Origin of the sequence: Pseudomonas capsici, from assembly GCF_017165765.1 — a bacterium.
Taxonomy (GTDB): Bacteria; Pseudomonadota; Gammaproteobacteria; order Pseudomonadales; family Pseudomonadaceae; genus Aquipseudomonas; species Aquipseudomonas capsici.
The window spans coordinates 1-57327 of sequence record NZ_JAFGZD010000011.1 but is presented as its reverse complement, the minus strand read 5'-3'; the positions used below and the strand labels follow the sequence as shown (position 1 = coordinate 57327).

The following is a 57327-nucleotide window of genomic DNA, read 5'->3' as shown; positions in this document are numbered from 1 at the left end:
TGCGTCAACCAGAGCCTGGGTATCGATCAGCTCGCCGCGGGCTGTATTGATGAGAATGCAGCCAGGGCGCATGCGCTGGAATTGCGCAGCACCGATCAGGTTGTAATTGGCGTCGGTCAGCGGGCAATGCAGGCTGATGACATCGCTATCGGCCAGGAGGCGATCGAAGTCCTCTTCGCGCGTTACATGAGCCCGCTCGGGCAATTGCTGCAGATAGGGGTCATAGACCTTCACCTTCATCTGCAGCGGTGCCACCAGATCCATCAGGATGCTGCCGATCGAACCCAGTCCTACCAGGCCAAGGGTCTTGCCAGACAATTCAATACCATTCGCCGAAGACTTGTCCCAGTGCCCGTCACGCATACGTGCGTCCAGAAGAGCGGTCTGGCGGGCCACGCTGAACATGAGTGCAAAGGCGTGCTCGGCAACGGACTGCGCGTTGGCACCCACTGCAATGCAAACCGGCACGCCCAGAGCGGCGGCCGCCTGAATATCGATGGTGTTGAAACCCACGCCATGCTTGGCGATCACCTTGAGTCCGGGTGATGCCTCGATCATGGCTCGGGTCAGTTGACCCTGACGCACGATGATCGCATCGGGCTGCTCGGCGCGGATGATCGCTTCCAGTTCCTCGGCGGGGAGATAAGGCGTTGTAGGGATCACCCTGATGCCCTGGCTTGCAGCCAGGTGCATGGCGTCCGCTGCGAGTTCGGGGCCGGTGAGCAGGATGGTTCGGGTCATGTCAGACACCTTCTTGTTATGGTCGCTTCAGATGTGATGAGCAGGTTTTGCTTGTGCCCAACACTAGCATATTGAAACGTTGTTTCAATATTAAGATTTTGATTCTTGTTTTTGGTGAGGTGGATGGGGTTCAATGGGGTTGTTTTTTTAAATAATGAAATTCAATTCTGTTTTGTTTGGTTTCCGCACAACCGACGACATCGAACAACATCAATAACAGGGGTATGTCACATGAGCATTGGATTCAGGGTTCTGGAGCGCGTACGCAAGGTCGATGCAGGCTGGGTTTCGCGCTACCGCGAGGTGCCGGTCGCTAACGTCAGTGACTCGATGAACCGCATGACCGCAGGCGGGGCAAGGTTGCGCCCGATGCATCGCGCTGGCGTGCTGGCTGGTCCGGCGATAACGGTCAAGGCCCGTCCGGGGGACAACCTCATGCTTCACTACGCACTGGATATTGCCCAGCCAGGCGACGTGATTGTCGTGGATGCCGGTGGTGACCTGTCCAATGCGCTGATCGGCGAAATGATGGTCGCCTACGCCGTCAAGCGTGGTGTGGCAGGGATCGTGATCAATGGTGCGATCCGCGATGCCGGTGCCATCGGCCAGGGTGATTTCCCGATGTTTGCGGCGGGGATTTCACACCGGGGGCCATACAAGGATGGCCCGGGCGAGATCAATGTGCCGATCGCAATCGATGGCATGGTGATTGAGCCGGGCGACCTGGTGATTGGCGATGACGATGGTCTGCTGTGTGTGCCTTATGACCAGGTCGCGGAAGTGTATGAGCGCGCAGTGGCCAAGCACACCGCAGAGAACAAGCAGATGGAGCACATCGCCCAAGGCACCAATGACCGTACCTGGGTGCTGGAGTCTCTGAAGAAAAAAGGCTGCCTGCTGCCACAGTGATAGGTTGTTATGCAGTCCGAAAGGAAGCTGCCGCCTGGCATCTTCCCTTTCCCTTGAGTGAAATTTCCTAGAAAATCCCGGCCGCTTGTATGTGTCGATTCGGGGATTTAAGGTGCGGCGTCGCTGCAAAATCAGCGGCCGGGTTTGACGACCTGATCCTGCACTCGCAATCGCGCTCCATGCTGCCTCATGCCATTTCATGCATGAGGTTGCTTCATGGCGGCTGTGCGTCGGAGACCTTCGGGTCTGCCGGTGTGCGCGAGTGAAGGCCGGTTCGTCAACCTTCGCACAGCTGCCACCCAATTCGTTTGACGACGTCCGGCAGCTCTTTTTCTCACAAGGAGCTTTGACACAATGGACCTTCCATACCCCTCGTCACCCTGCACCGACCACCTCGAACCCACCATCTTCATCCGCCATCACCGTATGCTGCGCGCCGTGATGCTGGACGCTCAGGTCTGGTTTCCCTTGCAGGATCTGGCCCGGCTGATGGGCAAGCAACTGGACGAACGCGCCACCCTCAAACTCGATATCGACCAACGCCGCACCGTCTGGCTGCTGACCCACGGCAATTGGGAAAAATGCCTGATGATCTGCGAATCGGGCGTCTTCGCGATGCTCGTCCATCACTACGTCCCGGAAAACCGCGCACTGCGCCGCTGGCTCGCCCAGGAAGTATTGCCCGCACTGGATGTTCGTCATGCAGAGGTAGCCGATCAGCCCTTGCTGTACCAGATGCGCTGGCAGGGCAATACCCTGAGTTCGCTGCAATGGCATGGCGAGCTTTGGGTGAAATTGCGGGATTTGCCGGAGCTGGTTCAGGTGCGGCCCGAGGGTGTGACCGGCTCTTGGTGGCGGCGATTGCTGGGGCGTCGGTCGTTTTTTGCTTGATGGGAGCCGCTGCAACACTAGCGATTTGCTTATTCATGATTGCCGCGATGATGGGCCTGAGGTGATAAAACAGTAACTGTCAGCAGGATGGCCCCTTCCACATATATCCGGAAACCAGGACCGGTCCAGCGAAACGAAGTCTCAATGCCAGGGTCATGTTGTGCTGTAAGTGAAGGATAAAGAATGTCAGAAGAAATATTTGAAGTGTTGCTTGAAACCTCCATGAAGGAGTTGATCAACAAGCAAGATGAGCTGAGTAGCGTTTATGGGCTTGGCGATATGGCGCGTTGGTGGTTGGACCAAGAGTCTGCCACCGTCCAGTTTTTCGATGCCCATGACAGGTTGGTCATTGAGGCAGAGATACTGAACATTGGCTCGTTTGCACCCCAAAGCTCTAGTTGGAGATGGGCTTGGGGCAACTCCACGGTTCCCCCTGAACTTCGTCAAAAAGCGCTCCTGCTGAAACAATTGCAAGGCATCACAGGAATCGATCTTTTTGGGGATGAACAGGCATTTTCAATTGAGGGAGAAGAAATGGCTTGGGAGTTGGCGGCTATTGCGATCCATCATTTAAAAGCTTTGGGTTGTTACCGAGCCCCATCTTCGTCTGATGGTCCGATTATCTTTCTGGCCATTACCAGTGTGAAGCGCTTCAGTCACTGATTCATGCAGTGAAGCAATATTAATCTTTATCGCGAGAAACCAAGCCTTCCCGGATAAATCCGGCCCCACCTGATTCACAGCCTGTGTAGAATCATGCCGATCAGTCAAGGTCATTGAATGACTTGGTGGGAGGCAGCTTGCTGGCGACTTTCACACTGTCGCCGGCAAGCCGCCTCTATGCAGGAGCAGAAAATGCGGCAAAACCGAATCAGGATGATCATGCCGGCCAGCGCCGCCGACGTCTTTGAGGCCTTTCACGATCACGACGTGCGCATGCGTTGGGACAGTTTGTTGTCGCGGGCTGAAGTGGAGGGCGGCGGCAGTCACCCTTATGTCGGGGCGATCACTTTCAATCAGGGGCGTGGCTGGAAACGCATGTTTGCCATGCGCACCCGTTTTGTGAATTATCAGCCGGGCAGGGTTGCGGCTGCCGTGCTGGTGGAACCTGCTGGCTGGTTCGAGAGCTGGGCCGCATCGATGCAGCACCGCGACCTTGATGATTCTCGCTCGGAGCTGATCTACACCTTCCGTCTCCAGATGCGTCCACGCTGGTTGGGGCGAGTGCTCGATCCTCTGGTCAACCGCCTGTTCGAATACGAAACCCGTCGGCGTTTTGCTGCGATGGCAGAGTATTTGCGGTCCAGGGATTGAAATAGGCTTTACTCCAAGGGTCGTATGCGGTTCACCTCACCAGGAGCCACCATGCCGGGCAAGCCCGCTACGCCGCTGATGCGCACTGTCTCCCGGCTTTTCAATGTCGGGCAGGATGAGGTGCAGCCGGTCATTGTCGGCCTGCTGATGTTCTTCACGCTGTTTACCGGCTATTTCATGTTGCGGCCCGTGCGGGAAACCATGGGGATTGCCGGTGGCGTGGACAACCTGCAATGGCTGTTCACCGGAACCTTTCTTGCGACGCTGGTCATGCTGCCGGTGTTCGGCTGGCTGGCTTCACGGATGCCGCGTCGGGTGCTGGCGCTGTGGGTCTATGTGGGTTGCGCCTGCATTCTGCTGGTGTTTGCCGCCGTTTTCCGGTTGGAGCCGGACAACGTCTGGGCGGCACGAGCCTTTTATATCTGGCTGTCGGTATTCAACCTGATCGCCATATCCCTGGCCTGGAGCGTACTGACCGATGTGATGGTGGCGTCACAGGCCCGGCGGACCTTTGCGCTGATCGCCGCAGGGGCAAGCGTGGGCGGTCTGGCCGGTCCGGTTCTGGGGGCTTTGCTGGTGCGACCGGTAGGCCATGCCGGACTGCTGATCATCAGCGCCTTGCTGCTCCTGGCCTGCGCCGCGGCGGCAACGGGTTTGCATCGCTGGCGGGATGCGCGGCCGCTGTCTCAAACCGATGAACCGGCACCCAGACACAAGGCCCTGGGCGGCAATCCATTCGCCGGTGCTACTCAGACCTTTCGTTCGCCCTATCTGATGGGCATCACGCTATTTGTGTTGATGCTGGCGAGCATCAATACATTTCTGTATTTCGAGCAGGCACGCCTGGTGGCCGAGTATTTTCCGGATCGCACCGAGCAGACGCGGATCTTCGGCCTGATCGACGCCACTGTGCAGGCATTGTCCCTGATTATTCAGGTTTTTCTCACCGGACATATTGCCAGGCGCTTTGGTGTCGGCGTGTTGCTGGTGGCTGTGCCGCTGTTGATGGTGCCGGGCTTCCTGGCGCTGGCGTTCGCGCCTCTGTTCTCGATATTTGTGGTGGTCATGGTCATCCGCCGGGTGGGCGAATATGCGCTGGTCAGGCCGGGACGCGAGATGCTCTACGCCGTCGTGCCTGCCGAGCAGAAGTACAAGGCCAAGAACTTCATCGACACCGTGGTCTATCGCGGTGGCGATGCGGCCAGTGGCTGGCTCAAGCGTGCCATCGACCTGCTGGGCGATCATCCGGCAGCCGCCATGCTCTTCGGTGCAGTGCTGGCGGTGTGCTGGGGTGTGTGCGGTTTTCTGCTGGGGCGGCGTGAGCAGGCGCTGGAGAAGCATTGACCGTTTCTGTCTGCAGGTGAAGAAGCGATCAACAGGCGCGCGAACCTGGGGAAGGCCATGAAGCGAAAAAACGGTAAATAATCTTAACTAACCCGATAAAAGTGCCGACAACCAGTCTGGAGCTACGTTTTGCTCGATCTGATGGACCACAAGAGGGCGGCAGGGTGTCTATAAAACTACGTTTGCTTCTGCTTATGGGGACCGGCGTCATTGCCATCCTGATTACCAGTCTGGTCAGTTATATGGGTAATGCCCGGATGGCCGATGCGATGGAAGACAACGAGGTCAGCATGACCGCGCTGCGTAACCATCTTGAGGCCGACATGATGCACGACGCCCTGCGCGCGGATGTGCTTTCGGCGATGCTGGTGGGTCTGGGGCAGAGCGACAGCACCAAAGAAGAGGTGCGCAGTTCCATTGCCGAACATGCGGCACTCTTTCGTAAAGTCCTCGATGAAAACCTCAAGTTGCCGCTGGATGAAGTCATCAAGGCGGGCTTGAACAAGGTCAAGCCCAGCCTGGAAACCTATATTGCCGCTGGCGAAAGAATAGTCGCTCTGGCGCTCGACAACCCCGAAAGTGCGCATCGGGAACTGGGCGTTTTCAACAAGGCGTTCAGCCAGTTGGAAGACGAAATGGCCAGCCTGAGCGAGACCATTGAAAGCAGCACGCAACAGGCCAGCGAAGAAACCCGGCAAGCCAGCAGCAACGCCAACGTCACCCTGGCCGCGGTGTTGATTGCCAGTCTGATATTGCTGATCGTGCAAGGACTCTGGGTTATCCGAAGCATCATGGGGCCATTACTGACCGCCAGCCGGATTGCCGAAAGCATTGCCCATGGCAACCTGAGCGAACCCATTGTCGAGCCCCGGCAGCAGGATGAGGCAGGCATGTTGATCCGCAGCCTGGCAATCATGCAGCGCGACTTGCGGAGCATGATCGAGGTGGTGCGCAGCAATGCTCATGGCGTTACCGGTATGAGCCAGCAATTGAGCAGCGGCTGCCATGAAGTGGCGGACAGCAGCCAGCAGCAGAGTTCGGCTGCCAGCACCATGTCCGCAGCGGCCAGTGAAATGACCGCCAGCATCGAAGAAATCACCCGACACGCCGAGCGAGCCCTGAACATGGCCAACCAGGCTGAAGCACTGGCGCGAAATGGCGGTCGCGTGATCCATCAGGTGGTCAGCGATATGGAAGGCATTGCCCGTTCGTCGCAGCAGTCGGCACAGGTGATCCGCAATCTGGATGAAGAGTCCGAGGGCATTTTCAATATCATCCAGGTGATCAAGGGCATCGCCGACCAGACCAACCTGCTGGCGCTCAACGCCGCCATCGAAGCAGCCCGTGCCGGCGAGCAGGGGCGTGGCTTTGCCGTGGTGGCCGACGAAGTGAGAAGCCTGGCCGGACGCACCAGCGCCTCCACCCAGGAAATTGCCAGCATGGTTGCCCGCATCCAGCAAAACACCCGCGAAGCCGTCACCAGCATGGAAACGGGCGTTGCTCAGGTCGACAAGGGCATGGCCGTTACCGCCGAAGTCGAAACCGCTATCAAGGAAATCCTCGATGCCACACTGAACACGACCCAACTGGTCAACGACATCAGCCGCACCATCAGCGAACAAAGTCTGGCCAGCAACGAAATCGCCCATCAGGTGGAAATGATTGCCAGCATGTCCGAAGGCAACAGCAGAGTCATTGGCCAGACTGCCGGGACGACCGATGAATTGTCGGCGCTGGCGGGGCAGCTTTCGCAGTCGGTGGATCGGTTCAGGCTTTGAGTGTGCGGGGGACCGATGTCGGATGGATAAATACTATCTGAATAAGTCCCCTTGTTTTTATATGGATTTTTCTCAATAAAACAATAAAAGGATTTTCCGAACTTTATTCTGTGAATTTACATTGGGTGTTTTAAATTCAAATGTTCTAGCCATATCGCTCGATGTTGTTCGTGACCCGAGGAAGTGCTGCTAATGTAAAAATGAATGGAGGTGTCATAGGAGATGGCACAATGGAAAATCTAATGGACAGTTTTGCAAAGGCTGCACCGGGTTCTACATTCAGGGTTGAGGAGAAGTCGGGGCTTGTGAGTTTTTTATACGAAGGGGAACTGAAGTCCGTCGATGTGTCGAAAAGAACTATTGGTATATTGGATAAGGCTTATAAAGGAAAGGTTTATACGATTTCTGTTGATAATATTATTGCCGTCAACGGTCATGAGCCTTGGGATGCCTATTCCCTGAAAGCAGCACCGTCAGACAAGCAGGATCTTATTTTCTGGACTGGAGATAAATGGTACAACAGTTATTCGTATGAGCTGGGACTTGATACGGAGACTGTATTCTCTCGAGTCCCGGAAGGCACTGAACTTGTAATACCGGCTGACTTCTGCGGAACCCAGGTGCCTCAGCAGGGTTCGCTTGCAGTGGTCGACTATCAGACCGGGCTGGCCATTCTAGACAGCATCACTTCGCCCGGACAGAAAATCAAAGTGCCCATGAACAAGGTGGCTGCGATTGATAACGGGGTGATCAAGCCCGTCAAGTAAGTAGTAGAAAGATCGAACAGGACCATGCTGACAGCGCACATCATGTGTCTCTTCAAGGCAAGAGCAGGGGCCTGATAAAGGTCTTGCAGTCTTCCGATAAGTTGACGGTTTAATTTCGGCCTGGGGCCCCTTTTGTCCTATCATTCGCCTTTTAACAAAGGCTGATGCATTCTCATGACAACCGCACCCACCACCCTGCTCGCCGCTCTGCAAGCTTCCACAATGCTGGAAATCGACGGGCTTCACGCCTGGGAATTCTCTCTGGCCGATGACCTGAATATCGAGTGCATGGATGGCCGCGAGCGCAAGGTATGGCGTTTCAGCCAGGCGCAGATTCAGGCCGCGGTCTTCGATGAAAGCCTGCAAAGCTGGGTCATCAATGATGGCAATGCCGATCACCGGATCGTCTGCCTCGATGCATTCACCCCGAACGATGAGGATGAAGGCGAGCTGGATTGAGCCTTGCGCAAAACTCCATGAGCGATAGCCTGTCATACCCCTGACTGTCGTGAAGACGGCACCCATAATTTCAACAAGAAAAGGAATGCCCCCATGACTCCTGCATTTTTGCCGTGGCTGGCGCTTGCCAGTGCAATCAGCATTTTCCCTGTACAGGCTCAAACCATGTCCGATACCGATTTGCTGGTGGGGTCTTACACCCAGGGCAAGAGTGAAGGCATCTACCGTTTCGGCTTCAACAGCCAGACCGGCAAGATCGATCCCGCCCCGCGTCAGGTGATTCGTGCTGAAAACCCTTCCTGGCTGACCCTGTCCAAAGACGGGCGTTACTTGTATGCGGTCAACGAGAACGGTCCGGGGCAGAGCGATGTGGTAGGCAAGGTCAGCAGTTTTGCCATCGCACCCAAGACTCATCAGGTGACGCCGCTCAATCAGGTCAAGAGCAGGGGCGACGAACCGACTCATTCGAGCCTGAGCCCTGATGGGCGTTATCTGTTCGTTTCCAACTATGCCGTGCAGCCCGATCCTGGCGGATCTCTGGCGGTATTGCCGGTTGGCAGGGACGGCAAGCTTCAGGACGTCGTGCAATCGGCCGGGCCGAATGTTGCCAGTCAGGTGAATCCGGAGCGGCAGATGTCTTCCCATGTGCATGCGGCGGTACCGACGCCTGAGGGCAAGTACGTGGTTGCTGCCGATCTGGGAGCCGACAAGTTGTTCGTGTACAGCTACGACGCCAGTCAGGCCAGGCCCCTGCAGCCAGCCAGTACGCCTTCGGTGCAGTTGCCAGGCGGTAGCGGGCCTCGGCATATCCTGTTCAGCCGCGAGGGCAAGCATGCCTGGCTGGTGCTGGAAATGTCGGCTCAGGTCGCGGTGTTCGATTACCTGGATGGCGAGTTCAAACAGACTCAACTGGTCGATCTGAAAAACCAGGGCGTGCAGCAGCGCAATGGTGCCGGTGGTCTGCATGCGTCGCCCGATGGCCGCTTTCTTTATGTCGCCAACCGTGGCGAGGCCAATCAGTTGCTGGTTTTTCGGATCGACCCGACCACCGGCAAGCTTGAGGAGCTGCAACGTCGTTCAGTGGAAGGTACGGAACCACGGGAATTCAGCTTCGATCCCAGTGGTCAGTTCATGCTGATCGCCAACCAGAAGAGCAACCAGATCGTCACGGTTCGCCGTGATCCTCAAACCGGAATGCTGGGTGAAACGGTGCAGAAAGTCGATTTCGATTCACCTTCGGATCTGCATTTCCTGACCGACGATTGATCGTCGCCAAGGCTCAAGCCTGCGGTTTGCGCGGGCTTGAGCAACTATTAATCCAGATGATATGCGTTAGTGGCATAAAAGATTTTTGAATGAGCAGCCTCGGGCGTAAGTTTGAGTCAAGGCCACAGCGGCCACCACTTGAATCCAAGCGTGCATATATAAAAGACCACCGAGGGTTGACGACATGAACTTCAATATCTTTTCCATCATTGCAGCATCGGCTATTTCGGCATCGGTTGTTCTTCCCGCCAGCGCCAGTGTTGAAGTGACCGACAAAAAAGCCCACGCTACCCAGACTTACACGCCCAAGTACCTGCAACAGAGTGCCAACTTCTATGCCGCGCTGGATCACAAGACTGCGCAGTAAGCACTGACTCCCCAAGGTTTTCACAGGCTCACACAGGTTTTTGCGACCACTGCCCATTGCGTGGCAGACCATGCATCTACTGTGGACTGGGCTTATACCGGATCCCTCGTTACTTAATGAGTAGCGGGGGATTTTTTATGCCTGGTTATTGGTCATGCGTTGAAGTTTTATACTTCACTCATCAAAAAAACGCATAGTGGCTATGCATAACCGTGGTTTCTCAATACTGCGGATATCGACGATCCTGTCGGCCATGCAAAACACTATGGAGTTGTAAACATGGCCACTGCCATTCTCGGTTCAATCAGACAGGGCGCGTATATCGCGATTTCGCTTTATGTCGTTTTCATTGCCGTGGTGACCATCACCAGCCTGCATCCACAACTTAAAACCCGTGCTTATGAGTCGGCTGCGCCTTCGGTGGTCGTGGCTGCGGCCCCACAGGAACGAGCGTCGTGATTCGGATTGTTCGCGAATGAATTCGCTTCTGCGACAGAGCAGGAGCCAATTCATTCGCGAAGATTTTTGCACTGCGGCCTGATTTCAATACAGAATCACCAAGCCATCACGCTGAAGGGATTTCTGTGACTCACGACGCCTATGCAAGGGCTTGCCGCAGCCTCGCTCTCTTGCCCCTGTTCTTCTTTCTTGCCGCCTGCAACAAGGAAGCTCCCAAGGTCAATACCCCCGAGTACCGTGCTGCCCACGGTATTACCGAGGGTCAACCGAACACGATCCAGGTCGCAAACTCGACTTTTCGTGTGCCTGCGGATGTTGTGTTCGATGTGTATACGGCTGACACCATTCAAACCGCAAAGGCTGACATGCTGACCTTGCACCTCAACATGGGCTTGCTCTTTACCCCACCCAGAACGGGGCCGGCAGGCAAAGGGGAACAGCACATGATCAGGACAGAGATCTCCGCGCGGGGGAACCCTGCCCGGATGGAGAGCATGTTGTCTTTTGAAAAGACAGACGCGCCAGTCGAGCGCACAGACCTGGACTTGATCGAATACCCTGTAAACGCCCCGTCTTCTACAGACTTCTCCCGTAATTTTATTTACCAAGCCCGGGAATCAGACAACACCACACCCCCGACAGAGTTTTTCTGCAGGGTTGTCTGGTTAAACGACCCTTCCAGAAAAAACGGCACGTGCAGAACATCTTTCTACAACCAGTCAGGGCTGCTCATTCAATCTTTTTTCTCCTATGACCTCCTGAAGGACTGGAAGTCCATCACGAAAGAAGTGCGTAACAAGATTGATAGATATGCCGAAGTGTTGTCACTTCGCGAATAGTCACTCCCCAACCTCTATCGTACTCAACCCGTTCCCCTGTCGACGCACCTTGATCTGCACCGGAATCCGTTCATGCATTTCCTGGACGTGGGAGATCACGCCAACCTTGCGTCCCTGGGCTTGCAGGCCATCCAGGGCGTCCATGGCCAGTTGCAGGGATTCGGGGTCCAGGCTGCCGAAGCCTTCGTCGATGAACAGCGATTCGATGCGCAGTGTGCTCGACGCCATCGAAGCCAGTCCCAAGGCCAGGGCCAGGGAGACGAGGAAGGTTTCGCCGCCCGATAGCGAATGCACCGAGCGCAGTTCGTCGCCCATTTCCGTATCCAGTACCAGCAGGCCAAGCATGCTGCCGCCGCGCTTGAGGCGATAGCGGCGTACCAGTTGCCTGAGCTGGGCGTTGGCGTGATGCACCAGCAGGTCGAGGTTGTAGGCCTGGGCAATCTTGCGGAACTTGTCGCCTTCGGCCGAACCGATCAGTGCCGCCAGACGGCCCCAGCGTTGATACTCACCGGTGGCCCGGGCAATCCGTTCCTGCAGTTCGCTATTGGCATTACGCCGCTGTTCGTCTTCGCTCAGCCGGGCGCGCAGGTCGGCGCAGTGTTGTTCGCTGACTTCACATTCGCTCTGAACCTGGAGCAGGGCGGCGCTCAGTTGTTCGTTATCGGTGATATCGCTGTGCTGCGCCTGGTGTTGTTGCAGGCGCTGTTCGCGTTCCTGCAGCAGCACTCTGGCCTGTTCCAGCGCCTTTTCGCTGCGACTCAGTTGCTGACGCAATTGATCGATGCGTGCGTCGTCGTAAGTCAGCAGGTCTTCAAGCGCAGCATCATCCACTTCAGGATGGCTGCTGCGCCATTCGCCGATCTGGCCGTCGAGTTGCCCGGACTCCTGCTCCAGAGCCTGCAACTGCTGTTGATCGGCCTTGAGTTCGGCACCGAGCTGAACCCGTTGATTGTGAACATCCTGCAATGTCTGGCCCGCCGAGTTTTCGGCGTGTCTGGCCTGTTCGACCGCCTGTTCCAGCGCTTGCTGCCACTGTTGGGCATCGGCGTGTGAGCCCAGCAGTTCGCTCAATACCTGCTGGCTGGCCTGTTGCTGCTGACTCAGGGTCTGAACCTGCTCGGTCAGTTCTGTCTGACGCTGAACCCGGTTCTGTTGCGCATCCTGTTCCTTTTCGATGCGCTGCTGGCGTTCGCGCTGTTCTTCTTGCTCTTCGCCTTGCTGTTCGAGCTGGTCCAGACGCTGGGTCACGCGTTGCTCAAGCTGCATGACGGTGGCCGAAGCGTCGTTGCGCAGGCTGTCCAGCAGCTCGGGCGAGACCAGTGTGGCAAGCGCTGTCAGTTCTTCTTCAAGGCGCTCGCGATCCGCTTCCAGTTGCTTGATCTGGTCCGTGACATGACGTGCGGCGGTCTGGCTGGCTTCATGAGCAGCCTGGACTTGCTGTTGCAGGCGCGCAGCGTCTTTTTGCAGGCTCAGCAATGCATTCTGCCGCTGTTCGTCACGGCTGATGACTTCGTTCAACTGGTTGAGTTGCTGCTTCAGCCAGCCGTCGCGTTGTGCGGCATCACGATCCAGCAGTTGTGCGCCAAGAGGGTGAGCCTGCAGATCCGGGTCGAGTTCCTGCTGCTGGAGGGCGAGTCTTTCCTGCTGGCGGATAAGTTCTTTCTGGCGAGCAATGACGCCGCCCACCTGCTCGCGCAACTGGTTGTACTTTTCCTTTAACTCATCCACTGCTTTCTGGGCGCCGGCCTGTTCGGTTTCATCGTGGCGGGTCAGGCTTTGCAGCAGTGCTTCGGGCTGATGCCAGGGGTGTTCGACGCTGCCGCACACCGGGCAGGGCTGGTCGTCCTGCAACTGCTCGCGCAGTTCTTCGACGCTGGCGCTGCGGGCCAGACGCTGACGCTCCAGCAATTGCTGAGTGACGCTCAGGGTCTGCTCGGCAACTTTCAGATCGTCCCGGGTCTGAATGCCTTCGGCATTGAGCTTTTCGCGTTCCTGCTGGGCGTCGTGTTGCTGCTGTGCGAGTGCCAGCAGCTGTTTGTCGATCTCCTGCTGGCTGGCCCACAGACGGGCCAGTTCCTCGAAGGCGCGCTGCTGCTTGCGGTTGTCCTGCAACAGGCTGCCCAGAAGCTGGGTCTGCTCGGTGACCGCTTCTGCTTCGCAATCGGCCTCTCGGTACAGCACTTCCAGCTCGTTGCGCTGCTGGTGCAATTGCTGATCGGCATCGGCGGCACGCTGTTGCAGAGCGGGCAGCTCGTCTTGCCCGTGTTTCAGGCGATTGGCAGTCAGCGTCAGGGATTTGAGCCGGTCGCGCCAGGCGCTCCAGGCTTGTGCCAGCGGTGCTAGTTCGGTGCTGTGTTCCAGTTGCAGGGCGATACGTTCCAGTCGCTCGGCGACCTGTTGCTGCTGAGCGCGTAAAGTGTCCAGCTGACTCTGGCCCTGAGCGCAACTCTGGTCTGCCTGTTGCTGGAGCGCGACGATCCTGGCCAGTTCCTGAGTCAGATGGTTCAGGGTGTTCTGGCTTTCAAAGGCCCGTTGCAGCAGCGGTTTGGCATCGTTCTGTTGCTGCTGGGCTTCGAGCAGCCTGGCATGCGCGCTGCTGCGGGCACTTTCCAGTTGCTGCTGTTGAGCCTGGAGCGTGGTTTCCCGGGCTTGGTGCTGACCAATGCGCTCGGCCAGCGGAGTGAGCTGGGCATTGAGGGCGATACGGCGGGCAAAAAGATGGCGTTGCGGGCCCAGACGCTCCAGTTGACCGAGGGTCTGGCGCTGGCCTTGCTGGTTATCCCAATCCTGTTGCGCGCTGTTCAGGCTTTCGCTGGCGCTCGACTGTTCATCGCGCAGACGATGCAGCTCGGTCAGCCATTGCTGCTTGAGCTCCAGTTGCCGCAACCGGGCCTGATGGGCCTTGTGCTGTTGCTGGGCTTCGCTGAGGTTCTGTTCGAGTTCGGCGCGCTGCTCAGGCTCCAGTGGGGTGATATTGCCCGCCTGGGCGTTGAGGGCCTTGAGCGCCTCTTCGGCTTCCTTGCTCTTGCTGTAGGCGCGGCGTCCGAGCTGACTGTAGATGGCGGTGTTGGTCAGCTTTTCCAGCAGTTCGCTGCGTTCCTTGTCATCGGCCTTGAGGAAGGCACTGAACTCGCTTTGGGCGAGCATCACGGCGCGGGTGAACTGCTCGAAATTGAGGCCCAGGCGCTGTTCGATCAGTTGCTCGAACTCGCGCTTGCTCTGGTTGCTGAGGATTTGTTCGCTGTCCAGATCGGTGAGGGTCTGGCGGCTGGCCTGCAGTTTTTTCGCCGCGTTGTCACGGGCGCGATTGGTTTCCCAGCGGGCACGGTAACGACGCTGGTCGATGCCGACAAAATCCACTTCGGCATAGCCGCTGCCTGTGCCACGACGCAACAGGGTGCGCGGGTCGCTGGTGGTGATTTCACCTTCAACATCCGGGACTTTGGACTGACCGATATTGCTCAGTCGCGGAATCGCTCCGAACAGTGCCAGACACAGGGCATCGAGCAAGGTGCTCTTGCCTGCGCCGGTAGGGCCGGTAATGGCGAACAGACCGGCACTGGCCAGCGGCTCGGCGGTGAAGTCCAGTTCGAACGGCCCGGCCAGCGAAGCCAGGTTTTTCAGGCGAATGGCGAGGATTTTCATGGCTGTTCGCTCTCCTGCTGAACTTCACGCAGCAGCGTGGCGAAATCGGTGAGGGTCTGTTCGTCCACTGCGTTGCCGAAGTTTTCCTCCCAGGCACGGCTGAACAGTTCCTGCGGTGTGAGCTGGCCCAGTTCGATCAGGGTCGACTCCTCATCATCGCCGTTGCGGCTGCCATGACCGGCATATTCGGCTCCGATACGTACCAGACGCACGGCCTTGCCTTGCAGGGCGGTTTCTATCTGGTTGCGCAGATCCGGTTGCGGCTCGTCCAGACGCACGCGTACTTCCAGCCAGGGCTGGCGGTCGATATCGGCCAGCAGATCGATGTCCGGCAGGTCCTTGAGTTTCAGCAGCAGTTCGGCCAGCGGGGCGGGGCCGAGGCGTTGCAGGTTGACGGCACGGGGGATCAGACGTGGCTCGACACTGACCAGTTGCTCGCCGTCGCAGTTGATTTCCAGAATCTGGTGCTTGTAGTCGATTTCCGAGAATGACAACGGAATGGGCGAGCCGCTGTAGCGAATGCGATCTTCGCCATTGACCCGCTGGGGCTTGTGCAAATGACCCAGGGCGACGTAAGTGATGCTCGGTCCGAACAGGCTGGCGGGCAGGGCTTCGGCATTGCCGATGATCAGGCTACGCTCGGAGTCTTCGGACACCGAACCACCGGCCATATGCGCATGGCTGACAGCGATCAGGGCCTGGCCCGGCTGACGTTTTGCGTTGGCAGCCTCGATCAGCAGTTCATGGACCTGGGCAATGCCGCGCAGGTAATCGTCACCCAGGGTCGCGCCCGTGACTTCGGCCGGGCGCAGAAACGGCAAGGCCAGGCACCATGCCTTGATGTCGCCTTTCGCATCCGGCAACGGCAGCAGCAGACGCTCTGCATCCAGCGAACCGTCATCCAGCCACAACACCCGCCCCAGCGCGTGAGTGCGCAGGCGGCGCATCAGCGGAGCAGGCAGTTCGATGCGTGAGCCCGAATCGTGGTTGCCGGCAATCATGACGATGGTCAGCAGCGGCTGTTGCTCATGGGCGTTGACGATAAAGTCGTACAGACGCTCCTGGGCTTTGACCGGCGGGTTGACCGTATCGAAGATGTCGCCGGCGATCAGCAGCACATCGGGTTGGCGCTCGGCCAGACGGGCCAGCAGCCAGTTCAGAAAGCTGGCGTGTTCGAAGTCCCGCTCCTGGCCGTGGAGGTTCTGACCCAGATGCCAGTCGGAGGTGTGAAACAGACGCATTGATTGACCTGTAAGCGGTATTTTTGGCAGATGTATTGGTTTTCCGGCCCTGTCGCGGGCAAGCCCCCTCCCACGGGAGGGCTATCAACATCTCACTTCGGATAAAGCGGCGGCAAGCCTGCATCGCCCGTCGGGTCCTGGATCCGCTCGGCTGCGGGCAGGGTACGGATGGCGCGCCACAGATCTTCGCCCATCCAGAACTTGCCGGTTTCGCTGTACAGCGCACCGTTCAAGCCATCCAGCGCATCGGACAGCGGCACGAAACGGGCGGCCATGTCGGCCAGGGTTTCGGGCTGCTGACGTGCCCAGGCATCGAGTGCCTGACGGGTTGCATGGGGATCGTTGGCGGTACACGCACGCTTGAGATCGTCCAGTACGGTGCGCGGGCTCGGGCCGGTCTGCACCGTGCGGGTCACCGCTGGCTGGCCACGTGCCCGCCACCAGAGGATCAGGCTCAGCAGGGTGGTCAGGGCGAACAGCACGGTACTCAGTTGCCATGGCCAGACCGGCGGCCCCATGACCGTCAGGCCGCCCTGTTCGTTATTGACCGGGGTGTCCACCGCCAGCCCCGGATTATTGTTGATCTGCAGGGTTCGCGCAGGCAGGCTGCTGTGTTCCAGATGATCTTCGCGGGTGTTCCACCAGGTCACGTCCACGGTGGGCAGGTCGATGGCACCCGGACGATTGGGCACCAGCGCTTCACGTTCTTCGCGGGTGCCGATCAGGCCGCGCTCGCTGATCAGATTGCCCAGTTGCGGTTGATCCGGGTAATGCCTCAGGCCCGCTACCTGGGTGGCGGGCAAGGGCGGCAATTGCGAGCCGGACAGGCCTTCGGCCTTGAGAATGATGGTACGGGTCAGGGAGTCGCCCACCTGGCTGTTGCCCGGTTCGGGGTTCCAGCTTTCTTCCAGCGTCACGCTGCGTGCCGGCAGCCAAGGGACATCGGCCGGGTAGTCGGCAGGCTTGGGTTTGACGTTCAGTGGCATCCTGGCGGAACTGACCCGCATCAGCCGGCCCGGCTGCGGCCCGAAAGGACTGGCTTCCTGATTCTGTGAGCCGGTCTGCACCAGCGTGGCACTGAAGACCAGCGCCGGGACTTCCAGGGTGCCGCTCTGCTGGGGGTAGATCGCATAGCGCGTTTCGATCACACCATGGCGTACGCCATTGATCAGCTTTTCATAGGTGCGTGAGTCACCGAGCTTGTCGACCCGCGCCTCGGCAATCTGCAAGGGGCTCAGGCTGCTGTCGTCGAACAGCGATACCGAGTGATAGATGCGCAGGGTCAGTACCGCCTGAGCCTGCACATAGACGCTTTCCTGATCCAGGCTGGCCTCGATGAAAATCGGCGCCAACTGGCTGCCTTTCTCCCGGCTATCGCTTTGCATGACCTGCAGGCTTACCGGCTGGCTTTTCAGTTCGCCCAGTTGCAGCGAAGGAATCACCACAATGCCCGACTGGCGGGGCAGCAGGGTGATGATCCAGCGGGTGGTGGCCTGGTTGCCGCCATCGAGCGTGGTCAGCCGGTTGATCTGGCGGGTGCCGCGCACATCGAAGTTTGCGTCCAGGGCGCTCAGGTCAGGTTTGCCGAACAGCGTGACATCGGTGGTTTCCAGAGTCAGTTCCACGGTCTCGCCGGAATTGAGGCGCGTGCGATCGACCTTGGCGATCAGTTCCGCTGCCTGTGACGACAAGACGACCAGCCCCAGGAACAGGCCGGTCAAAAGGGGGTACACACGACTCATCGGGTCTTTTCCTGATGTTGCTGTTCGTAGCGAAACTTGCGCCGCAGCAGCTCGCCGGGATCGTCCGGGATCTGCCTCAGCCATTGATCCAGCGCCTGACGTCGTTCGACAGTGAGCTGGCTCTCGGCCGGCTGGATAGGTGGGCGAGTGGTCTGTTCATCGTCTTGCGTCGAGCCTGTATTGTCGTTGCCTGCCGATTCGGGGGGCTGGCTGTCGGTGCTGCCGTCTTCCTCGGATTGAGACTGATTCTGTTCCGTTTCGGGCGCATTGCTGGCCTGCTGGTGCGCTGTTTCGTGGCCTTCTTCCGCTTGCTCGCTCTTGTCCTGCCCTGTTTCCGAAGGGGTTGGATCGTTGGCCTGATCCAGTAAGCGTTGGATCAATGCCTTGTTGAATTGCGCCGCCGGAAAGTCCGGCTGGCGCTCCAGTGCCTGTTCGTAAGCATCCAGTGCCGCTTCCAGCTCTCCGCTGTGGGCCAGGGCATTGCCGCGATTGTAATGGTCAGCGGCCGTGTTGCCTTCGGCGAAGCGCTGGGCTGCCGTGGCGTAGTCTCCCGCTTCATAAAAGGCCATGCCTTTCCATTGCGGGTTCTCAAAGTGCTGTGCGGCTTCGGCCGGGCGGCGCTGCTCCAGCAGGCGCTGGCCTTGTTGATCCGGGCGCAGCCACAGGTCCTGGAACTCGAACGCCTGGCTGTTCTGCGGCAGCATGAACAGCAGGGGCAGACAGAACAGCCAGCCTCGTCGTCCGGCGCAGGCTGCCAGCAGCAACAGCGGCAACAGGAACCAGTAGCCCTGATCGGCCCAGGTATCCAACTGCAGGACCTGCCCGTCGCTGCGCAGATTCTGCGGGCCGGCAAACAGTCCCAGGCTGCGCAGGTCTTCATCGTCCATTCTGGCTTGACGATAGCTGCCGCCCAGGTTGTTGGCGAAATCATTGAGGCTTGCGCTATCGAGGCGCGGCACCATGATCGCGCCCTGAGCGTCCTTGAGCAGGCTGCCGTTTTCCAGTGTCACCGGAGCCCCTTCGGCAGTACCGATCCCCAGGATCAGCAGCGGCGGCGATTGTCCTCTGAGCAGTTGCTCGATCCCCTGGCGTTCCTGTTCGCTCAACGATGAGCCGATCAACAGAATCCGGCCCTGACCCAGCGCGCCTTGCTTGAGCAGATCGAGGGCTTTCCTGACGGCCAGATCGGCGCGTTGACCGGCCTGGGGCATGATCGAGGGCTTGATGGCATCCAGCAGGTTATGGCTGGTCACCTGATCGTCGGACAGTGGCACCAGCGTGTGGGCGCTGCCGGCGTAAACGATGATGGCGGTCTGCGAGTCCCGGCGTGCCTGCAACAGGTCCAGCAGTTTGCGTTTGGCCTGTTCCAGGCGGGTCGGCGGACTGTCGGTGGCGAGCATCTGCGGCGTCAGTTCCAGCACCACCACCAGTGGGTCGACCGGTTTCTGGCTGATCTGCTCGACCCGCTGCCAGCCGGGACCGAGCAGGGCCAGTACGGCCAGGACCCAGCAGATGCCCAGAATGACCCACGGCAATTTATTGTTGCGTCCGCGCCCGCCGTTGAGCAGCACGGAGTGGAACGCCAGGGGCATGATCATCTGCCAGCGCCCGGCGCGTTTCTGCCGGTGCCAGAGATGCCAGATCAACAGGCCCAGCAGTGGCAGGATCAGCAGCCACCAGGGCCGTAGCCAGTGAGGCCAGAGCGCGATCATCGTGGCCTCCGGATACGTTCCAGGCGCTTGCGCAGACGTACCAGTCGTTGCTGGTTGAGCAGGCGTTGCAGGGCGTTGTTGGCCCACAGATCGACGAGGACCAGCAAGACACTCCCCACCAGCGCTGCCGCCAGCGGCCACTGATAGAGCGCCATGGCCGGACGTGCCTGGGTGGGTTGCTGGGCCACCGGTTCCAGTGAATCGAGGGTCAGGCGAATCTTGCGCAGTTCTTCGCCGTCACGGGCGCGGAAATACTGGCCACCGCTGATTGCGGCGATTTCCTTGAGGGTGGGCTCATCCAGATCCAGACTCGGGTTCAGGCCGAGCATGCTCTGCACGCCGCTGCTGTCGGGATCCGAGCCGATACCGATGGGGTAGATTTTCACACCTTCTTCGGCGGCCAGCCGTGCGGCGGTTATCGGATCGATCTGCCCGCCGTTGTTGGCTCCGTCAGTCACCAGCACCAGCACACGGCTGTTGGCCGGACGCAGGCGCAAGCGCTTGAGCGCCAGGCCGATGGCGTCACCGATGGCGGTGTTTTTGCCGGCGATTCCGATCCTGGCCTCATCCAGCCAGATGCGAACGGTGCGCCGGTCGAAGGTCAGGGGCGCCTGTAGAAATGCCTGGCTGCCAAACAGGATCAGACCGACGCGATCACCCTGGCGGTTTTCGAGAAAGTCGCCCAGCAGATTCTGGACCAGTACCAGACGGCTGACATCTTCGCCTTTCCATTGCATGTCGGGATAGTCCATGGAGCCGGACACATCCACGGCCACCAGCAGATCCCGGCCGCTGGCGGCGATGGGCAGCGGTTCGCCCAGCCATTGCGGACGGGCTGCCGCTATCAGCAGCAACAGCCAGATCAGCAGCAGCGGCAGGCGCTGCCGCCAGGCGGGCAGGTTGGCCTTGGCCCGGCGCCCGCTCAGTTCTTCGAGTTCGTTGAGAAAGCTGACCTTGAGCGCCGCTTCACCGCTGTCCGCAATCGGCAGCACAAAGCGCATCAGCCAGGGCAATGGCAGCAGGGCGAAGACCCATGGCCAGGCGAACTCAAACATGTTTGCGAATCCAGGTTTCGACCGACTGGGTCAGGCCGGTAATGGCCTTGTCGTCGAGCTTGCATTCGGGTTTATAGGCACCTTCGACCAGAATCATCCAGCGGGTCAGGCCGGCGGCCGGGCAGCGGTTGTCGAGAAAGGCCAGCCATTTGCGACCATTGAGGGTGTGGCTCTGGCTATGAGGGTAGTGGTTGCGGCACACACGTTTGAGCAGACCGTTGATCTGTTGCAGCCAGGCTCCGGCCGGTGCGCCGTCATAGGGTTTGGGCAGGCTGGCCAGTTCGGCCAGCGCGGCAAGACGTACCGGGTCCAGAGGCTGTTCGCTGCGTCGCTGGCTGGCCTTGACCGGCAGCAGCACACGCAGGCGCCAGAAACCCCAGGCCACGGCAGGTATGAGCAGCATCAGCAGCCACCAGCCCGGTGCCGGCGGCCAGAAGCCGATGGGCGCAGGTGTGATCAAGGGTTGCAACTGATCCAGAGGGTTCATTTGTTCTTTACCGGATGCCGGGCATCCAGATAGTCGCGCAACTGCTCGACCATGGCGGTTTGAGTGCTCAGGGGCATGAGCAGGACCCGAAGTTTCTTCGCCAGCAGTTCCCAGCGATCGGAGCGGGCCTCGCCCTGTGCGCGATAGGCCTTGCGCAGTTCCGGGTCCAGGGTGTCGAGTTCCAGCTGGGCACCACGCTCGGCAAAACGCAGCAGACCGGCGGCGGGCAGGGCGCGGTCCAGAGGGTCGGAGACAGGCAGCAACAGCAGGTCGCAATGCCGTGACAGCAGGCTCAATTGTTGTTCGGCAGCATCGGACAGGGCGCGTTCGTCACAGAGCACGATGACCAGACTGCCGGGACGCAGGACTTCCCGGGCACGCCGCAAGGCGATGCCGAATGCATCGCGGTCGGCAGCGATTTCGGTATGCAGCGACTGATTGACCCGCACCAGCCGGTTCAGCAGTTGCAGCAGGCACTGCTTGCTGCGCCGGGGTTTTATTTCGTAATGCTCGTTGTCGCCGAACACCAGCCCGCCGATCCGGTCGTTGTGCTCCAGCGCCGCCCAGCCGATCAGGGCCGCAGCCTGGGCTGCCAGCACCGACTTGAACATCAGGCCCGAACCGAAGAACAGGCGACGGCTTTGTTCCACCATGATGAAGATCGGACGTTCGCGTTCTTCATGGAACAGCTTGGTATGCGGTTCCTGGGTCCGGGCCGTGACCCGCCAGTCGATGCTGCGCACATCGTCGCCTGCCTGATAGACCCGCACCTGATCGAAGTCCACGCCACGTCCGCGCAATTTCGAGTGATGCAGGCCGATCAGAGGGCTGCGTCTGCTCGGCGTGGAGAACAGTTGCACTTCTCGCACGCGATGCCGCATCTCGATCAGCTCGCTGAGGCTGACGCGAATGCCCGGTTGTGAAATCAGGTAGGGTTGCATGGCTTCAGGCAACGGCGACGACGTCGAGGATCCGCTGAATGACACGGTCCTGGTCGATACCGGCAGCTTCTGCTTCAAACGACAGGATGATGCGATGGCGCAGCACGTCGAACAGCACCGCCTGAATGTCTTCGGGGCTCACGAAGTCGCGCCCGGCCAGCCAGGCGTGGGCGCGGGCGCAACGATCCAGGGAAATGGAGCCGCGCGGGCTGGCACCATAGCCGATCCACTCGGCCAGTTCCTGATCGAACTTGGCCGGGGTGCGGGTAGCCATGACCAGTTGCACCAGGTATTCCTCCACGGCATCGGCCATGTAAAGACCGAGGATTTCCTTGCGGGCGGCAAAGATCGCCTGCTGGCTGATCCGGCGCTCGGGCTTGGTTTCTCCGTTGAGGGCTTCGCCGCGGGCCTGTTGCAGGATCTTGCGTTCTACCGCAGCGTCGGGAAAACCGATCTTGACGTGCATCAGGAAGCGATCCAGCTGCGCTTCGGGCAGCGGGTAGGTGCCTTCCTGTTCGATGGGGTTCTGTGTGGCCATGACCAGAAACAGCGGCGACAGGTCATAGGTACTGCGTCCGACGCTGACCTGACGTTCGGCCATGGCTTCGAGCAGGGCCGACTGTACCTTGGCCGGCGCGCGGTTGATTTCGTCGGCCAGTACCAGGTTGTGGAAGATCGGCCCTTGCTGGAATACGAAGCTTCCGGTTTCCGGGCGGTAGATCTCGGTGCCGGTGATGTCGGCCGGCAGCAGGTCGGGGGTGAACTGAATGCGATGGAATTGCGCTTCGACGCCTTCGGCCAGTTCCTTGATGGCCTTGGTCTTGGCCAGACCCGGAGCGCCTTCGACCAGCATGTGGCCGTCGGCAAGCAAGGCGATCAGCAAGCGTTCGATCAGTTTTTCCTGGCCGAGGATCTGCGTTGAGAGAAATGTTCGCAGCGCAATCAGCGCTTCACGATGTTCCATCGATGAGTGTTCCTGGCAAGGTAATCAGCGGCGTCACATGACACCGGAGCTGGGGGCGATACTTTAATCCATCCCGATAGTGATCGACTAACCGCTACAGGGTTTTTTATACGCTTTCAGGAATTAGGTGGCGTCTTTTTGGGAATCGTCCCACATGTTTTGTCAAAGATGTGTGTAAGCGCTGCCCGAAGTCGGGCAAGACGCGATCTATCCATGTGCCATGCGGGGCGTTTCATACCCGATAGAAGTTCGCCGCGTTTTCCCATAGCACTTTGTGTGCAGCCTTTTCGCCAAGAGCCTGGGTGACCAGTTCGATATCGCTCGCCTGGAAGGGGCGAGGTGCACGGGTCGAGGGCAGGTCCGTACCGAACATCAAGGCATGGGGGTTGGCCGAGAAAATATCCTTGAGCGCCTGCTCCACCGGAAAGTCGACACGCCCGAATCCGCATGCCTTTACCCGTACCCCTCGTTCCGCAAGGCGCAGCACAGTGGGCAGGCCTTCGCGGCTCAGACCCAGATGGTCGATGCTGATGGCGGGCAGTTGCAGCAGGCGGGTTTCGATTTCGGCCAGTTCCCGTGAGTCGATATAAAGCTCGGAGTGCCAGCCCACTTGCCTGTGGACGCGTCTGGCCAGGGTCTCGAGTTGATCCAGTTGCTCCGAGCCGCCGCGCTTGAGGTTGAAGCGCAGGGCGCGCACGCCGAAGCCGTTGAGGGTTTCCAGCTCGGCATCGGTGACGCTGGCGGGTAGCTGGGTCACGCCGACGAAGTCCGGGCCAAGCCGGCGCAGCGCCTCAAGCAGATAGCCCTGATCGAACGCCTGAAATGATCCGGAAACCACCGCACCGCCCATGACCCCCAGAGGGACGACGGCAGCCTGATAGTCCAGGACGCTGAAAGGGTCGGGCAAATAGCCGTTGTTGGCCTTGAGCGGGAAGTGCGGGTCGATGATGTGGCAGTGAGCATCGAAGATGGGCGACATGGCAGACTCCAGATAGCGAAGTTGTGACCATACTCCTTTATGTCAGTCGATTTCGCTGACGTATGTACCGACATTTTCGAGAATTATCTGCACTGTCTGCTGCACCTCTTTCAGGTCATCAGCGGACGTGTTGTGCAGAATCTCATAGCGAGTATCACCACCCAGAGTTTCTGCATCTTCGGCTGAAATTTCCACCACCAACTGTGTGGCGCTCAGGGAAATGTTCAGTGCCGACACATACACCGTGTCATCGCATACGGTGATCTCTACTTCGTCTTCATCCGGAAAGCGCGCCAGGGAAAACAGCTCGTTTTTTTCGTCATGGCAGCAGAGCAGCGCCATGTCGTCGTTCTCGTCGTCGCAGGGGTTGGCGAGTAAAAGGGCGGTCTTGATTTGCATGTCGAGGTCCTGGCTGGGCTGGCGGATGAGTGTGCCAGCCCCGGATGAAATTTGCTGGGTAATTCTTTCGGGGCAGGACCGGTTCCCGAATGAATTCGGTCCCACGAGTCATCAGGACCGCTGGGTGCCCGGTTATATGAGGGTTATTGTTCGTCGATGTCCGAATATGTCGCAGGTCTGTAAGTATCCGCCAGCGTGCTCTCGCTAAGCTGCAATCAGACGAGCGGTCAAAGAGCCGCTCCCTCACGTGTCGATCCCGTTTGTGAAATGGAATGTGACGACTCGTTCGCGGCAAGCGTTATTTCTTTAGCTTTACACTCTGCCATGCTGTGCCTCTGCCCGTTACATCCCGGTGCAGTCTGGTACGAGACACTTCCATCAAGCTTCCTCCTTATAAAAGCAAAGCGGAGTACCACAGATGGCGTTCTTCACCGCAGCCAGCAAGTCCGACTTCCAGCATCAACTGAAGTCGGCACTGGCTCAGCACATCAACGAACAGGCATTGCCACAAGTAGCGCTGTTCGCTGAGCAATTCTTCGGCATCATTTCCCTGGATGAACTGACCCAGCGTCGCCTTTCCGACCTGGCAGGCTGCACCTTGTCCGCCTGGCGTCTGCTGGAGCGTTTCGAGCACGGCAAACCTCAGGTGCGGGTCTACAACCCCGATTACGAGCGTCATGGATGGCAGTCGACTCACAGTGCCGTCGAAGTGCTGCATCATGACCTGCCGTTCCTGGTCGACTCGGTACGCACCGAGCTGAACCGTCGCGGTTACAGCATCCATACCCTGCAGACCACGGTCCTGAGCGTGCGTCGCGGGGCTGCAGGCGAGTTGCTGGAGTTGCTGCCCAAGGGCACGACGGGCGAAGGTGTGCTGCAAGAATCGCTGATGTATCTGGAGATCGACCGCTGCGCCAACGCCAACGAACTGAGCGTGCTGGCCCGCGAGCTTGAGCAGGTATTGAGTGAAGTCCGCGCTGCGGTAGAAGATTTCGAGCCGATGAAGGCCCGCCTGCACGAGTTGCTGGCAAGCATCGATGCCAACGAATACAACACGGACGAGCAAGAGAAGGCCGAGATCAAGGTCTTCCTGCAATGGCTGGTGGATAACCACTTCACCTTCCTGGGCTACGAAGAGTTTGAAGTTCGCGGCGAAGGCGATGGCGGTCAACTGATCTACGACGAGTCATCCCTGCTGGGTCTGGCCAAGCTGCTGCGTCCGGGGCTTTCCAGCGAAGACCTGCATATCGAAGGCTATGCGGTGAATTATCTGCGCGAACCGACCCTGCTGTCGTTCGCCAAGGCCGCGCACCCGAGCCGTGTACACCGTCCGGCTTACCCTGATTACGTTTCGATCCGCCAGATCGATGCGTCGGGCAAGGTCATCAAGGAATGCCGCTTCATGGGCCTGTACACCTCGTCGGTGTATGGCGAAAGCGTGCGGCAGATTCCGTACATCCGTCGCAAGGTCGCGGAAGTCGAGCGTCGTTCCGGCTTCGATGCCAAGGCGCATCTGGGCAAGGAGCTGGCGCAGGTCGTTGAAGTGCTGCCACGCGACGATCTGTTCCAGACGCCGGTGGACGAGCTGTTCAGCACTGTGATGTCCATCGTGCAGATCCAGGAGCGCAACAAGATTCGCGTGTTCCTGCGCAAGGACCCGTATGGCCGCTTCTGCTACTGCCTGGCTTACGTGCCACGCGACGTGTATTCCACCGAAGTACGCCAGAAGATCCAGCAGGTTCTGATGGAGCGCCTCAAGGCCAGCGACTGCGAATTCTGGACCTTCTTCTCCGAATCGGTTCTGGCCCGTGTGCAGTTGATCCTGCGCGTGGACCCGAAGGTCAATCTGGATATCGATCCGGTACAACTGGAAAACGAAGTCATCCAGGCCTGCCGTTCGTGGAAGGACGATTATTCGAGTCTGGTCGTCGAAAGCTTCGGCGAAGCCCATGGCACCAATGTGCTGGCCGACTTCCCCAAAGGCTTCCCGGCAGGTTATCGCGAGCGTTTCGCCGCGCACTCGGCTGTCGTCGACATGCAGCATGTGCTGAGCCTGAGTGAAACCAATCCGCTGGTGATGAGCTTCTATCAGCCGCTGTCCGGCGGTCGTCAGCAGTTGCATTGCAAGCTGTACCACGCCGACACGCCGCTGGCGCTCTCGGACGTGCTGCCGATCCTGGAAAACCTCGGCCTGCGCGTGCTGGGCGAGTTCCCGTACCGTCTGCAGCATGCCAATGGCCGTGAGTTCTGGATTCATGACTTTGCCTTTACCTACGGCGAAGGCCTGAACCTCGACATCCAGCAGCTCAACGATACGCTGCAGGACGCCTTCGTCCATATCGTGAGCGGCGATGCCGAAAACGATGCCTTCAACCGTCTGGTGCTGACCGCCGGTCTGCCATGGCGTGACGTGGCGCTGCTGCGTGCTTATGCCCGTTATCTGAAGCAGATTCGTCTGGGCTTCGACCTGGGTTATATCGCCAGCACCCTGAACAACCACACCGACATCGCCCGTGAACTGACGCGGCTGTTCAAGACCCGTTTCTATCTGGCACGCAAGCTCGGTTCCGACGATCTGGACGACAAGCAACTGCGTCTGGAGCAGGCGATTCTCACGGCGCTGGACAACGTCCAGGTGCTCAACGAAGACCGCATCCTGCGTCGTTATCTTGACCTGATCAAGGCGACCCTGCGCACCAACTTCTACCAGACCGACGCCAACGGTCAGAACAAGAGCTACTTCAGCTTCAAGTTCAACCCGCGCCTGATTCCCGAACTGCCCAAGCCGGTGCCCAAGTTCGAGATCTTCGTCTATTCGCCGCGCGTCGAGGGCGTTCACCTGCGTTTCGGCAATGTGGCCCGTGGCGGCCTGCGCTGGTCGGATCGCGAAGAAGACTTCCGTACCGAAGTGCTGGGTCTGGTAAAAGCCCAGCAGGTGAAAAACTCGGTCATCGTGCCGGTAGGTGCCAAAGGCGGTTTCCTGCCACGTCGCCTGCCGCTGGGTGGCAGCCGCGACGACATTCAGGCTGAAGGCATTGCCTGCTACCGCATCTTCATCTCGGGTCTGCTGGACATCACCGACAACCTCAAGGAAGGCGTACTGGTGCCGCCGGCCAACGTGGTTCGTCACGATGACGACGATCCGTATCTGGTGGTTGCGGCGGACAAGGGCACTGCGACCTTCTCCGACATTGCCAACGGCATTGCCATCGATTACGGCTTCTGGCTGGGCGATGCCTTTGCTTCCGGTGGTTCGGCCGGTTACGACCACAAGAAGATGGGCATCACCGCCAAGGGCGCGTGGGTGGGTGTGCAGCGTCACTTCCGTGAGCGCGACATCAATGTCCAGCAGGACAGCATCAGTGTGATCGGTATCGGCGACATGGCCGGTGACGTGTTCGGCAACGGCTTGCTGATGTCCGACAAGTTGCAACTGGTCGCAGCCTTCAACCACCTGCATATCTTCATCGATCCGAATCCGGACCCTGCCACCAGCTTCGCCGAGCGTCAGCGTCTGTTCAATCTGCCGCGTTCGGCATGGACCGACTACGACACCAGCATCATGTCCGCTGGCGGCGGGATCTTCCCGCGCAGTGCGAAGAGCATCGCCATCACCGAGCAGATGAAGGCGCGCTTCGACATCAAGGCCGACAAGCTGACCCCGACCGAACTGCTGCATGCGCTGCTCAAGGCGCCGGTGGATCTGTTGTGGAACGGCGGTATCGGTACTTACGTCAAGTCCAGCGAAGAATCCCATGCCGATGTGGGCGACAAGGCCAACGATGCATTGCGCGTCGATGGCAACGAGTTGCGCTGCAAGGTGGTGGGCGAGGGCGGCAACCTGGGCATGACCCAACTGGGCCGTGTCGAGTTCGGCCTCAATGGCGGCGCGACCAACACCGACTTCATCGACAACGCCGGTGGCGTGGACTGCTCCGACCACGAAGTGAATATCAAGATCCTGCTCAACGAAGTGGTGCAGGCCGGCGACATGACCGAGAAGCAACGTAACCAGTTGCTCGAAAGCATGACCGACGAAGTCGGCAACCTGGTGCTTGGCAACAACTACAAGCAGACCCAGGCGCTGTCCCTGGCGGCACGTCGCGCTTACGACCGGATCGCTGAATACAAGCGTCTGATGAACGACCTCGAAGGTCGCGGCAAGCTGGATCGCGCCATCGAGTTCCTGCCGGCCGAAGATCAGATCGCCGAGCGGGTTGCAGCCGGCCAGGGCCTGAGCCGTGCCGAGCTGTCGGTCCTGATCTCCTACAGCAAGATCGACCTCAAGGAAGCCTTGCTGGAATCCCGTGTGCCGGACGACGATTACCTGACCCGCGACATGGAGACGGCTTTCCCGCCGTCGCTGAGCGCCAGGTTCTCGACCGCCATGCGTGCTCACCGTCTCAAACGCGAGATCGTCAGCACCCAGATCGCCAACGATCTGGTCAACCACATGGGCATCACCTTCGTGCAGCGGCTCAAGGAGTCCACCGGCATGAGCGCGGCCAACGTGGCGGCTGCCTACGTGACCGTGCGTGACATCTTCCATCTGCCGCACTGGTTCCGTCAGATCGAGGCGCTGGACTACAAGGTTCCGGCTGAAATCCAGCTGTCGCTGATGGACGAACTGATGCGTCTGGGACGGCGTGCCACACGCTGGTTCCTGCGCAGCCGTCGCAACGAACTGGATGCCGGTCGTGACGTGGCTCACTTCGGTCCGCACCTGGCGGCATTGGGCCTCAAGCTCGATGAGCTGCTGGAAGGACAGACCCGTGAGGTCTGGCAGTCGCGTTACAAGGCTTACGTGGAAGCGGGTGTGCCCGAGTTGCTGGCGCGCATGGTCGCAGGCACCAATCACCTGTACACCCTGCTGCCGATCATCGAAGCTTCCGATGTCACCGGGCACAATGCTGCCGACGTGGCCAAGGTGTACTTCGCAGTAGGCAGTGCACTGGATGTGACCTGGTATCTGCAACAGATCAGCAATCTGCCGGTGGAAAACAACTGGCAGGCGCTGGCCCGTGAAGCCTTCCGTGACGATGTCGACTGGCAGCAGCGTGCTATCACCATCTCTGTGTTGCAGATTCCGGAAGGTCCCGAGGATCTGGAAGAGCGTCTGGCCCTGTGGCTGGAGCAACACGCCCCGATGGTCGAGCGCTGGCGCGCCATGCTGGTCGAGTTGCGTGCGGCCAGTGGCACGGACTACGCCATGTATGCGGTCGCCAACCGCGAGTTGCTGGATCTGGCAATGAGCGGGCAAGCCGTCGCGGTCTGATGGTTTAGCCCGGTTGTAACGAAAAGCCCTGCATCGTCGTGATGCGGGGCTTTTTGTTTTCGGGGGGCAGGATCACGGGCGCTTGCGAGACAGATAAACCGCATGCAGACCGTTGCCTGTCGCATCGACGCCGCCTGCCGACAGCGGCTCCGGCACGCTGAGCAATCCATCTTCGTAGCCTTCGGGACTTGTACACTGCCAGTGCCAGGCATCGCGCAGCATGGTTTCCAGGCCATATCGGGCAACCCAGCCCAGTTCGCGGCGCGCCCGTGACGGATCGGCCCAGCATTGTGCGACATCGCCGGGACGTCGTTCGCGCATCTGCACCGGCACCTTCATGCCCGTGACTCGCTCGAACGTCTTCACCACTTGCAGCACCGAATGATCGATGCCCGTTCCCAGGTTCCAGGCGCGAATTCCGCTGTTGGTGCGCAGGTAGTGCAGCGCATCGAGATGCCCGGCGACCAGATCCTGGACGTGGATGTAATCCCGCACGCCGCTGCCGTCCACCGTCGGATAGTCACTGCCATAGACCGGCAGCACCGGTAACTGTCCGTCAGCGACGCGCAGCAGGTAGGGCAGCAGGTTGTTGGGGACCGTGTTGGGCGATTCGCCGATCAGCCCCGAGGGATGAGCGCCCACCGGATTGAAGTAGCGCAGCAGTGCGATGCGCCAGCGTTGATCGGCTCGTGCCAGACTGCCCAGTACCTGTTCGGCCATGAGCTTCGATTGCCCGTAGGGATTGGTGGGCCGACCACTGCGTGCCTGCTCGGCGATGGGCATCTTGCGGCAATTGCCATAGACGGTGGCCGATGAACTGAACACCAGTGTGAAAACACCGGCGCTGGCCATTGCCTGACACAGGTTGATGGTGCCGCTGACGTTGGTGTCGTAGTAGTGCAGCGGCTTGCGCACACTTTCGCCCACGGCCTTGAGGCCGGCGAAATGCAGCACTGCCCGGATCGGGTAGCGTGAAAACAGCCTGGCAAGTACTTCCCGATTACGCACATCGCCCCGTATCAGGACAGGACGACGGCCACAGATCTGTTCGATTCGTGTCAGGGCATGGGGGCTGCTGTTGCAGAAATTGTCCAGAACCAGCACCTCTTCGCCTACCTCCAGAAGGGCGAGTACCGCGTGGGCTCCGATGTAACCAGCACCACCGGTCACAAGGATCATAGAGTCACCTTCGCATGAAAAAAGTGGGGTGCGATCGCTGTTGCGCTATTGCGAAGGTCCGCGCGAATGGAGTGGATCGCTTACTTCATAACGAAAGGCAGTTCCGATCCGCGGTTCCGGGAATTGGCCGGGCGGTCATGTCACTGGTCGGCCATCGAGGTGTGCCGACTGAACGCTCGGCGCGGTGAACTCGTCCATAACTCTGTGTCGTGCGTCTTGCTCATCGCCACGACATCACTTGCTCTGGAGAGAACCTCATGATTCCAACCCCGGCTGCATACCCCGTCGCAGAGCATTTGGCCGAAGGCCATGAAGTTGTTGTCAGCATGCGTCCCCTGCTTGTCTGCCTTTCACATTTACGCTGGGGGTTCGTCTACCAGCGTCCTCAACACCTGATGACGCGCATGGCGCGGCGTTACGATGTACTGTTTTTCGAGGAGCCGCTGACGGCCGAGGGTCAGCAGGCTCATCTGCAACTGTTTCTTCAGGAGAACGGTGTCACGGTAGCGACGCCGTATCTGCCTGCGGGGCTGAACGCCGAACAGACCGAAGAGAAACTTCGCCAATTGCTCGATGACTATCTGCTGCGCAACCCACGGGAGGTTTTGCTGCGCTGGTATTTCACACCCATGAGCCTGGGCTTCAGCGAGCATCTGTCGGCCCGTGGCACTGTCTATGACTGCATGGACGAACTCTCGGCGTTCAAGGGCGCGCCGCCGCAGTTGCTTGAACGCGAGCAGCGTCTGCTGGCGCTGGCGGATGTGGTTTTCACGGGCGGCGTCAGCCTGTGGGAGGCCAAGCGTGCCCAGCACGACAATGTGCATGCGATGCCCAGCAGTGTCGATATTGAACATTTCGCCAATGCCCGGCAGGCATTGCCCGAGCCTGCCGATCAGGCCGCTATCGCTCATCCTCGACTGGGTTTTTTCGGGGTAGTGGACGAGCGTCTCGATCTCGCCTTGCTGGAAGGGTTGGCCCGGCAGCGACCTGACTGGCAACTGGTAATCATCGGCCCGGTGGTCAAGATCGACCAGGCCAGTCTGCCGAGGCTGCCCAATATTCATTACCTGGGTGGCAGAGCCTACAGCGAGCTGCCTGCTTATCTGAGTGGCTGGGACGTGGCGCTGATGCCCTTTGCGCTCAATGAAGCCACGCGCTTCATCAGCCCGACCAAGACACCTGAATACCTTGCAGGCGGCTGTCCGGTGGTGAGCACCCCGATCCGCGATGTCGTTCGTACCTATGGCGATTGCCCGGTGGTGCACATTGCCGAGGATGTCCCCGGTTTCGTCACTGCCATCGAAGCCGCGCTGATCCAGCGCCAGGACCGTGATGCGATGTTTCATCTGGCCGATCAGGCCCTGGCCGGTATGAGCTGGGATCGAACCTGGAACGCCATGATGGAGCACATCGCATGCCTCGCCTGACTCTCGAACAGGCCCGCTACCGTGCCGGGCAATTGCAAGGGGAGGGCGGTGCGCCCTTCTACGACTATCTCATCGTCGGTGCCGGTTTCGCGGGCAGCGTGCTGGCCGAGCGACTGGCCTGCGGGCTTGGACTGAAAGTATTGCTGATCGACCGCCGCGAACATATCGGCGGCAACGCTTACGATCACCTGGACGAAGCCGGGATTCTGGTGCATCGCTATGGGCCGCATATCTTCCATACCAATGCGCAACGGATTGTCGATTACCTGTCGCGCTTCACCGAATGGCGGCCCTATGAGCATCGGGTGCTGGCTCGTGTACGCGGGCAGCAGGTGCCGGTGCCGATCAACCTGACCACGCTCAATCGACTCTACGGCCTGGAACTGGACGAGGCCGGTGCCGAGCGCTTTCTTGCCGAGCGCGCCGAGCCGGTCGATCCGGTACGCAGTGCCGAGGATGTGGTGGTCGGTCAGGTGGGGCGCGAGCTGTACGAGCTGTTCTTTCGCGGCTACACCCGCAAGCAATGGGGGCTCGATCCGGCGCAGCTCGATCGTTCGGTCACTGCTCGTGTACCGGCGAGAACCAACGCCGATGACCGCTATTTCACCGACAGCTTCCAGATGATGCCCCGCCAGGGTTACACCGCCATGTTCGAGCGGATGCTGGATCATCCGGGGATCGACATTCTGCTGGGTGTGGACTTCGCCGGGATCGACCGTTTACTGCCCCGCGGCCATCTGGTGTATTGCGGGCCGGTGGACGAGTATTTCGGCTATTCCCTCGGGCGTCTGCCTTACCGTTCCCTGCGTTTCGAGCACCGGACCCTGGCGCAGCAACGTTTTCAGGATGTCGCGGTGGTCAACTATCCCGACGAAACCGTGCCCTATACCCGCATCACCGAGTACAAGCACCTGACCGGCCAGGAGCACGCGCAAACCAGCGTGACCTACGAATACCCCTGCGCCGAAGGCGATCCCTATTACCCGGTGCCGGCTGCGGAAAATGCCGCGCTGTATCAGCGCTACAAGGTTCTGGCCGAGTCCACCGAAGGCGTGACCTTTCTCGGTCGGCTGGGGACTTACAAGTACTACAACATGGATCAGGTAGTGGGGCAGGCGTTGGCGCTTTATCAACGCATTGCCCAGACCCGCGGCGCAACGGCCGAGGGCGCGTCCCATGAGTGGGCTTGAACCGTTTGCCAGTTTTCTGATGGGGGGATTTGAATGCACCAGCAGTCGTCGCGGTGACGGGAAGCGTCTGGACCTGATCGCCTCAACCGGCCATGACCGCTGGGCCGAGCAGGATTATCGTCGCCTGGCCGGGTATGGGCTGCGCACAGTGCGTGATGGAGTGCGCTGGCACCTGATCGAGCCGCGTCCCGGCCATTACGACTTCAGCAGTCTGGAGCCGCTGTTGCAGGCCGCAGCCAGAACCGACACTCAGGTGATCTGGGATCTGGGGCATTACGGATATCCCGATGATCTGGATATCTGGCGACCGGTTTTCGTCGAGCGTTTCGCCCGTATGGCACAGGCAGTGGCCAGGCGGGTGCGCGAATTCAGCGATGAGGTGCCGTTCTACTGCCCGATCAACGAGCCGTCTTTCTGGGCCTGGAGCGGTGGCGAGGTGGGTTATTTCTATCCGTTGGGGCATCGGCGTGGCACCGAACTCAAACACCAGTTGGTGCGGGCGAGCATTGCTGCCATGACCGCTATCCGTGAGGTCGATCCCCGGGCGCGTTTCATCCATGCCGATCCGCTGATTCATGTGCGGGCTGCCCGGCAGCGACCGGGTGATGTCGAGGCGGCCGAGGCTTATCGTCTGGCCCAGTACGAAAGCTGGGATCTGATCAGTGGCCGAAGCTGGCCGGGCCTGGGTGGACAGAAGGATTTCCTGGATATCCTCGGGGTGAATTTCTATCCGCATAACCAGTGGTATCACGGCGGACCGACGATCCTGCTTGGCGAGCCGCACTTTCGACCTCTGGTCGGCATGCTGGTGGAGGTCCATGCCCGTTATGGATGTCCGCTGGTGATCAGCGAAACCGGAGCCGAAGGTGCCGGGCGCGGGCCGTGGCTGGATTATGTCGGTGAGCAGGCCATCCTGGCGCTGAGCAAAGGGGTCGACCTGCGTGGCCTGTGTCTGTACCCGGTGCTCGATTATCCCGGCTGGGATGACGACCGACACTGTGACAGCGGTCTGCTCGGCTATGCCGATGCCAGTGGCTTTCGTGCCGAAGACCCGTCGACCCGTGATGCTCTGGCCCGGTTTGCGTTGCGCCTGGCCGAGGCCCAGATGCGTATTGCCAAGAGGCCGTCAGCATGAACATTGCGCAGAGTGTGCCGCCCAACCCCACTGCCGGGAGCTTTCTGTGGAGCTACGTCAGGCGTCGTGCATGGGCCTATGGCGGTATGGTCACGCTGGTGATTGCCGCCGCCAGTTGCGCGGTGGCCGTACAGTACGGCATGAAGTTGCTGGTCGACAGTATGGGAGACGAGGGCAATCGCTCCGGGGTCTGGTTCGCCTTCGGTTTTTTCATTTTTCTGATCGCTATCGAAAACCTGTTCTGGCGCCTGGGCGGCTGGCTGGGCTGTCGTACGGTGGTTGCCAGTTGTGCGGACATGCGCGTGGACCTGTTCAGCCATCTGACCGGGCACCCGATGCGCTACTTTGCCGAGCACTACGCCGGAGCCCTGGGCAGTCGCATTTCGGCTACCGGTGCGGCGGCGGGGCAGATTTACAGTGCGCTGCTGTGGAAAATCATTCCGCCCTGCGTCGACTTTCTGGGGGCTGTGGTGGTGCTGGCCACAGTGCGCATCCAGATGGCGCTGGCACTGGTGGCGTTCGTGCTGCTGGTGGCGGCGATCATCACCTTCTTCGGCATTCGCGGGCGCAGTCGTCATCAGCTTTATGCGGCGCAGGCGGCCAGTGTGGGCGGTGAGCTTGTGGATCTGGTCAACAATGTCTGGACGATCAAGGCCTTCACGGCGCGGGAGCGAGAGCGCCAGCGGCTGGATGCGAAAATCCGCACTGAGGCACGGGCTCAGAGCCGGAGCTGGATGTATGTGGAAAAGGCCCGGGTGCTGCATGACCTGTGTCTGGCGAGCATGGCGGGGACCATGCTCGCCTGGTCCATTCTGCTCTGGACTCGCGGGGCAGTGAGCGTTGGCGACGTGGTGATGGTCAGCGCACTGACGTTTCGTATCCTGCACGGCTCACGGGACCTGGCGCTGGCCCTGGTCGAGACCAGCCAGCATCTGGGCGCTGTCGGCGATACCCTGTCGGTGATCGCCAAACCTTATGAACTCAGCGACACCGAGCAGGACTGGGTTGCGCCATCCGGCACCATCGAGTTGCAGGATGTCGGCTATGCCTATCCCGGCGGACGCAAAGTGCTGTGCGGGTTGAGCCTGCGCATCGAGCCGGGACAGCGGGTTGGTATTGTCGGTCCGTCCGGTGCAGGCAAGACCACTCTGCTGGGGCTGTTGCAACGTCTGGATGACGTCAGCTCGGGAAGCATTCGCATCGATGGCCGCGATCTGCGGCAGATCAGTCAGGACAGTCTGCGTCGCCAGATAGCGGTGGTGCCCCAGGAACCGACCCTGTTCAACCGCAGCATCTACGAGAACATTGCCTACGGTCGGCCCGAGGCTACCCGCGAGGAAGTGATCGCCGCCGCTCGCAGTGCTTATTGTCACGAGTTCGTCGACCAGTTGCCCAAGGGCTATGAAACCCTGGTGGGCGAGCGGGGCGTGATGCTTTCCGGCGGCCAGCGCCAACGCCTCGGCATCGCCCGTGCCTTTCTCAAGAATGCGCCGATCCTGTTGCTCGATGAAGCCACTGCTGCTCTGGATTCAAGCTCCGAAGCCATCATCCAGTCGGCGCTCGGCAGCCTGATGCGCGGTCGCACGGTACTGGCCATCGCCCATCGGCTCACCACACTCAGCGCGTTCGACCGGGTGCTGGTGATGCAGCAGGGCTGTATCGTCGAAGACGGCCCGCCCGAGCGGTTGCGCAGCGCGGGCGGACTGTTCCAGGCATTCTGGCAGGCTCAGGAAATGGGCCGCCAGGATTGATGGGGTTCAAGGCGAGATCGGATCGCTGGCCGGGAATGTCTCTTCGACGGCGTGATCGATCTTTTCCTCGTCCGGTTGTTCAGGCTCGTTCTGAGTGGGATCGTCGTCCAGATCACCTTCGGTTCCGGACTGATCGGGCGCGCTTGGGGTATTGGGCAGGGACGTTTTCATCGGTTCACCTCGGGTCGGGTTCTACCTGAGTTGAGGAGGGTGCCGGGGGAATGTTCAGTGGAAATGACGGATGGGGGCTGGCTTCATCGGTTGCGCTGATAGTGACTATCAGAAACCAGAGATTCTATTCCCTGCAATAAATATGGAAAATGGCGCGCATTGGACATACGGCTCGATGAGCCGTTTTTTTATTTCAGGACTCCCACCGATGCGTCTTTCACTTTTTCCGGGCATTACCGTTGTTTTTGCGTTGTTGAGTGGCTGTGCTTCTGCACCGAATCAACCGACGCTCATCTTGCAGACCAGCAAGGCTCCTGATGAATACGTGCAGTGCGTAATGCCCAAACTGCAGGAGCATTCGCTGAACCCGGTGCTGTCGCAATCCCAGCGGCACTACAAGATCATCGTGTCCAGCCCGGTCACGGCCGACAATGTCATTGAGGCCTACAAGGCTCCGACAGGCGGAAAAGTGTTTCTGTATGAGCGCCAGCTATTGGCATCGACGCTCATCACTTCCCGATTCGAGCGGGCGGCGCAGGAGTGTCTGTGACTGTCAGGCCACAAATCTTGCTCCGCCAGGCCATCAGCGCACCGATGTTGAATCGATGAAAGCCGACAGGTCGCGATTGAAGCGTTCTGTTTCTTCAATGAAAGGAGCATGGCCGGAGTTTTCGTAGAGCGTGCTTTTCACCCGCGGATTCAGCTGCGTGGCGCGTGCAATCGAAGGTTTGACCTGCACCAGGGCATCACGCGCACCATACAGCAGCAACACCGGCACCTTTGCATTGCCCAGGCCTTTGGCCGCTTCGACGGTCATGGACTGAACGGCCTTTTGCATGTCCCAGGACGCCATCGCCGCATTGGCAGACAATCGCTCGAAGGTCTGGGTGTCGGGCCGGGTATGGAAGCACAGGGCAAGGAATTCACGCACGGTGTCGAGGTGGGTCTTCAGATCGCTGGAGTTCAGATCCCGGTAAACCTCTGGATGCGCCACGATCTGTTCGGGCTTCAGTTCGATGACGCCATTGATGTACAGCGCGCCTGAGATGCGGTTGTCACCGTACCTGGCCAGATAATTGGAAATGACCACACCGCCCAGCGACCATCCCGCCAATACAGGTCTTTTGGCGTCCGAAGCCTTGATGACAGCGTCCAGATCGTCTGCCCAGCGGTTCCCGTCCGTATACGCCCGGGCATCCGAAGGCTTGCCCGAGAGACCATGGCCGCGCAGGTCATAGGTGATCATCCGGTAGCGTTGCAGCAGCGGACTGCTGACCTGTGCGTCCCAGTTGATGCGGCTGCCGAGCAGACCATGAATGAAAATGATGGCCGGACCGTCGGGGTTGCCGGCTTCCTGGACTGCCAGGATGACGCCGTCTGGCGCTGTAACCGTATAGCTTTTTTGAGCTTGGGCGAGCGCCGAAGCGGCCAGCAGGATTGCTGAGAAGAGTAGTGTGCAGACGCGACGCAATGCAGGTTGAAGGGACACGATATGACTCCGGGTTCAAGGGTTGCCCGCAGTCTCGACCCTCACGCAAGTGTGAGGGTCAAGCAAAAAAACGTGCTACCTTTTCTTCCCGGTCTCAGGTCTGCACCCATGAACGATTCCACTCCCAAAAGCGCCATGAGCATTGGCGAGCTGGCACGGGAAACCGGCGCCAGTGTGCGTTCGATCCGTCATTACGATGAGAACGGGCTGCTCAAGTCCATGCGTGCCGACAATGGCTATCGCACATTTCCCGCGATAGCCGTCACGCAAGTCAGGCAGATCCAGAGGATGATCGCGACCGGCTTCAGTCTGGCCGAGATTCGCAGCTTTCCCGACTGCATGCGCATGATAGAAGGCGCTGCAGCGTGCCCGGATACCACCGCTGCCCAGCGTGAGCGACTGGCTTCCATCGAACAGCAGATCAATGACCTCGAACGTCGCCGGGCGCGGCTGCTCAAGATGCTGTCCGAAGGAGTAGTTCCGCCTCTGGATCGAGGCGTATCCGAGGTCTGAGTCTTCAGCGTTTGCTCAAGGCCAGTCGGGCTGCAAACATGAGAAAGATCATGCCGGTCGTGCGGTCCAGCCACTTGATGACTTTTTCACGACGCAGAATGCCTGCCAGTGGTTGAGTCGCACCAATCAGCATGACTGACCAGATGAACCCGATCAGCACATGAATGCTGACCAGACCGAATGTCCAGGCGATCAGGGGTTGGCCCTGGGGAATGAATTGCGGAAGAAAGGAAACGTAGAAAATACCGATCTTGGGGTTGAGCACGTTTCCTGCCATACCCTTCAGGAACCAGTTGGTACCAGGCTTGCCGTTCGTTTCGACGGGCGACAATGAAGTGCGCGGACGCAACAGCATGTTCAATCCAAGCCATGCCAGATAAGCCGCGCCGCAGTATTTCAAAATATTGAATGCCAGCTCCGAGACGGCAATCAAGGCACCCAGACCAAAAGCGACAGCGGCACCCCATAGCAGACAACCGGCATTGATACCCAGGGCGGCGCGCAGTGCCTGCTGCCTGCCCTCTACAGTAGCAGTCCTCAGTACAAGGGCCGTATCGAGGCCGGGTGTCAGTGTCAGCAGGGTGGCTGCCAGGGTAAAGGCGAGAAGGTTGTCAGTCATTGACATGGGCGAACGGCTTCAAGTTGATAATACGGGCACGTTAGCATAAGGCAGCCGATGATTATGAGTGGTTTGAAGGTTTCGGATTCTGCTCCCTGCAGTTGTGAACACAAGCGTGAACCGATTGGTATCTACATGATAATGCCGATAGCTCAAGACGCCGACTGGTGCTGTATTTGTGGGATGACTCGATGTTCGAGCTGACAAGCTATCTGGGCTTATTTGCGGTGGCGTTCGGTGCTGCCACGCTGTTACCGCTGCAATCGGAAGCCGTGCTGGTCGGGATGCTGCTTTCGGAGCGCTATGCGACGGTTCTGCTCCTGCTGGTTGCCACCTCGGGAAATGTCCTGGGTTCCGCCGTGAACTGGTATCTGGGCCGCTCCATCGAGCACTTTCGACATCGGCGCTGGTTTCCGGTCAGCGAGCGCCATCTGGACAAGGCCCAGCACACTTACAGACGTTACGGACGCTGGGCACTGCTGTTCAGCTGGGTGCCGATCATCGGTGACCCCATCACCATGATCGCAGGCGTCCTGCGTGAACCGTTCTGGAGTTTTCTGCTGATCGTCACGCTGGCGAAAGGGCTGCGCTACCTGGTGCTGACGGCGATGACGCTGGGGTGGATGGCATAGGTGGCCAGAACGATGATCTGCATTGCGAGCCAGATCATCATGGCCTCTGAAACCTCTCACCCCTCGACAGCTTCCGGAATTCTCGCAATCACCTTGATCTCGAATTCAAATCCATAGAGCCAGGTCACACCCACTGCCGTCAGTGTCGGATGGGGGGCCTGGCCCCAGAATTCCGGCACCACTTTCCAGATCCTTTCGAATTTCGATTCGGGGTCGACCATGAAAATGGTGACATCGACCACATCATCGAAAGTGCAGCCTGCTTCTTTGAGGATGGCGTTCAGGTTGTTGAAGGCTGTCCTGACCTGTACCTCCAGATCCTGTTCGGGCGAGCCGTCTTCCTTGCTGCCGACCTGGCCGGAAACGAACAGGAAACCATTGGAGCGGATCGCAGGCGAATAGCGATTGCGCTCGTAGAGTTCGAGGCGTCCGGCTGGGAAAACTACATCACGCTTTGTCATGGTCGATCTCCATCGGGACAGCCAGGGCGGCTGTCATTAACGATGGAGGAACTCTAAAAGCTTGTATTACTGCGATAAACGAGCAACTGTAGCTATCACTGTTTATAAAAACCAAACAATCCAGCAGCTATCCGGGGTGGAAATGGACCGTTTCGATGCAATGCAGGCATTTGCACGGGTGGTAGAAGCGGGCAGTTTCACCAGGGCAGCCGAAACCCTGCACATGAGCAAGACCACGGTGACGCAACTGGTGCAGCAACTGGAGGCCCGGCTGCGGGTCAAGTTGCTGAACCGAACGACGCGCAAGGTCAATGTCACGGCCGATGGCGCAGCCTATTACGAGCGGGTGGTCAGGCTGCTGGCGGATCTGGACGATGCCGAGACCAGCCTGTCCAGCGCCTCGGCCTTGCCCAGAGGGCGGCTGCGGGTGGATGTGCCCAGCCCGTTTGCCAGTACGATCCTGATGCCCGCTCTGCCCGAGTTTCACGCTCGATACCCGGACATCCAGATCGACATGGGCGTCAGCGATCGTATCGTGGATGTGATTGGTGAGAATGTGGATTGCGTGGTACGCGGCGGCGATCTGACTGATCAATCCCTGATGGCCCGGCGTGTGGGGGACCTCAGGCTTGGTGTGTATGCGGCCCCGAGTTATCTGAAACGGGTCGGCATACCTTTGCATCCGCGAGAGCTGGAAGATACCCATCACCGCATTGTCGGCTTTCTGTGGGCGCGTACCGGCAAGGCCTTGCCTTATGCCATGCAACGTGACGGTGAGAGTCTTCATGTACACGGTCGGTATGTGCTGGCGGTGGACGATGGCAATGCCTACCTTGCTGCAGGCCTGGCCGGCATGGGCATCTTGTGGGTGCCGGACTACATGGCCAAACCTCATCTTGAACGCGGTGACCTGGTGCCGCTGTTCAGGGATTGGCGCATGGACACGATGCCGATGTACGTGGCATTTGCGCCGAACCGGCATCTCAGCCTCAAGCTGCGCGTGTTCATCGACTGGGTCGCTGAACTGATGACGCAGCATGCGCCTGTCATTGACCTGCGTAGAGGGTGAACCGGACCGTCACTGGCTGCGATCCCTGACAGCCGCCAGCCATCTGGAAACAATCTCCATTTCCTCGTCGCTGAACGCTTGTGTCAGCTTTTCATTCAAGGGGGCCAGTTCACCGCTAGCCTGCAGAATTGCTGTCCGGCCTGCCTCTGTCAGCCACAGGCGATAGCTGCGTTTGTCATGTTCATCGACACGGCGCTCGATCAGCCCCGACTTGACCATCCGGTCTGCCAGCCCGGTCATGGCCGAGGGCGCAATATCCAGCGCCAGCGCGACCTCGCCACTGAGTGCACCGTCCTGTCCATTGAGCACAAAGAGTGCGCCAGCCTGAGTGGCACTGATGCCGGCTCGATTCGAGATATGTCGTTCGATGTATCTGGACAGGCTTTTTTGAGCAGCATTGAGCAAGTAGACGTAGCGACGGTCATGCGCCATTCGGATTATCCGGCAACTGAGTTTCCAGCCATCTTGCCACTACTGGCCATAGCGTGTCGGCATGTTGTTGACGGAAAAAGCCCAGATGCCCGATGGGTAAGCCATTGCTGTCTGCCCGACCAAGCTGGCGGCGCTCTATGGAACAGCCCGTCAAATGCTTCGTCATCACATCGATGGCTTCGGCAGGGCCCCATGGATCATCCTCGACACCCACGGCCAGAATCGGCAGCGTTGGCCGTGCGAAGCGGGCAGGGGCGTTGACCGAAGGATCGTCAAAGAAATACTGGCGCAGGCTGGTCCAGCGTGACCACTCGCGCATGACATCTGCTGGCAGATCCTCGCCAACCCCCAGCCTGCGTCCTGGAAAATAGCCCAGTAATTTCGCGCTGACAGGCCCCAGAAATTTCAGCAGGATCGCCACCTTCAAACGTTCCTGCCAAGGCCTTATGAATCGCAGACAGCCCGCGTGGGAGCACAGGGTTACTGCGGCGTTGAGTCTGTTGCTGCTTTCGCACAGGCCGATGGCATGCCCGCCGAAGCTGTGGCCCACCGCAAGGTGAGGAACCCCGTTGTACTGCCCGGAAACCCAGTGGGTGACAGCCTCGATATCGTTGTCAGCCCACGAAATGAAACCCGCCTGAACGGTTTTCGGATGAGGGCCTTTCCTGCTGACGCCCCGATAGTTGTAGGTGATGACCGTGAAACCGTTGCTGACCAGATACTGGGCGAACGGGTAGTACATGCGTTCGGTGACACCCGTCGCCGGGTTGATCTGGACGACCGCCCTGGCAGGAGCTGTATCGTCATGGATTGTGAGTTCGACCTTATGACCATTGCTGCAGGGGATGGAGTGGGTTGTCGTCTTCATGGGATTTACTTCGTATGTGAAATAAATTAATTAATATGCGAAATAAATATCGGCAAGCCCTTTCATGGAATGCAGAAGAATCGGGGAGCAATGGACAGGCAATAAAAAACCCCATCACAAGGATGGGGTTCTTTTGACGCTGTGTTTCGTGCTTACGCTTGAACGACCGGGATATTGGCGTTCGCAGCGGCTTCGCGGAACTCGGCGATCTGATCGAAGCTCAGGTAGCGGTATACGTCCGCTGCCATGGTGTCGATCTGGTTCGCGTAGCTCATGTACTCCTCGACGGTCGGCAGGCGACCCAGGATCGAAGCGACGGACGCCAGCTCGGCCGAGGCCAGGTAGACGTTCGCGCCGTCACCCAGACGGTTCGGGAAGTTACGGGTCGAAGTCGAAACCACGGTGGAGTTCGGTTCTACGCGAGCCTGGTTACCCATGCACAGCGAGCAGCCCGGCATTTCCATGCGCGCGCCAGCCTTGCCGTAGATGCCGTAGTAGCCTTCTTCGGTCAACTGGTGAGCGTCCATCTTGGTCGGAGGCGACAGCCACAGACGAGTCGGCAACTGGCCTTTGACCTGATCCAGCAACTTGCCCGCAGCGCGGAAGTGGCCGATGTTGGTCATGCAGGAACCGATGAACACTTCGTCGATCTTCTCGCCCTGTACCGAAGACAGCAGGCGGGCATCGTCCGGGTCGTTCGGCGCGCAGAGCACAGGCTCCTTGACGTCGGCCAGGTCGATTTCGATGATTTCGGCGTACTCGGCGTCCTTGTCGGCTTCCAGCAGCTCCGGATTGGCAATCCAGGCTTCCATCGCCTTGGCGCGGCGCTCCAGGGTACGTGGGTCACCGTAGCCTTGCTCGATCATCCAGCGCAGCAGGGTGATGTTGGAGTTCAGGTACTCGATGATCGGTTCTTTGGCCAGCTTGATGGTGCAACCGGCAGCCGAACGTTCGGCCGAGGCGTCGGACAGCTCGAAAGCCTGTTCGATGCTGAGGTTTTCCAGACCTTCGATCTCCAGGATGCGACCGGAGAAGGCGTTCTTCTTGCCTTTCTTCTCTACGGTCAGCAGGCCAGCCTGGATCGCGTAGTAAGGAATGGCGTGAACCAGGTCGCGTAGGGTGATGCCAGGTTGCAGCTTGCCCTTGAAGCGGACCAGGATTGACTCGGGCATGTCCAGCGGCATGACGCCGGTGGCTGCGGCGAAAGCGACCAGACCGGAACCGGCCGGGAAGGAGATACCGATCGGGAAGCGGGTGTGCGAGTCGCCACCGGTGCCGACGGTGTCCGGCAGCAGCATGCGGTTCAGCCAGCTGTGGATGATGCCGTCGCCTGGACGCAGGGAAACACCGCCACGGGTCATGATGAAATCAGGCAGCGTGTGGTGAGTCTTGACGTCGATCGGCTTTGGATAAGCAGCGGTGTGGCAGAAGGACTGCATGACCAGATCGGTGGAGAAGCCCAGGCAAGCCAGGTCTTTCAGCTCGTCGCGGGTCATCGGGCCAGTGGTGTCCTGGGAACCGACGGTGGTCATCTTCGGTTCGCAGTAGGTGCCCGGACGGATACCTTCTACGCCGCATGCCTTGCCGACCATTTTCTGCGCCAGGGTGAAACCCTTGGTGCTGGCAGCCGGCTGATCCGGGGTCTTGAACAGATCCGATGGTGGCAGACCCAGCTCGGCACGAGCCTTGCCGGTCAGACCGCGACCGATGATCAACGGGATACGGCCACCGGCACGTACTTCGTCGAGCAGGACCGGGGTCTTCATTTCGAAGGTGGCCAGGACTTCGTCGCTGTTGTGCTTGGTGACTTTGCCTTCATGCGGGTACAGGTCGATCACGTCGCCCATGTGCATGTTGGAAACGTCGAATTCGATTGGCAGTGCGCCAGCATCTTCCATGGTGTTGTAGAAGATCGGAGCGATCTTGCTGCCGAAGCAGAAACCGCCGGCACGCTTGTTCGGCACATAGGGAACGTCGTCGCCGAAGAACCACAGAACCGAGTTGGTTGCCGATTTACGCGAGGAACCGGTACCGACCACGTCACCGACGTAGGCGATAGGGAAGCCCTGGCCGCGCATTTCTTCGATCTGCTTCATCGGGCCGATGGAGCCTTGTACATCGGGAACGATGCCTTCACGGGCCATTTTCAGCATGGCCAGGGCGTGCAGCGGGATATCCGGACGGGACCAGGCATCGGGTGCCGGGGACAGGTCGTCGGTGTTGGTTTCGCCGGTGACCTTGAAGACGCGCAGGCTGATCTTGTCGGCCAGTACAGGGCGCTTCTTGAACCATTCGCCGTCAGCCCAGGATTGCAGGACGGCCTTGGCGTGCTCATTGCCGCTCTTGGCTTTTTCTGCAACGTCGTGGAAGGCGTCGAACATCAGCAGTGTGTGCTTGAGCTGTTCGGCAGCGACCGCGGCCAGCTCGGTATCGTCGAGCAGGGCAACCAGGGTTGCGATGTTGTAGCCACCTTGCATGGTGCCCAACAGTTCGGTGGCGCGCTTCTTGTCGATCAGCGGCGAAGTGGCTTCGCCCTTGGCCACGGCAGACAGGAAACCGGCCTTGACGTAGGCCGCTTCGTCCACGCCTGGCGGAATGCGGTTGGTGATCAGGTCGACGAGGAAATCTTCTTCGCCAGCGGGAGGATTCTTCAGCAGCTCGACCAGGCTGGCAGTTTGTTCGGCGTTAAGCGGCTGGGGCACGATACCCTGGGCGGCACGCTCTTCGATGTGTTTACGGTAGGCTTCAAGCACAGTATTACCCTCATCAGTGGTCCCAAATGGGTGTCCGGGACGCTCATCCAGAAATTGTCCGTACCCACGCAAGGCTTTCGAGCCTTGTTGGCAGGGTATCGGCAATTCCTAACGAAGCTGTTTTCAAAGTTTTACGCCTGCAGGACGGGGGGATGGTAGGTCGACACGGCCATTCGTGATGAGGGAACGGCCTGTCGACACCGTACTGCGGGATTAACTTGACTGTGCTCGTGACGCTTTGAAAACAGCTTCTAACGGACATTGGCGCCTTCTAAGGCACGACGATTCTACGGCAAAACTTCGCCGAAGGTAAGTTAGACCCTACATCTTCGGGGGTGACCCCTGTTAGACAAAGGGCTAACATGCCCCCTCGTTTCGCCTGTCCTTGTCCTGCCAGCCATGCCTGATCAAATCATCAAAACGCCTTGCGTCGGCCTTTGCTCCACTGTTTACGGGGACCTGGTGTGCCGTGGCTGCAAGCGTTTCCACCATGAAGTGGTCAACTGGAATGGCTACAACGAAGACGAGAAAAGGGCGGTCTGGCTGCGCCTGGAGCAACTGCTGGTCCAGGTGATGGCGGCCAAGCTCGAAATCTTCGATGTCGAGAAGCTGCGCATGCAGCTCGTCCAGCGCAAGATCCGTTTTGTGGCGCACCAGTCCGAATATTGCTGGGCCTACCAGTTGATCGCTCGCGGGGCGCGGGTCATCAATCAGGTCGAGGCCTATGGCTTCGTCCTGCTGCCGGAATTTCGCGACTGGGCGCTGCCGGAGTTGCGCGATGCCATCGACCGTGAGTTTTTCCTGCTGTCAGAAGCCCATTACCAGCGATATATCGCGCCGGGCTTTCTGAAGGATGCGTTCGGGGTCTGATGTTTCCGCAATAAATGGGCCTCCTCCGGTAGAAGCGAACTCATTCGCGAAAAGGCTCAGGCATCAAACATCTCTTCCAGATGCCGGATGATCTCCTCGGTCTTGAGTACCAGCACATCGCTTTCCAGCGAATCGAGCACCACTTCGGCGGTGTTGCCGATCAATGCGCCTGAAAGACCGGTACGCGCCACCGTCCCGATAATGGTGACGGCTGCATCGAGCTGATGGGCGGTAAAGGGGATCAGCACATCCGCCGGGCCTTCGGCGATATGCAGGTGGCTGTCGTCGATATCGAATTCGGACTGGAACGAGCGGCACTGATCCCGATAGCGCGCCTCGATGCTTTCCTTGAGCTGGTAGACCGGATCGGCAGCCGACAGCATGGGCGAAGGGTGAGCCGTTATGACGTGCAGCTGCCCTTTGGCCAGGGCCGCAATGTCATAGCCGTGATCGACGATGCTGAAATGCAGTGCCTTGTGTTCTCCATCCGCATTACCGACATCCACGGCGGCGAGTATCACGCCGCCGGTCCAGGGACGGGAAGTCTTGACCATCAATACCGGACTTGGGCAGTAACGCAGCAGTTTCCAGTCGTCCGGAGTGAGCAGGGCCTTTTTCAGAGGGTTGTCTGGCAGATGCTGTTTGATGACCAGGCCGCAGCCCTCGGTCTGTTGCACCGTGCAGATAGTCTTGTAGGTGGAGTCTTCCCAGTGTTGTTCGGCGGTTGCAGTGAAGCCCTCTTGCAGAAGACTGTTCTTCAGTTCGTGAAGCTGTTGCGTGTGAGGGTGATCCTTGTCACAAATCAGCAGATGAAGATGCGCCTGAGTGACTCCGGCAATCAGTTTTGCACGGTTGAGGGCCAGGCTATCGGTGTGGGCGGGATCGATGACCACCAGGATGCTGCGAACAGACTGCATGGGGCTAACCTCCACAAGGCGAATTGTGCTCCACAACTATAGTTGCCGCGCATGGGACCGTCGCTTGATCTGGATCACAGCATTTCTGTCGCCCCGGGCGCATACGCCTCGTATAATGCGCGACCTTGCAAACCCGTCATCTGTGAGCTTATGTATCCGATCCCCGAAATCGAAGCCTTTCTGCTGTGCCGCACGCCCGACAGCTGGGTTCAGGCCGCGTTGCGCAATCTGGACATTCTGTTGATCGACCATGCGAACAACGAGAAAAAGGCCGCCGGGGCGGCGTTCCAGTTCATGTTCCAGTACAACGACAAATTCGATCTGCTGAGCAAGATGTCGCGTCTGGCCCGTGAAGAGCTGCGGCACTTCGAGCAGGTACTGAGCATTATCCGCAAGCGCGAAATCCCCATGGCCAACGTCAGTTCGGCGCGCTATGCGGGAGCCTTGCGCAAACGGGTGCGCAACCATAATCCCTACCGGCTGACCGATGCCCTGATCGTCGGGGCCATCGTCGAAGCCCGCTCCTGCGAGCGCTTCGCCGCGCTGGTCCCGCATCTGGACGAAGAACTTGCCAAGTTCTATGGCGGGCTGCTGAAGTCCGAAGCCCGGCATTTTCAGGATTACCTGAAGCTGGCCTACACCTACGGCGATAAAGCCGATGTCGACGCCAAGATCGAAGAGATTCGCCACGCCGAACGTGAATTGATCGAAAGCCCTGACGAGGAATTCCGCTTCCATAGCGGTGTGCCTGTCGCGGCCTGATTGTCGACCTGCTTTCCCGGAAACGACCGTCTGTTGCCAGCGGTCGTTTTTTTATGAAGTTATTGTTAGCCAGCTAACAAATGTTTTGACATTAGCTGTCTAGGCAGTAATATCGCCATATCACTGCCTAAGCAGCTTTTATGGTGATCTCTTGAAACATTTCACGTCCGATAATTTCGATTCCAGCCTGATAGGTCTGTTGGTCGGTCGCACCAATGCGCTCAAGGACCGCATGCTGGACAAGTATTTGCTGCCTTATGACGTCACCTTCTCGCAGTTCAAGGTGCTGATCATCATTTCCCAGTTCGCCCTCGATACCCCTGTCGAATTGTGTCGGCACCTGTCTCTGGACAGCGGTTCGATGACGCGAATGCTCGATCGTCTGGAGCAAAAGGGGTTGATCGTGCGCACCCGTTCAGCCGCCGACCGGCGTCAGGTGCATGTGGCCTTGAGTGAGCAGGGGCAGAAACTTTCGGACCTGCTGCCGCAGATCGGCGCCGATGCGATGAACGACACCTTCGCCGCACTGGACAAGGAGGAAGTCGCGACCCTTGAGCGAATCCTGACCAAGGTGCTGGTGGCCGCCGACGATCACATCACTCTCACGCGCCTGAGCTTCAAGTCCACCGGGGCGAAATGAGCGGCCACGGCCGACATCCCCGGTAGAACCTCGTTATTACGCAATTACTGCTTCACCGACTACAGGTACTCGTCATGGCTACTGCCGCTACTGAAAAACCATCTGCCAGCTCGCCCGAAGATGCCAATCCGGGCAAGCGCAAATTCATGCTGCTGGTGCTCGCACTGATCGTCATCCTTGGCGGTGCGGCTGTGTGGGCCTGGCATGAGTTCTATGGTCGCTGGAGCGAAAGTACCGACGACGCCTATGTGAATGGCAACGTCGTCGAAATCACGCCGCTGACCACCGGTACGGTGATCAGCATCGGTGCCGATGACGGTGATCTGGTGCGTGAAGGCCAGGTCCTGATCAAGTTCGATCCCAGCGATGCCGAAGTCAGCCTGCAAAGCGCCGAGGCCAATCTGGCCAAGGTGGTTCGCCAGGTACGCGGGCTTTATAGCAATGTCGATGGCATGAAGGCGCAACTGGCTGCGCAGCGTGCCGAAGTGCAGAAGGCTCAGGACAACTACAACCGTCGTCGCAGTCTGGCCGCGAGCGGGGCGATTTCCCAGGAAGAGCTGTCCCACGCCAAGGATGACCTGACCAGCGCGCAAAGCTCGTTGAGCAATGTCCAGCAACAACTGGCCAGCAGCGTTGCGCTGGTGGATGACACCGTGGTTTCTTCTCACCCGGACGTGAAAGCTGCGGCTGCGCAATTGCGTCAGGCGTATCTGGCCGATGCCCGCACCACTGTGGTGTCGCCGGTGACCGGTTACGTGGCCAAGCGCACTGTGCAACTGGGGCAACGGATTCAACCGGGCACTGCAACCATGGCCGTTATCCCGCTGGATCAGTTGTGGATCGATGCCAACTTCAAGGAAACCCAACTGGGCAAGATGCGCATCGGCCAGCCGGTCGAGATCACTTCGGACCTGTACGGCAGCGAGGTGAAATACAGCGGCACCATCGACAGCCTGGGAGCCGGGACCGGCAGTGCCTTCGCTCTGTTGCCAGCCCAGAATGCAACCGGCAACTGGATCAAGATCGTCCAGCGCGTGCCGGTGCGGATTCACATCAACCCCGATGAGCTTGCCAACAACCCGCTGCGGATCGGCCTGTCGACCACGGTCGATGTCAATCTGCATGACCAGAGCGGTCCGGTACTGGCTCAGCAGCCGCCGAAGAAAGCGAGCTTCAGCACCGATATCTACGCCGAGCAACTGGCCGATGCCGACGCCATGATTGCGCGTCTGATCCATGACAACAGTGCCGCCGGCAATAAAGCCACTGCGCAGCGCTGATCCGCCAATCCGCACGCCCCGACCTTCGGGCCGGGGCAACGTCTCCGTTTCAAGGGATTTGCGATGAGCAACAATGCCCCGGCCTCATTTACGCCGCCCAGCCTGTTGATGTGCACCATCGGCCTGTCGCTGGCGACCTTCATGCAAGTGCTCGATACCACGATTGCCAACGTGGCCTTGCCGACCATTTCCGGGAACCTGGGGGTGAGTTCGGAGCAGGGCACCTGGGTTATCACCTCGTTTGCGGTCAGTAACGCGATTGCGTTGCCGCTGACCGGCTGGCTCAGCCGCCGCTTCGGTGAGGTCAAGCTGTTCCTGTGGGCGACCCTGCTGTTCGTGCTGGCTTCGTTCCTCTGCGGGATTTCCCAGTCGATGCCGGAGCTGGTGGGTTTCCGGGTGCTGCAGGGCGTGGTTGCCGGGCCGCTGTATCCCATGACCCAGACCCTGTTGATCGCGGTTTATCCGCCCGCCAAAAGGGGGATGGCATTGGCATTGCTGGCCATGGTCACGGTGGTGGCACCGATTGCCGGGCCGATTCTGGGCGGCTGGATCACCGACAGTTACAGCTGGCCGTGGATTTTCTTCATCAACGTTCCCATTGGCCTGTTCGCGGTGTGGGTGGTGCGTACGCAAATGGCCAGGCGCCCCGTGAGCACCAGTCGTCAGCCCATGGATTACGTCGGATTGCTGACCCTGATCATTGGCGTCGGGGCATTGCAGATCGTTCTGGACAAGGGCAATGACATGGACTGGTTCGAGTCGAACTTCATTGTCATCGGTTCGGTGATTTCGGTTATTGCACTGTCGGTGTTCGTGATCTGGGAGATGACCGACAAGCATCCCATCGTCAACCTGCGGCTGTTTGCCTACCGCAACTTCCGGATCGGCACTCTGGTGCTGATCGGCGGCTATTCCGGTTTCTTCGGCATCAACCTGCTGCTGCCCCAATGGTTGCAGACCCAGATGGGTTACACCGCGACCTGGGCCGGGTTGGCGGTGGCGCCTATCGGTATCCTGCCGGTGTTGATGTCGCCCTTCGTCGGCAAATATGCCCACAAGTTCGACCTGCGCCTGCTGGCTGGTCTGGCCTTCCTGGCCATGGGCCTGAGTTGCTTCATGCGCGCCGGCTTCACCAACGAGGTGGATTTCGAGCATGTGGCGCTGGTGCAGTTGTTCATGGGGATTGGTGTGGCGCTGTTCTTCATGCCGACCTTGAGCATTCTGCTTTCGGACCTGCCGCCCCAGCAGATCGCCGACGGCTCGGGTCTTGCCACTTTCCTGAGAACACTGGGCGGCAGCTTTGCGGCGTCGCTGACCACCTGGATATGGATTCGCCGCGCCGATCAGCATCACGCTTACCTGAGCGAAAACATCAGCACCTTCGACCCGGCCACCCGTGATGCACTCAACAGCCTGGGAGGCGCGAGCCCACAGGCTTATGCGCAACTGGAGCAGACCCTCAACAGCCAGGCCTACATGATGTCCACGGTGGATTACTTCTACATGCTGGGCTGGGTGTTCGCGGGGTTGATTCTGCTGGTGTGGCTGGCCAGGCCACCGTTTGCCGCCAAGGCCGGACCGGGTGGGCATTAAATACCCGGTTGGGCACGGTCCTGTGGGAGCGACCTTGGTCGCGAAGAGGGCCTGGCGATGCATTTCTTTCACACTTCACGCGGCCCGTCGCGAGCAAGCTCCCCCACGGGGCGGATTCAGTTCAGCAGGGCCATCTGCTCTGGCGGAAAGTCGAACGGGCTGAGCGAAAAGCCCTGTTCGTCCACCTGCAAGGCCCAGCCCTGGCGGTCCCAGTCACCCAGCACGATGCGCTGCGCGGTCTGTTCGCCAATCTGTAGCTTGTGAATCGCCGGGCGGTGGGTGTGCCCGTGAATCAGGGTGTGGACGCCATATTGCGCCATCACCTGAGGAATGAAATCGGGAGTGACATCGACAATGTCATTGGCTTTCATGCGGGTCTGGACGCGGCTTTCATTGCGCAGCTTGCGTGCCAGCTTGTGTCGGGTCTTCAGAGGCAGATGCCGCAGGATCCACAGGCTCAGCGGATTGCGCAGGTAGCGGCGCATCTTTATATAGCCTTCGTCCCGGGTGCAGAGGCTGTCGCCGTGCATCAGCAGTACCGGCTCACCGTTGAGCGCAACCACGCTCGGATCGTTCAGCAGGGTGCAACCCGCTGCCTGGCAGAACGCCTTGCCGATCATGAAATCCCGGTTGCCGTGCATCAGGAAAACCTGGGTGCCGCTGTCGCTCAGTTCGCGCAGGGCCTGACAGATCGAGCTCTGGAACGGCGACATGGCATCGTCGCCGATCCAGACCTCGAAGAAATCCCCGAGGATATACAGCGCCGTGGCCTGGCGGGCACGGCCAGAGAGTAGATCCAGAAACGCCCGGGTAATATCCGGGCGTTTTTCCTCAAGATGCAGGTCGGAGATCAGCAGTATCACTCAACGATCTCTGCTTTCTCGATGATGACGTCTTCGGACGGTACGTCCTGGTGGCCGGCTTTACCGGTGGTTGCAACGCCTTTGATCTTGTCGACCACTTCGGTGCCTTCGATCACTTCGCCGAACACGGCATAGCCCCAGCCTTGAACGGTCGGTGCGCTGTGGTTCAGGAAGCTGTTGTCAGCCACGTTGATGAAGAACTGGGCGGATGCCGAATGCGGCTCCATGGTGCGGGCCATGGCAACGCTGTACTTCTTGTTCTGCAGGCCGTTGTTGGCTTCGTTCTGGATGCTTGGACGCTTGTCTTTCTTCTCTTTCATGCCAGGCTCGAAACCGCCGCCCTGGATCATGAAGTTACCGATGACACGGTGGAAAATGGTGTTGCTGTAGTGGCCGGCTTTCACGTATTCGATGAAGTTGGCAACGGTGATCGGAGCCTTCTCTGCATTCAGTTGCAGAACGATGTCGCCGTGGTTGGTTGTCAATTTTACTTTGGACATTCTCATTCGCTCTTTTGGCATTCATGAAGGGGCGCAGTATCACCCTGACGCGCAGTTTACAGGGGAGGTTACATATTTCGGGTATTTTGCTGCTTTTATCCACCTCAAATGCGCACTCTGTTGTCAGGGGCTTGACAGCTTCGGCTATGATAAGCGCTTTGATTTAGTCGGCCTACCCTGGCCGCGCACCTGTATGTCCAAGGATCCTATGAGCAAGCCCACTCCAGAACCCGCTGCGAATTCAAAGGCAGGCCCTGTCGTCCCTACCAATTTCCTGCGTCCGATCGTGCAGGCAGACCTGGATTCAGGCAAGCACACCAAAATCGTGACCCGCTTTCCGCCGGAGCCTAATGGCTATCTGCATATCGGTCACGCCAAGTCGATCTGTGTGAACTTCGGTCTGGCCAACGAGTTCGGTGGCGCGACGCACCTGCGTTTCGATGACACCAACCCGGCCAAGGAAGACCAGGAATACATCGACGCCATCATGAGTGACGTCAAGTGGCTGGGTTTCGAATGGGCGGGCGAAGTGCGCTATGCCTCGCAGTATTTCGACCAGCTGCACGACTGGGCTGTGGAACTGATCAAGTCGGGCAAGGCCTATGTCGACGACCTGACTCCCGAGCAGGCTCGCGAATATCGCGGCAGCCTGACCGAGCCGGGCAAGAACAGTCCGTTCCGTGAGCGCAGTGTCGAGGAAAACCTGGACCTGTTCGCCCGCATGAAGGCCGGCGAGTTCGAGGACGGTGCCCGTGTACTGCGCGCCAGGATCGACATGGCTTCGCCGAACATGAACCTGCGCGACCCGATCCTGTACCGCATTCGTCATGCCCATCACCACCAGACCGGCGACAAGTGGTGCATCTACCCCAACTATGACTTCACTCATGGCCAGTCCGATGCCATCGAAGGCATCACGCATTCGATCTGCACCCTGGAGTTCGAGGGCCATCGCCCGCTGTACGACTGGTTCCTGGACAACCTGCCAGTACCGTGCAAGCCGCGTCAGTACGAATTCTCGCGTCTGAACCTGAGCTACACCGTCACCAGCAAGCGCAAGCTCAAGCAACTGGTCGACGAAAAGCACGTCAATGGCTGGGACGATCCGCGCATGTCGACCCTGTCGGGTTTCCGTCGCCGTGGCTACACCCCGGCTTCGATCCGCAACTTCTGCGAAATGGTCGGCACCAACCGTTCCGACGGCGTCGTGGATTTCGCGATGCTCGAATTCAGCATCCGCGACGACCTGGACCGCAACGCGCCGCGTGCCATGTGCGTGCTGCGTCCGTTGAAAGTCGTGATCACCAACTACCCGGAAGGCCAGGTCGAGAAGCTCGAACTGCCACGCCACCCCAAGGAAGACCTGGGTGTGCGCGAGCTGCCGTTCGCCCGCGAGATCTACATCGATCGCGACGATTACATGGAAGAGCCGCCAAAAGGCTACAAGCGCCTGGAGCCAGCCGGTGAAGTGCGTCTGCGCGGCAGCTATGTGATCCGCGCCGACGAGGCCATCAAGGACGCCGACGGCAATATCGTCGAGCTGCGTTGCTCCTACGACCCGGACACCCTGGGCAAGAACCCCGAAGGCCGCAAGGTCAAGGGCGTGATTCACTGGGTTCCGGCAGAGGCGAGCGTCGAGTGCGAAGTTCGTCTGTACGACCGTCTGTTCCGCTCTCCGACCCCGGACAAGGCCGAAGATGGTGCCACCTTCCTGGAAAACATCAATCCAGACTCCCTGCAAGTGCTGACCGGTTGTCGTGCCGAACCTTCATTGGGGCAAGCGCAACCGGAAGACCGTTTCCAGTTCGAACGCGAAGGTTATTTCTGCGCGGACATCAAGGACTCGAAACCAGGTCGTCCGGTATTCAACCGCACAGTGACACTGCGGGATTCCTGGAGCTGAGGTTAGGACAGTGCTTTCGATCTACAACACGCTCACCAAGAGCAAAGAAGTCTTCAAGCCGCTGGATGGCAACAAGGTGCGGATGTACGTCTGCGGGATGACCGTGTACGACTTCTGCCACCTGGGCCACGGGCGCAGCATGGTGGCCTTCGATCTGGTCACCCGCTGGTTGCGATTCAGCGGTTATGACCTGACCTATGTGCGCAACATTACCGATATCGATGACAAGATCATCAATCGTGCCCGTGAAAACGGCGAGTCGTTCGACGCGCTGACGGCGCGCATGATCGATGCCATGCACGAAGATGAAGCGCGGCTGAACATCCTCAAGCCGGACATGGAGCCGCGTGCCACCGATCATATCGACGGCATGCACGCCATGATCCAGACCCTGATCGACAAGGGTTATGCCTATGCGCCGGGCAATGGCGACGTGTACTACCGCGTCGGCAAGTTCCTGGGTTACGGCAAGCTGTCGCGCAAGAAGATCGAAGACCTGCGCATCGGTGCGCGGATCGAAGTGGACGAGTCCAAGGACGATCCGCTGGACTTCGTGCTCTGGAAAGGCGTCAAGCCCGGCGAGCCGAGCTGGGAGTCGCCATGGGGACCGGGACGTCCGGGCTGGCATATCGAGTGCTCGGTGATGTCCACCTGCTGCCTGGGTGAGACTTTCGACATTCATGGTGGCGGCAGCGATCTGGAGTTTCCGCACCATGAAAACGAGATCGCCCAGAGCGAGGCCGCGACCGGCAAGACCTACGCCAATGCCTGGATGCACTGCGGCATGATCCGCATCAATGGCGAGAAGATGTCCAAGTCCTTGAACAACTTCTTCACCATTCGCGATGTGCTGGCCAAATACCACCCGGAAGTGGTGCGTTATCTGCTGGTATCGAGCCACTACCGCAGCGCGATCAACTACTCCGAAGACAGCCTGAAAGAGTCCAAGAGTGCGCTGGAGCGTTTCTATCATGCGCTCAAGGGCTTGCCGGTGGCCGAGCCTGCGGGTGGCGAAGCGTTCGTCGAGCGTTTCACCGCAGCCATGAACGACGACTTCGGTACGCCTGAAGCCTGTGCCGTGCTGTTCGAGATGGTGCGTGAGATCAACCGTCTGCGTGATAGCGATCAGGTGGCTGCGGCCGGTCTGGCTGCACGTCTGAAGCAACTTGCCAGTGTACTGGGCGTGTTGCAGCTCGAAGCGGAGGATTTCCTGCGTGCCGGTGCCGAAGGGCGTGTCGATGCAGCTGAAGTCGAAGCGCTGATCCAGGCTCGCCTGGATGCCCGCAGCGCCAAGAACTGGGCCGAGTCCGACCGGATCCGCGACCAGATCACCGCCATGGGCGTGATCCTGGAAGACGGCAAGGGTGGCACGACTTGGCGTCTGGCGGACTGACCTGTCTGTTCTTTCGCGTGTTGCCGAACTTGGTTCGGTGTCAGTGGGAGATCACCCGCTGCCTTGGCGCCGCGCTGTCGCGCAGCAAACAGGTGTGGTGTGGTTGCCGATCAAGGGTTCGGCTTGAGGCCGCCTTGCGCCTTTACGGCGCGTCACTTTGGTTTCGGCCAAAGTAACCAAAGCCATTGCTCCGGGTTCGGCCCCGCCTGACGGCGGGGTTCCTTGTAAGCTGGTTTTACCTGCCCAGACCGAGGGTTCTTTGGATCACGAGATCGTAGTGAAGCATGGGTCGAGGCAGGTTCCTTTCCTAATCTAGTCCGAACGGTTGCCTGGGCTTCAAGCCCGATTCTGCAAGGTTGGACACGAGGAAAACGCCATGAATCAGGACTCTGTGTACGTCGGTATCGATATTTCCAAAAGCACACTGGATACGTTCATCAGCACGACAGGACAAGTCGAGCAATTTCTTAATGGCCAGGCGGATATCCAGCGTCTGACTCAACACCTCAAGACGCTCAATCCAGCCCTGGTGGTGCTGGAAGCCACAGGAGGATTCGAGCGACTGGTGGCGGCTGAACTGTTTGCAGCGAGCTTGCCGGTTGTCATCGTTAACCCACGGCAGGTGCGCAATTTCGCCAAGGCTACTGGCCGGTTGGCGAAAACCGATGCCATTGATGCGCGGGTCCTCGCCGAATTCGCTCAGGCCGTCAAACCGGCCATTCGTGAGATCCCGGACGCGCGTACTCACGAGTTGGCGGATCTCCTGGCTCGACGGCGCCAGATCATCGACATGATCGTGGCGGAAGAAAATCGACTCAAACAGGCCACGTTCAAGGCTCTTCAAAGAGACATAAAAGCCCATCTCGTCTGGCTGAGAAAGCGCCTGAAAAATACTGACGACGATCTGCATGACGCGATCAAAGCCTCCCCGATCTGGAAGGCCAATTACGACCTGTTATGCGAGGTGAAAGGCGTTGGCGATGTGCTTGCACTCTCGTTGCTGGCACTGCTGCCAGAGCTTGGGCGAGTCAATCGCAAGCAAGTGGCTGCACTGGTTGGCGTGGCTCCTTTCAACTGCGACAGCGGTAAATTCAAGGGACAGCGGCGCATATGGGGTGGCCGGGGCGAACTGAGAAAAGTGTTGTACATGGCGGCCCTGTCTTCGAAAACGCATAACCCCGTCATCGAGAAGTTTTACAACCACCTGCTGGCTGCCGGGAAAACGAAGAAGGTCGCGTTGGTCGCCTGCATGCGCAAGCTGTTGACGATCCTCAATGCCATGATCCGGGATCAAAAACATTTCGGCGAAAAGGCTTGAATAACGACACGGTTGCTTCGCTCCG

At 59.3% G+C, this 57327-nt stretch carries 49 protein-coding genes and 4 pseudogenes (1 of these 53 only partly in view); 30 read left to right on the top strand and 23 right to left on the bottom strand.

The features are described 5' to 3' along the window. Positions 1-741 carry the 5' portion of a hydroxyacid dehydrogenase gene (locus JSY17_RS15835; protein ID WP_206402374.1) on the bottom strand. It extends 237 nt beyond the left edge of the window, so 741 of the gene's 978 nt are visible here — the first part of the coding sequence; it begins with the start codon at positions 739-741; its stop codon lies beyond the left edge, outside the window. 231 nt (positions 742-972) lie between these two features. On the opposite strand from JSY17_RS15835, the gene JSY17_RS15830 reads away from it, so the two are divergent. The 13 genes and pseudogenes from JSY17_RS15830 to JSY17_RS15775 all read left to right on the top strand — a co-directional run bounded on the left by JSY17_RS15830 (position 973) and on the right by JSY17_RS15775 (position 11134). Beyond that, on the top strand, positions 973-1650 hold the full coding sequence (locus tag JSY17_RS15830; RefSeq protein ID WP_206402376.1) for an RraA family protein: 678 nt from the start codon (positions 973-975) through the stop codon (positions 1648-1650). A gap of 354 nt (positions 1651-2004) precedes the next feature. Then, complete coding sequence (locus JSY17_RS15825; RefSeq protein ID WP_206402378.1) at positions 2005-2541, top strand: BRO-N domain-containing protein; 537 nt, start codon at positions 2005-2007, stop codon at positions 2539-2541. A 183-nt stretch (positions 2542-2724) separates the two neighbouring features. After that, positions 2725-3204: a DUF6882 domain-containing protein gene (locus JSY17_RS15820; RefSeq protein ID WP_206402380.1), complete on the top strand. Its 480-nt coding sequence runs from the start codon at positions 2725-2727 to the stop codon at positions 3202-3204. A 192-nt stretch (positions 3205-3396) separates the two neighbouring features. Then, the gene (locus JSY17_RS15815; RefSeq protein WP_122370200.1) at positions 3397-3855 is read left to right on the top strand and encodes an SRPBCC family protein; all 459 of its coding nucleotides are present in this window, start codon (positions 3397-3399) and stop codon (positions 3853-3855) included. A gap of 51 nt (positions 3856-3906) precedes the next feature. After that, complete coding sequence (locus tag JSY17_RS15810) at positions 3907-5199, top strand: NTP/NDP exchange transporter (RefSeq protein WP_404823372.1); 1293 nt, start codon at positions 3907-3909, stop codon at positions 5197-5199. A gap of 101 nt (positions 5200-5300) precedes the next feature. Beyond that, positions 5301-6119: pseudogene (locus JSY17_RS26075) on the top strand (MCP four helix bundle domain-containing protein); the annotation flags it as partial. Then, positions 6114-6977 carry a methyl-accepting chemotaxis protein gene (locus tag JSY17_RS26070; protein WP_404823374.1) on the top strand — a complete coding sequence of 288 codons (864 nt, stop codon included), beginning with the start codon at positions 6114-6116 and terminating at the stop codon, positions 6975-6977. The pseudogene JSY17_RS26075 and the gene JSY17_RS26070, both read left to right, overlap by 6 nt. A 230-nt stretch (positions 6978-7207) precedes the next feature. Continuing rightward, positions 7208-7744, top strand: a complete 537-nt coding sequence (locus tag JSY17_RS15800; protein ID WP_206402382.1) for a hypothetical protein — start codon at positions 7208-7210, stop codon at positions 7742-7744. Between the two features lie 174 nt (positions 7745-7918). Next, positions 7919-8203: a DUF5629 family protein gene (locus JSY17_RS15795; protein WP_117186170.1), complete on the top strand. Its 285-nt coding sequence runs from the start codon at positions 7919-7921 to the stop codon at positions 8201-8203. 93 nt (positions 8204-8296) lie between these two features. Further along, entirely contained in the window at positions 8297-9469 is a 1173-nt protein-coding gene (locus tag JSY17_RS15790; protein WP_206402384.1) for a lactonase family protein, read from the top strand. Positions 9470-9653: 184 nt separating this feature from the next. Beyond that, positions 9654-9836, top strand: a complete 183-nt coding sequence (locus JSY17_RS15785) for a hypothetical protein (protein WP_117183688.1) — start codon at positions 9654-9656, stop codon at positions 9834-9836. 279 nt (positions 9837-10115) lie between these two features. Continuing rightward, entirely contained in the window at positions 10116-10295 is a 180-nt protein-coding gene (locus tag JSY17_RS15780) for a hypothetical protein (protein WP_117165259.1), read from the top strand. Between the two features lie 125 nt (positions 10296-10420). Beyond that, on the top strand, positions 10421-11134 hold the full coding sequence (locus JSY17_RS15775) for a hypothetical protein (protein WP_206402385.1): 714 nt from the start codon (positions 10421-10423) through the stop codon (positions 11132-11134). Here the strand turns inward: JSY17_RS15775 and JSY17_RS15770 are convergent, their stop codons facing one another. The 11 genes and pseudogenes from JSY17_RS15770 to JSY17_RS15725 form a co-directional block, all read right to left on the bottom strand. Further along, positions 11135-14779 (bottom strand): AAA family ATPase, encoded by a 3645-nt coding sequence (locus JSY17_RS15770; protein WP_206402387.1) that lies wholly within the window; start codon positions 14777-14779, stop codon positions 11135-11137. It lies immediately after the preceding gene. Next, positions 14776-16020 (bottom strand): exonuclease SbcCD subunit D, encoded by a 1245-nt coding sequence (locus tag JSY17_RS15765; RefSeq protein ID WP_117186174.1) that lies wholly within the window; start codon positions 16018-16020, stop codon positions 14776-14778. The genes JSY17_RS15770 and JSY17_RS15765 overlap by 4 nt, the downstream gene beginning before the upstream one ends. A gap of 92 nt (positions 16021-16112) precedes the next feature. Beyond that, the gene (locus tag JSY17_RS15760; RefSeq protein ID WP_117165264.1) at positions 16113-17762 is read right to left on the bottom strand and encodes a BatD family protein; all 1650 of its coding nucleotides are present in this window, start codon (positions 17760-17762) and stop codon (positions 16113-16115) included. Continuing rightward, positions 17759-17977 (bottom strand): annotated as a pseudogene (locus tag JSY17_RS26065) (hypothetical protein); the annotation flags it as partial. The pseudogene JSY17_RS26065 and the gene JSY17_RS15760, both read right to left, overlap by 4 nt. A 77-nt stretch (positions 17978-18054) precedes the next feature. Next, a pseudogene (locus JSY17_RS15755) lies at positions 18055-19474 on the bottom strand (VWA domain-containing protein); the annotation flags it as partial. Then, positions 19471-20529 carry a vWA domain-containing protein gene (locus JSY17_RS15750; RefSeq protein WP_117183694.1) on the bottom strand — a complete coding sequence of 353 codons (1059 nt, stop codon included), beginning with the start codon at positions 20527-20529 and terminating at the stop codon, positions 19471-19473. The gene JSY17_RS15750 and the pseudogene JSY17_RS15755, both read right to left, overlap by 4 nt. Next, positions 20522-21016, bottom strand: a complete 495-nt coding sequence (locus JSY17_RS15745) for a DUF4381 domain-containing protein (protein WP_117165267.1) — start codon at positions 21014-21016, stop codon at positions 20522-20524. Before JSY17_RS15745 ends, JSY17_RS15750 begins: the two co-directional genes overlap by 8 nt. Beyond that, entirely contained in the window at positions 21013-21957 is a 945-nt protein-coding gene (locus JSY17_RS15740; RefSeq protein WP_117165415.1) for a DUF58 domain-containing protein, read from the bottom strand. The genes JSY17_RS15745 and JSY17_RS15740 overlap by 4 nt, the downstream gene beginning before the upstream one ends. A 4-nt stretch (positions 21958-21961) precedes the next feature. Beyond that, the gene (locus JSY17_RS15735) at positions 21962-22921 is read right to left on the bottom strand and encodes an AAA family ATPase (protein WP_025259182.1); all 960 of its coding nucleotides are present in this window, start codon (positions 22919-22921) and stop codon (positions 21962-21964) included. A 232-nt stretch (positions 22922-23153) separates the two neighbouring features. Then, the gene (locus JSY17_RS15730) at positions 23154-23900 is read right to left on the bottom strand and encodes an amidohydrolase family protein (RefSeq protein ID WP_200978904.1); all 747 of its coding nucleotides are present in this window, start codon (positions 23898-23900) and stop codon (positions 23154-23156) included. Between the two features lie 42 nt (positions 23901-23942). Next, positions 23943-24299 carry a hypothetical protein gene (locus JSY17_RS15725; RefSeq protein ID WP_201013259.1) on the bottom strand — a complete coding sequence of 119 codons (357 nt, stop codon included), beginning with the start codon at positions 24297-24299 and terminating at the stop codon, positions 23943-23945. Between the two features lie 418 nt (positions 24300-24717). On the opposite strand from JSY17_RS15725, the gene JSY17_RS15720 reads away from it, so the two are divergent. Next, positions 24718-29574, top strand: coding sequence for an NAD-glutamate dehydrogenase (locus JSY17_RS15720; protein WP_117183697.1), 4857 nt, complete (start codon positions 24718-24720; stop codon positions 29572-29574). Positions 29575-29646: 72 nt separating this feature from the next. Here the strand turns inward: JSY17_RS15720 and galE are convergent, their stop codons facing one another. Beyond that, positions 29647-30753: a UDP-glucose 4-epimerase GalE gene (gene galE, locus JSY17_RS15715; RefSeq protein ID WP_206402389.1), complete on the bottom strand. Its 1107-nt coding sequence runs from the start codon at positions 30751-30753 to the stop codon at positions 29647-29649. A gap of 326 nt (positions 30754-31079) precedes the next feature. Between galE and JSY17_RS15710 the strand changes: the two genes are divergently transcribed. Genes JSY17_RS15710 through JSY17_RS15695 form a run of 4 tightly spaced genes read left to right on the top strand, consistent with a single transcriptional unit; the run spans position 31080 to position 36256 of the window. Then, on the top strand, positions 31080-32180 hold the full coding sequence (locus JSY17_RS15710) for a glycosyltransferase family 1 protein (RefSeq protein ID WP_232849490.1): 1101 nt from the start codon (positions 31080-31082) through the stop codon (positions 32178-32180). Next, a complete protein-coding gene (gene glf / locus JSY17_RS15705; RefSeq protein WP_201016030.1) occupies positions 32168-33370 on the top strand; it encodes a UDP-galactopyranose mutase in 1203 nt (400 codons plus the stop codon). Before JSY17_RS15710 ends, glf begins: the two co-directional genes overlap by 13 nt. Beyond that, positions 33357-34505 (top strand): beta-galactosidase, encoded by a 1149-nt coding sequence (locus JSY17_RS15700; RefSeq protein WP_206402391.1) that lies wholly within the window; start codon positions 33357-33359, stop codon positions 34503-34505. The genes glf and JSY17_RS15700 overlap by 14 nt, the downstream gene beginning before the upstream one ends. After that, positions 34502-36256 carry an ABC transporter ATP-binding protein gene (locus tag JSY17_RS15695; protein WP_117165277.1) on the top strand — a complete coding sequence of 585 codons (1755 nt, stop codon included), beginning with the start codon at positions 34502-34504 and terminating at the stop codon, positions 36254-36256. The genes JSY17_RS15700 and JSY17_RS15695 overlap by 4 nt, the downstream gene beginning before the upstream one ends. Before the next feature lie 6 nt (positions 36257-36262). Here the strand turns inward: JSY17_RS15695 and JSY17_RS15690 are convergent, their stop codons facing one another. After that, positions 36263-36427, bottom strand: a complete 165-nt coding sequence (locus JSY17_RS15690; RefSeq protein ID WP_162880522.1) for a hypothetical protein — start codon at positions 36425-36427, stop codon at positions 36263-36265. A 208-nt stretch (positions 36428-36635) separates the two neighbouring features. Here JSY17_RS15690 and JSY17_RS15685 point away from each other — a divergent pair, with 208 nt between their 5' ends. Then, positions 36636-36977: a hypothetical protein gene (locus JSY17_RS15685; protein ID WP_206402399.1), complete on the top strand. Its 342-nt coding sequence runs from the start codon at positions 36636-36638 to the stop codon at positions 36975-36977. A gap of 33 nt (positions 36978-37010) precedes the next feature. Here the strand turns inward: JSY17_RS15685 and JSY17_RS15680 are convergent, their stop codons facing one another. Further along, on the bottom strand, positions 37011-37916 hold the full coding sequence (locus tag JSY17_RS15680) for an alpha/beta fold hydrolase (protein ID WP_206402392.1): 906 nt from the start codon (positions 37914-37916) through the stop codon (positions 37011-37013). 108 nt (positions 37917-38024) lie between these two features. Between JSY17_RS15680 and JSY17_RS15675 the strand changes: the two genes are divergently transcribed. Then, positions 38025-38429 (top strand): MerR family transcriptional regulator, encoded by a 405-nt coding sequence (locus tag JSY17_RS15675; protein ID WP_117183704.1) that lies wholly within the window; start codon positions 38025-38027, stop codon positions 38427-38429. A gap of 4 nt (positions 38430-38433) precedes the next feature. Here JSY17_RS15675 and JSY17_RS15670 read toward each other — a convergent pair whose 3' ends face one another. Continuing rightward, positions 38434-39054, bottom strand: a complete 621-nt coding sequence (locus JSY17_RS15670) for a LysE family translocator (protein WP_117165281.1) — start codon at positions 39052-39054, stop codon at positions 38434-38436. A gap of 185 nt (positions 39055-39239) precedes the next feature. Between JSY17_RS15670 and JSY17_RS15665 the strand changes: the two genes are divergently transcribed. Beyond that, positions 39240-39680: a YqaA family protein gene (locus JSY17_RS15665; protein WP_117183721.1), complete on the top strand. Its 441-nt coding sequence runs from the start codon at positions 39240-39242 to the stop codon at positions 39678-39680. Between the two features lie 56 nt (positions 39681-39736). Here JSY17_RS15665 and JSY17_RS15660 read toward each other — a convergent pair whose 3' ends face one another. Next, positions 39737-40141: a RidA family protein gene (locus JSY17_RS15660; RefSeq protein ID WP_117186186.1), complete on the bottom strand. Its 405-nt coding sequence runs from the start codon at positions 40139-40141 to the stop codon at positions 39737-39739. A gap of 142 nt (positions 40142-40283) precedes the next feature. Between JSY17_RS15660 and JSY17_RS15655 the strand changes: the two genes are divergently transcribed. Further along, complete coding sequence (locus tag JSY17_RS15655) at positions 40284-41210, top strand: LysR family transcriptional regulator (protein WP_206402393.1); 927 nt, start codon at positions 40284-40286, stop codon at positions 41208-41210. 9 nt (positions 41211-41219) lie between these two features. Here JSY17_RS15655 and JSY17_RS15650 read toward each other — a convergent pair whose 3' ends face one another. The 3 genes from JSY17_RS15650 to acnB all read right to left on the bottom strand — a co-directional run bounded on the left by JSY17_RS15650 (position 41220) and on the right by acnB (position 45263). Then, positions 41220-41642, bottom strand: a complete 423-nt coding sequence (locus tag JSY17_RS15650; RefSeq protein ID WP_117183706.1) for a MarR family winged helix-turn-helix transcriptional regulator — start codon at positions 41640-41642, stop codon at positions 41220-41222. Beyond that, positions 41632-42510, bottom strand: a complete 879-nt coding sequence (locus JSY17_RS15645) for an alpha/beta hydrolase family protein (protein ID WP_206402394.1) — start codon at positions 42508-42510, stop codon at positions 41632-41634. The genes JSY17_RS15650 and JSY17_RS15645 overlap by 11 nt, the downstream gene beginning before the upstream one ends. Before the next feature lie 152 nt (positions 42511-42662). Next, the gene (gene acnB / locus JSY17_RS15640) at positions 42663-45263 is read right to left on the bottom strand and encodes a bifunctional aconitate hydratase 2/2-methylisocitrate dehydratase (protein WP_117186189.1); all 2601 of its coding nucleotides are present in this window, start codon (positions 45261-45263) and stop codon (positions 42663-42665) included. 399 nt (positions 45264-45662) lie between these two features. Between acnB and JSY17_RS15635 the strand changes: the two genes are divergently transcribed. After that, entirely contained in the window at positions 45663-46133 is a 471-nt protein-coding gene (locus tag JSY17_RS15635; protein ID WP_117165287.1) for a DUF1289 domain-containing protein, read from the top strand. Between the two features lie 56 nt (positions 46134-46189). Here JSY17_RS15635 and JSY17_RS15630 read toward each other — a convergent pair whose 3' ends face one another. Continuing rightward, positions 46190-47050: a universal stress protein gene (locus JSY17_RS15630; RefSeq protein ID WP_206402395.1), complete on the bottom strand. Its 861-nt coding sequence runs from the start codon at positions 47048-47050 to the stop codon at positions 46190-46192. A 150-nt stretch (positions 47051-47200) separates the two neighbouring features. Between JSY17_RS15630 and miaE the strand changes: the two genes are divergently transcribed. The 4 genes and pseudogenes from miaE to JSY17_RS15610 form a co-directional block, all read left to right on the top strand. Continuing rightward, positions 47201-47812, top strand: a complete 612-nt coding sequence (miaE, locus tag JSY17_RS15625; protein ID WP_117183710.1) for a tRNA-(ms[2]io[6]A)-hydroxylase — start codon at positions 47201-47203, stop codon at positions 47810-47812. Positions 47813-47963: 151 nt separating this feature from the next. After that, on the top strand, positions 47964-48452 hold the full coding sequence (locus tag JSY17_RS15620) for a MarR family winged helix-turn-helix transcriptional regulator (RefSeq protein WP_117165290.1): 489 nt from the start codon (positions 47964-47966) through the stop codon (positions 48450-48452). A gap of 74 nt (positions 48453-48526) precedes the next feature. After that, positions 48527-49732, top strand: a complete 1206-nt coding sequence (locus JSY17_RS15615) for an HlyD family secretion protein (protein ID WP_117183711.1) — start codon at positions 48527-48529, stop codon at positions 49730-49732. Positions 49733-49774: 42 nt separating this feature from the next. Further along, a pseudogene (locus tag JSY17_RS15610) lies at positions 49775-51325 on the top strand (DHA2 family efflux MFS transporter permease subunit); the annotation flags it as partial. Between the two features lie 116 nt (positions 51326-51441). Here the strand turns inward: JSY17_RS15610 and lpxH are convergent. Beyond that, entirely contained in the window at positions 51442-52188 is a 747-nt protein-coding gene (gene lpxH / locus JSY17_RS15605) for a UDP-2,3-diacylglucosamine diphosphatase (RefSeq protein ID WP_206402396.1), read from the bottom strand. Further along, complete coding sequence (locus tag JSY17_RS15600) at positions 52185-52688, bottom strand: peptidylprolyl isomerase (RefSeq protein ID WP_117165294.1); 504 nt, start codon at positions 52686-52688, stop codon at positions 52185-52187. The genes lpxH and JSY17_RS15600 overlap by 4 nt, the downstream gene beginning before the upstream one ends. Before the next feature lie 208 nt (positions 52689-52896). On the opposite strand from JSY17_RS15600, the gene JSY17_RS15595 reads away from it, so the two are divergent. From JSY17_RS15595 to JSY17_RS15585, 3 genes are all read left to right on the top strand, one after another. Next, the gene (locus JSY17_RS15595; protein ID WP_117165295.1) at positions 52897-54591 is read left to right on the top strand and encodes a glutamine--tRNA ligase/YqeY domain fusion protein; all 1695 of its coding nucleotides are present in this window, start codon (positions 52897-52899) and stop codon (positions 54589-54591) included. A 10-nt stretch (positions 54592-54601) separates the two neighbouring features. Next, the gene (cysS, locus tag JSY17_RS15590) at positions 54602-55984 is read left to right on the top strand and encodes a cysteine--tRNA ligase (RefSeq protein ID WP_117186193.1); all 1383 of its coding nucleotides are present in this window, start codon (positions 54602-54604) and stop codon (positions 55982-55984) included. Between the two features lie 376 nt (positions 55985-56360). Then, on the top strand, positions 56361-57302 hold the full coding sequence (locus tag JSY17_RS15585) for an IS110 family RNA-guided transposase (protein WP_117166486.1): 942 nt from the start codon (positions 56361-56363) through the stop codon (positions 57300-57302). Positions 57303-57327 lie beyond the last annotated feature (25 nt).

Bases quoted from the DNA above. Each gene is read 5' to 3' on its own strand.
- JSY17_RS15830 (WP_206402376.1), top strand. From the start codon at position 973: ATGAGCATTGGATTCAGGGTTCTGGAGCGCGTACGCAAGGTCGATGCA.
- JSY17_RS15825 (WP_206402378.1), top strand. From the start codon at position 2,005: ATGGACCTTCCATACCCCTCGTCACCCTGCACCGACCACCTCGAACCC.
- JSY17_RS15820 (WP_206402380.1), top strand. From the start codon at position 2,725: ATGTCAGAAGAAATATTTGAAGTGTTGCTTGAAACCTCCATGAAGGAG.
- JSY17_RS15815 (WP_122370200.1), top strand. From the start codon at position 3,397: ATGCGGCAAAACCGAATCAGGATGATCATGCCGGCCAGCGCCGCCGAC.
- JSY17_RS15810 (WP_404823372.1), top strand. From the start codon at position 3,907: ATGCCGGGCAAGCCCGCTACGCCGCTGATGCGCACTGTCTCCCGGCTT.
- JSY17_RS26070 (WP_404823374.1), top strand. From the start codon at position 6,114: ATGCAGCGCGACTTGCGGAGCATGATCGAGGTGGTGCGCAGCAATGCT.
- JSY17_RS15800 (WP_206402382.1), top strand. From the start codon at position 7,208: ATGGAAAATCTAATGGACAGTTTTGCAAAGGCTGCACCGGGTTCTACA.
- JSY17_RS15795 (WP_117186170.1), top strand. From the start codon at position 7,919: ATGACAACCGCACCCACCACCCTGCTCGCCGCTCTGCAAGCTTCCACA.
- JSY17_RS15790 (WP_206402384.1), top strand. From the start codon at position 8,297: ATGACTCCTGCATTTTTGCCGTGGCTGGCGCTTGCCAGTGCAATCAGC.
- JSY17_RS15785 (WP_117183688.1), top strand. From the start codon at position 9,654: ATGAACTTCAATATCTTTTCCATCATTGCAGCATCGGCTATTTCGGCA.
- JSY17_RS15780 (WP_117165259.1), top strand. From the start codon at position 10,116: ATGGCCACTGCCATTCTCGGTTCAATCAGACAGGGCGCGTATATCGCG.
- JSY17_RS15770 (WP_206402387.1), bottom strand. From the start codon at position 14,779: ATGAAAATCCTCGCCATTCGCCTGAAAAACCTGGCTTCGCTGGCCGGG.
- JSY17_RS15765 (WP_117186174.1), bottom strand. From the start codon at position 16,020: ATGCGTCTGTTTCACACCTCCGACTGGCATCTGGGTCAGAACCTCCAC.
- JSY17_RS15760 (WP_117165264.1), bottom strand. From the start codon at position 17,762: ATGAGTCGTGTGTACCCCCTTTTGACCGGCCTGTTCCTGGGGCTGGTC.
- JSY17_RS15750 (WP_117183694.1), bottom strand. From the start codon at position 20,529: ATGTTTGAGTTCGCCTGGCCATGGGTCTTCGCCCTGCTGCCATTGCCC.
- JSY17_RS15745 (WP_117165267.1), bottom strand. From the start codon at position 21,016: ATGAACCCTCTGGATCAGTTGCAACCCTTGATCACACCTGCGCCCATC.
- JSY17_RS15740 (WP_117165415.1), bottom strand. From the start codon at position 21,957: ATGCAACCCTACCTGATTTCACAACCGGGCATTCGCGTCAGCCTCAGC.
- JSY17_RS15735 (WP_025259182.1), bottom strand. From the start codon at position 22,921: ATGGAACATCGTGAAGCGCTGATTGCGCTGCGAACATTTCTCTCAACG.
- JSY17_RS15730 (WP_200978904.1), bottom strand. From the start codon at position 23,900: ATGTCGCCCATCTTCGATGCTCACTGCCACATCATCGACCCGCACTTC.
- JSY17_RS15725 (WP_201013259.1), bottom strand. From the start codon at position 24,299: ATGCAAATCAAGACCGCCCTTTTACTCGCCAACCCCTGCGACGACGAG.
- JSY17_RS15720 (WP_117183697.1), top strand. From the start codon at position 24,718: ATGGCGTTCTTCACCGCAGCCAGCAAGTCCGACTTCCAGCATCAACTG.
- galE (WP_206402389.1), bottom strand. From the start codon at position 30,753: ATGATCCTTGTGACCGGTGGTGCTGGTTACATCGGAGCCCACGCGGTA.
- JSY17_RS15710 (WP_232849490.1), top strand. From the start codon at position 31,080: ATGCGTCCCCTGCTTGTCTGCCTTTCACATTTACGCTGGGGGTTCGTC.
- glf (WP_201016030.1), top strand. From the start codon at position 32,168: ATGCCTCGCCTGACTCTCGAACAGGCCCGCTACCGTGCCGGGCAATTG.
- JSY17_RS15700 (WP_206402391.1), top strand. From the start codon at position 33,357: ATGAGTGGGCTTGAACCGTTTGCCAGTTTTCTGATGGGGGGATTTGAA.
- JSY17_RS15695 (WP_117165277.1), top strand. From the start codon at position 34,502: ATGAACATTGCGCAGAGTGTGCCGCCCAACCCCACTGCCGGGAGCTTT.
- JSY17_RS15690 (WP_162880522.1), bottom strand. From the start codon at position 36,427: ATGAAAACGTCCCTGCCCAATACCCCAAGCGCGCCCGATCAGTCCGGA.
- JSY17_RS15685 (WP_206402399.1), top strand. From the start codon at position 36,636: ATGCGTCTTTCACTTTTTCCGGGCATTACCGTTGTTTTTGCGTTGTTG.
- JSY17_RS15675 (WP_117183704.1), top strand. From the start codon at position 38,025: ATGAACGATTCCACTCCCAAAAGCGCCATGAGCATTGGCGAGCTGGCA.
- JSY17_RS15670 (WP_117165281.1), bottom strand. From the start codon at position 39,054: ATGTCAATGACTGACAACCTTCTCGCCTTTACCCTGGCAGCCACCCTG.
- JSY17_RS15665 (WP_117183721.1), top strand. From the start codon at position 39,240: ATGTTCGAGCTGACAAGCTATCTGGGCTTATTTGCGGTGGCGTTCGGT.
- JSY17_RS15660 (WP_117186186.1), bottom strand. From the start codon at position 40,141: ATGACAAAGCGTGATGTAGTTTTCCCAGCCGGACGCCTCGAACTCTAC.
- JSY17_RS15655 (WP_206402393.1), top strand. From the start codon at position 40,284: ATGGACCGTTTCGATGCAATGCAGGCATTTGCACGGGTGGTAGAAGCG.
- JSY17_RS15650 (WP_117183706.1), bottom strand. From the start codon at position 41,642: ATGGCGCATGACCGTCGCTACGTCTACTTGCTCAATGCTGCTCAAAAA.
- JSY17_RS15645 (WP_206402394.1), bottom strand. From the start codon at position 42,510: ATGAAGACGACAACCCACTCCATCCCCTGCAGCAATGGTCATAAGGTC.
- JSY17_RS15635 (WP_117165287.1), top strand. From the start codon at position 45,663: ATGCCTGATCAAATCATCAAAACGCCTTGCGTCGGCCTTTGCTCCACT.
- JSY17_RS15630 (WP_206402395.1), bottom strand. From the start codon at position 47,050: ATGCAGTCTGTTCGCAGCATCCTGGTGGTCATCGATCCCGCCCACACC.
- miaE (WP_117183710.1), top strand. From the start codon at position 47,201: ATGTATCCGATCCCCGAAATCGAAGCCTTTCTGCTGTGCCGCACGCCC.
- JSY17_RS15615 (WP_117183711.1), top strand. From the start codon at position 48,527: ATGGCTACTGCCGCTACTGAAAAACCATCTGCCAGCTCGCCCGAAGAT.
- JSY17_RS15600 (WP_117165294.1), bottom strand. From the start codon at position 52,688: ATGTCCAAAGTAAAATTGACAACCAACCACGGCGACATCGTTCTGCAA.
- JSY17_RS15595 (WP_117165295.1), top strand. From the start codon at position 52,897: ATGAGCAAGCCCACTCCAGAACCCGCTGCGAATTCAAAGGCAGGCCCT.
- JSY17_RS15585 (WP_117166486.1), top strand. From the start codon at position 56,361: ATGAATCAGGACTCTGTGTACGTCGGTATCGATATTTCCAAAAGCACA.